Source organism: Streptomyces sp. NPDC051963 (assembly GCF_044593495.1).
Classification (GTDB): Bacteria; Actinomycetota; Actinomycetes; order Streptomycetales; family Streptomycetaceae; genus Streptomyces.
In genome coordinates, this window is record NZ_JBIUCC010000013.1 from 1 (window position 1) to 57,671 (window position 57,671).

Genomic DNA, 57,671 nt, shown 5'->3' on the forward strand with positions numbered 1-57,671 from the left:
CGCGCGTCTCGCTCCGCGAGAACGACGCGCCGGCGCTACGCGCCGGAAGACACGCCGCGCTCCGCGCGGCTGGCCGGTGGCTCCGCCACCGGATGCGATCAACTCCGTTGATCGCGGCTCGAATTGCTCCGCAATTCGGCCTGACGGAATTCGCTCCGCGAATTCCTGGGGCTGGCTACAAGCCAGCCTGCCGGGTTCGTTTTCCCGGGGTAAGTTTCTGATTCCTCGTCATTTCGATTTGGAATCTTGGTTGTTGGAATGGGTGATGAGAGTACGCCGTACTGGCATCCCCCGCAACCTATGGCCAAGGGACAAGCGGGCCGTCCTAGCGCACCGGATTCACTGCTGTCTCCTCTATGCCGAAGCTCATGTCCCAGGGGCACACTCCGTGAGAAGACGAAGGAGTGTCGAACGATCCGGCTGGTGCACAGCGGGCGGCCGCAGTGGAGCGTCTGTTGGGGCTGGAGGCCCGTGGTGAGCTGACGTCTGCTCATGTCCGGTTGGTGGCACAGGCGTTGGGACGTTCGGAGCGGACGGTGTGGCGTTGGCTGGCCGGCGGCCGGGCGGGGCGTCTCGGGCGGGTGCCGGGTGGCCGGTTCGTGGTGACGGCGGAGGTGAGGCAACTGCTGGCTTTGTGGGGCGGCAACGCCTCGCGTGTACACGCCGAGCTCGTCGAGCGGGCCCGGCTGAACCCATCGCAGGGGCTGGTGCCGTCGCTGGCCACACTGCACCGGGCGATCCGCCGGGATCTGACGGCGGGTGAACGCGCGGGGCTGCGGCAGGGTGAAAGGGCGCGGCGGGCGCATGATGTGTTCGCCCGTCGGCCGGCTGGTCATCGCAATGCGGTGTGGGAGGGCGATCACAAGCGGGCTCCGGTCGAGGTCGACGTCGAGGGCGAGTTGGTCTGTCCGTGGGTGACCTGGTTCATCGACTGCGCGACCAAGGTGATCGTCGGGGTGGCTGTCACACCGCATGAACCCAGCCGGGATGCGGTGCTGGCGGCGCTGCGGTGTGCGATCGACCGGCGCGCGCCGTATGGGCCGGCTGGAGGGCTGCCGTCGGTGATCCGGGTGGATCGGGGGAAGGAATTCCTGTGTCGGACAGTGACCGGTGCCATGGGAGGCTTCGCGGTCGGGGTGTGCGATCTTCCCGCTTACAGTCCGCATTTAAAAGGAACTGTCGAAGCGCTGAACAATGCTGTGGAAGAAATGCATTTCGTGGTGCTGCCCCGGTATACCCGTCGGCAGAAAATGGCCCGGGGAAAGCCTGCCGATCCGGATGCTCCCGCGTTGTCGTTCGAGGCGTTTGTGGCGGGGCTGCTGGCCTGGGTGGAGTGGTGGAACACCCGGCACAAACCCCAGGGGTTGGGAGGGAAGAGCCCGTTGGAGGCCTGGGTGCAGGACCCCACACCATTGGTGGATGTGTCTGCCGAGCGGCTGGCCCGCTTCGCGCTGGAAGACGACGGGCGTGAGCGCACCATCACCACCAACGGCGTCCGCTGGCATCGGCGCTCCTATATTGCTGCCTGGATGGTGGGGCGTGCCGGGACGCGGGTCGTGGTGCGGTATCTGCCTCATCACGACGATGTGCTGGAGGTCTTCGACACCTCGGGCGGGTACCTGGGCAGCGCGTGTCTGGCCGAGGCAGCTGGTGCGGGGGAGATCCAGGCGCTCAAGGCCGCGCGAGCGGCGGCCGCTCGCCGGCTGCGGGCGGATCTGAAGGCTGCCGAGAAACTGCGCCGGGAGCGGTTCAGGGCCCAGACCGTTGCCCGGCCGGCGGAGCGGCGGCGTAGCCCGGCCCGCAGTGAGGCGGCAGGAGAACTGGCAGGCAGGGCGCGGCGGGACCGGGGTCAGCTGGCACGGCCGGGACTGATCCCCCACGGCCCGGCGCCCGGGCACTGGGTCCGGCCGGTGGATCCCTCGCAGCAGGAGAACGGCGAGCGTGATGAGAACTGACCTGTCCTACGGGCGTCTGCCTGCCGAACGCGAGGACCACTTCCTTGGCCTGGAGGCGGCGCATGTGGTGGGTACCGAGGCGTTGCTGACCACCCGGGACAACATCGAGGCGGTCATCAAGGCCAAGGCGATGATGTGTGCGTACGGGCCGGCCGGATACGGCAAGACGATGGCGGTCAACTCCGCACTGCGGGACCTGGCACCCGACATCACCTACCGCCTCGAGCTGCGCTCCGGCCCTACCCCGCGCGACATCCGCCACGGACTGTTCAAAGCCCTCCGGCTGCCCGGCGAGCCGCCGAGGCGGCCGATCGAGTTCGACGCGCTCCTCAAAGAGGTCCTCGCAGAACAGTTCCGGGTCCTGGTCTGCGACGAGGCTCAGTGGATGAGTCGCACCGGGTTCGAGTTCTGGCGTCACTTGTGGGACGACCGGCACACCGACATCGCAGTCGTCTTCGCCGGCGGCGACAACTGCTACCGAGTGCTGCGCCGTGAGCCGATGCTCGCCTCACGGATGTACATCTGGCAGGAGTTCGACCGCATCCCCAAGGCGGAGGTACGTCAGGTCATCGCCGCTTTCCATCCGATGTGGGCCACGGCCGAGCCGGGGTTGATCGATGCGGTCGACGCCGAAGCCGCGCACGGCAACTTCCGTAACTGGGCCAACATCACCCACCACCTGGTGGAGGGGATGGAGAAGACCGGCACGGACCGCGTCACCGAGGCCTTCGTCCACTGGGTCTACAGCAAGATCGGCGGCATGTGAGCGAAGGCAGGTCGGCTGGTGCATCGCGGACCGGGTCGAGGCAAGTGGTCGAGGGCCTGGTGCGGTCGCCGGTGGTGGTCCTGGTCGATGCCGAGGATCATCCGGCGTGGATCCAGGCCTCGCTGGGAGCGCATCGGCCTGGCGTGGGGCGGGTCGTCGTCCACCCCACGGCGGGGGCATCGCATCCGGCCGGCCTGGCCCAGGATGTCCTGGGCACGTTGGGCAAGCGTCTGCCGCAGCGACGGCCGGAGGTTCCGCGGCACAAGGCGGGGTGGGCCGACATGGTGCGGCCTGCGTGGAGAGCGGCCGCCTGCTGGATCAACGCACACCGCATCGGACATCTGATCGTGGTACGTGCCCAGACCCTGACTCCGGCGCGGTGGGCTCAACTCGCCGATCTCCAGCGGCGTACCGGGGTCTTCCTGAGCCTGGTATGGCACGGAGAAGCAGGACAGCCGCTCGACAAGCACGCCAGGGCGCTGCGGGCGTCCTACGCGGTGGTCGACGAGCAGGAGGTGGCCTGGCGGCGCCTTGGACACAGCGGGCAGCGATCACGAGCGGGGATCGGTGCGCGTGGGGAGAACGCAGCGGTGAGCAGGGTGCAGCGGGTGGGGCATCCGTTGCACGCAGGGCTGCTAGCCGCGCAACTGGCCTGCCAGGTCGACGATCCATGCAGGCTCGCAGGGGTCAGACTCGCAGACCTCGCACCGGACGGCACGGGGTTGGCCCTCCCCCACGCTGGGGCCGGCCGGTGGTCGTACGCCCGGACATGGCAGCCCGTTCCGGCGTGGGCCTGGCCGCTGTTACTCGCGGCCCGCGCCTGGCAGCACCAGGCCGGGCATCGACACGATGTGTGGCGGTTGTTCCAGCACGACAACTTCCACCACCACAACCAACTCATCGACGTGGGTGCGGAGTTAGGTATCCCAGCCGCGATCGAACACCTCGATGGCGATCCCGCCTGGCCCAAAGGGTAGCCAGGACTGACAACAGTGGGCGGAAGACCCCGAGGCTTGCACGATCTGCACCCAGATGACCTAGGCCTTCTGCAGCGATGACAGTGACCCCTCACCCATCGATGTCAGAGAGCAGCCTGACCCCGAACAGCACACACCCCGGACCCCGCTACTGACACACACACGACGAGAACACACCGACAAAACACCAAAGATCATCACTCACAGAACAACGACAAGAATCCACTGACAAGCATCACGGACCATCGGCTACACGACGACCAACTCACTTGTTCAGCCAGGTAGTTGATGGATCATCACTGCGTGACGACCGGCTGAATCGCTCCGTAATCCGCCCAAGGAATTCACTCCACGAATTCCTGAAAACACACCTACAGTGCGCACCTCCCCCGCTCTCTGCTCAGTCATCCGCGCAGCAGATCGCCTTCGACAGAGCCCAGTCGGGGTCGGTGCTCTCAGTTTCAACACATCAGGACGTCGATACCATGGTCGGAGAAGATCTCGAGAAGCACCTCGAGATCGGCGGTCCAGCGGCCGCCCGCAACATCGCGGCGGACCAGCGCTGAGGTCACGACGTCTGAACGCAGCCATTTCAGAGTGAACGGACAGGAGGCGCCAAAGCCTCCCCTGAGACAGTCATCCACAGCGGAGAGATTCCAACCGAAGTAGCCGCCCGGCCCGTTGATGGCTTCACCCAGTGCGCAGTAGAAACCGTCGATATCGACGACCTGTCGGCCATCCAGCGTGAATGCCTGCCCCGGTGCAGCATCCGTCGGATGGCTGCGGCGTTGGTACTCGCGAGACCATAACGCGACGGACAGCCACGCCTTCCGGCTTTCCGCATCCAGGTCAACCCACATGCCGTTGCGGTTGAGCTGACCTGTTCGGCGCAACTCCCAGACTGCCTCCGAGCCAGGGAGTAGTTGGTCGCACCACAGCCGCACCGTCACATCGAGGCGACCTTCACCGCGCGCCGACGGCACGGCGGCGATCGCGGTGACGTTGTTGACGAAGTAGGACCCCATCTCGATGCCTTCGGCATCGAGGAATGCCAAGTGCCCATTTCCTGCTGCTGCACGGCGGCCACCGATGTAATCGAGGCAAGTGAGAAACCCTCCCCGCGGAGAGCAGCCTATGAGTTCGACCTGCCGAAGTCCGTCCTCATGTGAGGTGAACAGTCCATTGGCGTCTTGCATGAACCCCCAGAAATCACCGTCATCCTCGTCGCTGGTCAAGGCGTACTTGCAGCCCTCCCCAGCACCACCCGCTACCCCCATCACACCTCCAGCGGGTCAGACTCCAAGAAGGTTCGCATCTCGATGGCAAGGTGGCGCATATCCTCTCCAGGAGCATGACTGGTCGTCATTTCGAAACGCCACTCGTCGTCGAGGAGACGGTCGTGCAGCCCCCACGTCAATCGGACGTGTGAACCTGCGTGCTCGGCAGCCAGCGTCAGATCGTCCTCGATGGAGCGCCAGGTCCGGGTGCCGTTCCATCCTCGGAACTCTTCTGCCAGCTCGGCAAGAAAGACGTCGAGACCGTCACCGTCCCAGGTCCTCACCATGCCCTCGATCCGCACCGACTCGCCTTGAGCCGTCACGAGGAAGTCGCGCATCAAGTCATCACGCTCTTCTGGGAAGGAGCGTGACAGCTGGTGGAAGCGCAGGCTGATCGCTCGACAGCGGTCACCTCCGACGCGCACAGCTGGGCTGATCTCGTCTTCCTCCATCACAAGCGCAAGCTACCGGCACGCGAATCCCTGTGACCAGGGGTTTTTGCTCCTCCTGCCGGACACCGGTCCTCGCAGGGAACACACCGCACTTTCGACGCCATCAATCTGCTAGCCGTTCTAAGCGGTGTCGGCTCCCACGTACAAACCCGACCGGCTGAAACGCCACCGGACGGTGGCTACTCGATACGACGAACTCGCCGTCCGCTACGAGGCCACCGTGCTGGTCGCGGCCATCAACAGGTGGCTGCGACCAGCACGTTCACAGCCGGCCCTGGCTTGTCTTCTCCTCTATGCCTCGACCGGTCGGCCGTTCGCGACCCCAGGCGGCCAGCGGCTGGAGTGCGTCGTTGAGGCGCTTGCCGTCCTCGGTCAGTGAGTACTCGACGCGGGGCGGCACCTCGTCGTAGGAGATGCGGTGCACGACACCGTCTGCTTCCAGCTCACGCAGGTGAGAGGCCAGCACCTTCTCGGTGATCCCCGGAAGCAGTCGACGCAGCTCGCCGAAGCGACGGCAGGGGTGCTCGTGGAGCGCCCAGAGGATCAGCACCTTCCACTTGCCGCCGATCACCTCCATCGCGGTGTCGATCCCGCAGGCGTGTCCGTCCGGTGTGCCCGGCCGGTTCAGCGTTGTCATGCCCCACCCTTCCGATGTGCTCGCTCACCCCGGGGTAACCACCCACTGCCAAGTACGTACTTGATCGCCCCCGGACTTGTGACCAGCCTAATCGGCATGGCACAGAACACTGTTGAGAAGACATCCGTCACCCTGCTGGGCCTCGGTGCGATGGGCACCGCGCTGGCCCGTACCTGGCTTGCCGCCGGCCACCCGCTCACCGTCTGGAACCGCACCCAGGCCCGCGCCACGGCGCTCGCCGCCGAGGGGGCAAGGGTCGCGGGCACCGCCGCCGAGGCGGTCGCAGCGAACATCCTCGTCGTCGTTTGTCTGCTGGACGACACCTCGGTCGACGAGGTGCTGGCCGACACCGACCTGGCCGGCAAGGACCTGGTCAACCTGACCACCAGCACCCCTGCCCAGGCCCGCGCCCGCGCCGAGTGGGCCCGCGAGCGCGGCGCCCGCTACCTGGACGGCGGGATCATGGCCGTCCCTCCAATGGTCGGCGTCCCGGAAGCCGGGGGCTACGTCTTCTACAGCGGCTCGCCAGAGCTGTTCGAGCGGCACCAGCAGACCCTGGGCGTCCCGGTCGGCACTACCTACGTCGGCGAGGACGCGGGCTTCGCGGCCCTGCACGACGTGGCCCTGCTCAGCGCCATGTACGGGATGTTCGCCGGGGCCGCTCACGCCTTCGCCCTGATCCGCAAGGAGGAACTCGATCCCGCGGCGCTCGCCCCGCTGCTCGCCGACTGGCTCGTCGCGATGGCTCCGGCAGTTCACCAGACCGCCGACCAGTTGCGGAGCGGTGACTACACCAAGGGTGTCGTCTCCAACCTCGCCATGCAGGTGGCCGGCACGCCGACCTTCCTGAGCACCGCCGAGCAGCAGGGGGTCAGCCCGGAACTGCTCAGCCCCTACTTTGAGTTGATGCGCCGCCGCCTGGCCGAGGGCAGCGGCGAGGAGGACCTGACGGGTGTGATCGACCTGCTGGTGCACTGACCGGCCACTTGCCGCCCCAGAAGCGACTGTGCCGGTCGCAGTTCTCAACGAGTAGCTGTGACCAGCACGTCTCCCTCAGGATCGGCACCATGCGGGCCGGGATCCGGACTACTGTTTCACGGCCCCGACGTCCTCCCACCGACCCGTGCCGAGCTGGACATCCTCACGGCCGCGCTGCGCGGGCACATGGAGTTGCTCGCCCCCGAAGTCGAGCAGGCGACGGGGCGGCTCGATGAGGAGAGCATTCCCCGGTTTTGCGCGCTGGCCTGTGTCGGCGAAGCCCGCCGAAAGCTCAGCCTCGAACCGCGCCCCGGCCTGAACAGGGCCGCCAGCCATGCCCGGCGCCTGGCCCGGGTTCTCAACGCCCTGTGTGACCACTACCAGGACCTGACCGGGGGCAAGCCGTGACGGCGGCCCTGTGTATGTGCCGTCACGGTTCTGCCCAGTGCGGGGTGCCGTCCGCCTTGAAAGTCCGGGGCCTCCTCTGGTGAACCTCCCCGTAACCCCGTACGTAGCCAGTGCCGTGCCTGCGGTGATCCCGTGGGCCCTCCGATCGTCGACGGACAGGAACGGATGGACTCGATGATGAGATCTAGGACCGCGACGCGATTCCCGCTGGACCGTCCCGCCCGCTCGCTCAGCAGACGCGGGCGTTCGCTGGGTGTGGCGCTGGCTCTCGGGGCGTTACTGGCGTCGGGCGCGACAATGACCCTTGCTGCTCCGGCGGTTGCTGCGGCGGGTGACGTCCGCTGCCCGTCCGCGGATTGCGTGAGTGTCGCGCCGGCGGCCGGCGCCCCGGTTGCCATCGCCCCCGACAACGCGGGCGCTGTGTATCTGGCGTATTCGGGCGGCGATCTGCTCAAGCTCGATCTGGCCAGCGGGGCGCTCACCACGGTCACCACCGGTCTGGGCAACCTCCGGGGAGTGGCCGTCGATGGCGGCAGCGCGTACATCACCAACTTCGACGGCATGCTTCAGCAGGTCGACCTCGCCACGGGCAGTCGCCGTACCCTGGCGGCCGGTCTGCCCTCGCTCTTCGGCGTGGCCCGTGTCGGCACCACCACCTATGTCACCGACGGCAAGGGAGAGATCGTCGCCGTCCCGGACGGCGGTAGCGCTCGCGTGGTGGCCACCGGGCTCGGTTTCTCCTACGGCCTCGCGTTCGACAAGGCGGGGCTCGCCTACACCGCGGACATGATGGCCGGCCGCATTCTGCAGACGAACGTGGCCACCGGTACGACCCGCACGCTGGTCACCCAGTCCTACGAACCCACGTCGATCTCGGTCGGCGGCGACGGTCTGGTCTACTTCATGGTCGCCGGCGAGGTGAAGCGGGTGAACGCCGCCACCGGGGTGCAGTCCCACGTCACCAACATCGTCGGGATCAACTCCTTCAGCTTCTCGCTGGCGGCGTCCGGGGACGCGTACACCAGCGGTGGCGGCCACGACGGTGTGTGGCGGATCTCCGGCCTGACGTCGCGATGAGGCCGTAGACATCTCGCGCCGGTGGTCCGGAGCATCGGAGCGGTGATCGCGGAAGGGTGCCCGGCTGGATTTCTTCCAGTCGGGCGCCCTTTCGTGCGGTCTCAGGCCGATTGGGTCCCCCCCCCCGGCCGGGGAGGCCGCTAGTCGCTGCCCGGGAGTTCGAGGAGGTGGTCGACGAAGCTCTTGTAGGCGTCGGGCTTCTTGTACTTCAGTGTGAGCTCCCTCTCCCTGTCCTGCAGTCCGGGGGCGAGGTCGGTCTTCATCAGGAAGTCGCGCAGGTGCTGTCCGCCGATCCAGCGGCCGAGGTCCTTGGTGGCTGAGGCCTTGTCGCTGAAGGTGCCCATTTTGTTTTCCTGCTGCATGTTCTTGAGGACTTCCGCTGCGGCCTTGAACTCGGGTTGGCCGGGGCCCGATGTGCCTCGTTGGTCGTAGTCCCGGCTGACGGCGGCGATGCTGTCGATGCCGGATTGTTTGACTCCGGCGCCGGAGTACAGCGATTGACGGAACGCCTTGCTCTGCTCCATGCCGATGCTCTCGTACATGATGGTCTTGCCGGCTGACAGTGCCTCGGAGGTGCTCTGGTTGCCGGTTGTCATCACGATCGGCTCGCTCGCCTTGATCAGCGTCAGCATGTCGTCGTGCGGAACCCGGTCCGTCGTGATCCAGTGCATCGTCTTGCCGGCGCCGCCGGTGTCCTGGACCGTGGTCGTCAGGGCCGCCTCCTCCTGGGAGGGCACTTCCACCAGGCGGACCTTGGCCACCCCGAGCCCGGCGAGGTCGCGCTTCACGGTGTCGTCGAGCGCCGGCATCCGGTTGGGCGAGGACTGGACGATGTGCACGTCGTTGTTGTTGCCGTTCTCGACCTCGGCCACGGTGAGCGCGAACCGCAGCGCGCTCTTGTTGGAGTAGGCGAAGTACAGCCGGGAAGTGGCGGCGGCTGCATATTGCTTCGCGGCCTGCTCCTGGTCTTCCGGGAAGAGCGCGGTCAGCAGGTCTTTGGACTTCAGTGCCTGGAGGTTCTCCAGGCGGGCGGCGCGCTTGTTCTCCTCGCCCGCGATGCTGTCCTGGTTCTGTTTGTAGGCCCGCAGGCCGGCGTCGAAGGTGATGCCGACCTCTCCGGTGCCGAGTCCGGTGGTGTGGCCGGTCCCGGTGGCGCCCGGCGGCAGGAGCTCCTTCTTGGAGTACTCGGTCATCGAGGAGACCGTGCTGCCCCAGTTGCCGACACTCTTCTGGAAGTTCTTGGTCGCGGCCAGCTGCGGGGCGACGATCACGTGGGTGGGGGCCTTGCCGGGGTCGAGTTGCGGAGCGTTGGGAGTGGTGCCGCCGAGCACCGTGAAGGGGTGACCGGAGTCCTCGAAGACACCTGGCTGCTTCTTGTGCGCTACCTCTGCCGTCAGCAGTGCGATGTCGTTCTTGTTCGCCTCGGTCCGCGGGAAGTTCTCGCGCAGCGCGTCGGCGGTCTTGACGCCGAGCATCAGGTCGCCCTTGCCCTGGGCCTCATGGGTGAAGACCGCGATGGGTGCCCGGCCGGTCCACTCCAGGCAGCTGTAGAGCTGGTCGATGAGGTGCGGCATGACCTGGTTCTTGTTGTTGATCTTCACCGATCCGGCCATCTGCTCGTACACGGCGTCGTTCAACTGGCTTGCGGCGCGTCGGCGCAGGTACCTGCGTGGAGCGGCTCGCTCCTTCTCCAGTTCGTCCCGGGCCTGCGCGGAGTTCGCCGCGAAGTCCTCCACCGGGAACTGCTCGGCGACCCCCTTCGCCCGCGCCTCGACCGGCGCCGGGGGCGCGGTGGTGGTGTGGGCCTGGTGCAGTGCCGGGGCCGGCGTCGGGGGGACCTGCTGCTGGGTGGCCGCGGAGGTCGACTGCTGTCCGGCCGTGGTGAGCCTGGCCGGTTTGGGGTTGAGCTTGGGTGCCGGTCGCGGGGGGCGGGCCGGGGTGGTTGCCGCCGAGGTGCTTGTGGCCGAAGTAGTTGCGGTCGAAGTGGTTGCGGCCGAAGTGGTGGGCGCCGGAACAACCCCCGGAGCCGGTGTGTCTGCGGACTGCTGCGGCAGGTGGAGACCGAGCGCTGACGCGAGGTCGGCGAGGTTGTTGTAGGGCGTCGTGCCGATACGTGCCGCGTTGACCTGAGTCCACTTCGGCGCCGACCCCGGGATCCGTTCCCTCAGCTCCTTGACCGCCTGACCGGTCTCGTAGTCGCGCAGGTCGCCCTGGAAGACCCGCTGCACGGGGAGCGACGACGCAGAGTCTCCACCGCCCGGCGCCGGGGGCGTGTCGGCGCCCGAGTGGCCGCCCTGCGGGGCGGGACGGCTCATCACCCGACGGGCGTTGGCCTCCGCCTCCCGCTCGAACCGGTCGGAGGGGTCCGACACCCGCAGGCCCGCGCCGTTGTCGGTGCCGGCGACCTGCCCCTGCCGCTGCTGAATGACGTGCGTCAACTCGTGCGCCAGGGTGTGCTTGTCGGCGCCGCCCTCGCCGACGACCACATGGCTTCCCGAGGTGTAGGCGCCGGCACCGACTTCGGCGGCGGAGGCCTTCGCGGCGCCGTCGGTGTGGATGCGGACGTCGGAGAAGTCCGCCCCGAGGCGGGATTCCATGTCGGTGCGGGTGGCGTCGTCCAGGGGCCGGCCGGGGGCGCGCAGGACGTTGTGGACGGCGGACCGCTGTACGGCGGGCTGTGCGGTGCTGCGGTGGCCGCAGCTGTCGCTGTGCTGGTGCTCCTCGCGGGCCTCCTCGCGTGCCCGGTGATGGCCGGTCTGGCCGAGCATCTGGACCACGGCTGCGTTACCCACCGTGCTCTGGAGCGCGAGCAGTTCCTGCGGCGCTGACGCGTCCCGTCGCTGTGCGGCGGGCGACGCTGCGCGCATGGCGGCGGGGGCCTGGTCCGGCTTCCTCTCCTCGCCTGGCTGGGTGTTGCGTTGCGTCCGCACTGAGCACTCATCCCCATGGTCAACGTCGCGAACTTCCTTCATACCTCAGGGTGGTGGTGTGCGGCGAAGGTTGTGGGGGCAGACCTGGCGCCCGATCGGGCAATGACCGGGCGCGCGGGAGGGACTCGGTAGACAGCGGCAGGCCGGCCTCGGCGGCCGGGTGGGAGACCCGCTCTGACCGGGGGTCCAACAGACCCCCTTTGGTGCAGCTGCTCCCAGGTCACCCCGGTTTACGGTGGTGGTATGGCCCAGGAACCGAACAGCGAGCTGCGGGACTTTCTCCGCTCGCGCCGCGCGAAGATCACCCCCGAGGAGGCGGGTCTGGCACCGCAGCCAGGCACCCGCCGTGTTCCGGGCCTGCGGCGTGAGGAGGTCGCCCAGCTCGCCGGTGTCAGTGTCGACTACTACGTCCGTCTGGAGCGCGGTCGTCACCTCAACGTCTCCGCGTCCGTCCTGGAAGCGATCGCCCGCGCTCTGCGTCTGAACGATCTGGAGCGGGCCCATCTGTTCCGGGTCGCCAAACCGTCCCGCAGCCGTCCTCGCTCGCTGCCCCCGCAGCGTGTCCGCCCGGGTCTGCGACTGCTGCTCGACAGCCTCACCGACGTCCCCGCGCTCGTCTACGGCCGCCGTATGGACGTCCTGGCCGCCAACCATCTCGCCCGCGCCCTGTACACGGACTTCGAGGTGCTGCCCGCCCGCAGCCGCAACATGGCCCGACTGGTCTTCCTCGACGACCACTTCCGGACCCTGTACCTCGATTGGGAGGACGCCGCCCGCAGCATTGTCGCCTCACTGCGCCTGTACGCAGGGCGTCATCCGCATGACCCCGCTCTGGCCGAGCTCGTCGGTGAACTCTCCGTCCAGGACGCGGACTTCCGCCACTGGTGGGCCGACCACGACGTGTTCCAGCGCACCCATGGCACCAAGCGCTTCCATCATCCCGTCGTCGGCGACCTCGTCCTGGGCTACGAGGCCTTCGTGCCCGCCGACGACCCCGAGCAGACTTTGGGCGTCTCCACCGCCGAACCAGGGTCCCCGTCCGCGGAGCGCCTGGGGCTGCTGGCGAGCTGGTCCCGGTTCCCGCAGCATCCGGCACCGGCCGCACAACCGGACGCCCCACGGCCCTGAGGCCCGCCGGCGCTTGCGATGTCATGGCCGTGTCGCCGGTCGGGCGCAGGCTCTCCACTGCCCTGCGAGCACCCGTCGAGGGCGGGGCGGGATGCTCAGGGCTGTGCTCCGATGCGGACGGGCGTGAGCCCTCGCGGGGCAGCGAACCGCTCGCCGGCGCCCCACGTCCCCCGGGGGCACCGGCGGGCTCTTCGTTGTGGCCAAGTGGCCGGTGCCAAGCTGCAGTCGGGGTGTTCAACGGACCGTTGACCGGCTTCGGCCGGTACAGACGAAGGGATGCACCCACGGTGAACAGCACCTGGTTCCGGCGCTTCACCGCCGCTTCGGGGAAGGGGCCGCTGCTCGTGTGCTTCCCGCATGCGGGGGGTTCCGCGACGGCGTATGTGCCGTTGGCGCGTGCGCTGCCTGCGGATTTCGATGTGGTGTCCGTGCAGTATCCGGGGCGCCAGGACCGGTACCGCGACGCGCCGTTCACGGCGCTGGCCCCACTCGTCGAGGCGGTGGCCGAGGAGTTGGCGCCCGAGCTGGCCGCGGACCGGGGACGGCCGTATGCCCTGTTCGGCCACAGCATGGGCGCGATCATCGCGTTCGAGACGGCACGGCTGCTCGCCGGGCGTGAACTGCCCGTCCCTCAGCGTCTGTTCCTCTCGGGCCGGGGTGCGCCGGTTCCGCGGATCAGTGCCCAGGACCGTCTCTACGGCGACTACGACGACGCCGATGTGCTGGCCGAGGTGCGCAGGCTGGGCGGCACCGATCAGGCCATGCTGGACGACCCCGAGATGCTGGAGATCGTGCTGCCGGCGCTGCGGGCCGACTACCGGGCCCTCGGGACGTACAGGTGGGACGGGGGAGAGCCGCTGGCGGCCGCGACGACCGTGCTGGTCGGGGACAGTGACCCGATGGTGACGGTCCAGGAGGCTCAGAGCTGGCGGGAGCACACCAGCGGCGACTTCGCTCTGAAGGTGTTCTCCGGTGGCCACTTCTACCTCGTCGACCACCTCGGCGGGGTCGCCGCGGCCGTCACCGAGGGGCTGCTCGCGGGTACCGCCGCCTCCTGACCGGGCTCGGCGGCTGGCTCGATGTCGCGGGTTGACCTTGACCTGGGATCAGGGTGGTGGACGCTGATGGCATGACCACTTCCACTGCCTCGACCTGGACCGGCATGGTCCCTGTCGACGACACGGCCCTGGCCGTCACCGACACTCGCGGCCCCGGCCGTCCCGTCGTCTATCTCAACGGTTCCTACGCCAGCCAGCGGTACTGGCGGTCGGTGATCGCCGAACTCGGCTCCGACTGGCGGCACATCACGTTCGACGAGCGGGCCCGTGGTCGGTCGAAGCGCTCGGCGGACTACTCCTTCGAGGCATGTCTGCGGGACATCGACGCCGTCCTGGAGGCGACCGGCGTGGACCGGCCGCTGCTCGTCGGCTGGTCCTACGGTGCGGCGCTCGCGGTGCACTGGGCCGATCGGAACCCGGACCGGTTCGTCGGGGCGGTGTGTGTGGACGGCGCCATTCCGTACGGTCTGACCGGCGAGGAGGGCCGTGAGCGGATCCGGGTGCTGTTCCGCCGGATGCGGTTGCTGCTGCCGCTGGTGCGCCCGTTCGGCATGGCCGCGCGGATGACCGTCGACCAGCATGCCGACATCAACATCGAGGCCAACGAGATCAACGCCGCCATCGAGCCGGTCCTCGACCGTGTGACCTATCCGCTGCGGTACGTCCTCGCCACGGGTGCCAGCCTCGGCGGGGGCCAGGAGGAGATGGAGAAGATGCGGGCCGCGCTCGAACCGGCGCTCGCCCGGAACCCGAACATCGAGGTGAGCGCGAAGGTCCCGAGCAACCACTCCAAGGTGCTGCGCAAGGACTTCCGGGCCGTCGCCGAGGCCGTACGCGAGACCGCCGCCGCGCACGGCCAGGAAGCCCGCTGAGCCGCTCAGAGAACCGCGCCTTCCCTCGTCCTCCTGCGTAGCGTCGGCCTGCTGGACTGGGCGAGGTCCTTCCACATGTCGGACAGGCCGATGATGGTGCGTGCCGCGAACAGCTTGCGGATGGACACCTCCTGGTTCAGCTCCGACCGGATCAGGCCGACCAGCCTGATCGCCCGCAGCGAGTTGCCGCCGAGGTCGAAGAAGTCCTGGTCGATGCCGACCCGGTCGAGTTCGAGGACCTCGGCGAACGCCTTGGCCAGAACCCGTTCGGTGTCGTTGCGCGGTGCCCGGTACGTGTCGTCGTCGAACTCGGGCTCCGGCAGCGACGCCCGGTCCACCCTTCCGCCCGCCGTCACCGGCAGGCGGTCCAGCACCGTGTACAGCGACGGCACCATGGACTTGTCCAGCCGCCCCGCGGCGAACCGGCGCAGTTCCTCACCCGAGACGGCCTGGCCGGCCACGGGGACGACGTAGGCCACCAGCCGCTGCTGCCCGGAGCCGTCCTGGCCGACGGTCACGGCCGACCGGGCCAGCCCGCCGTACTCGCACAGCACCTCTTCGACCTCGGCCAGTTCGATCCGGACACCACGTACATCTGCCTGGGTGTCGGCGCGGCCCACGTATGCGAGGCGACCGTCGGTGCCCCACCGGACCCGGTCGCCGGTCCGGTGCATGAGCCCGCCGGCGGGGCCGAACGGGCAGGGCACGAAACGCTCCGCGGTCTGCCCGGGCCGCCCGGGGTATCCGCGCGCGACGCCGGGGCCGGCCACGTACAGTTCTCCGGTCACGCCGACGGGGACCGGTGCCAGTCCCGGGCCCAGGACGTAGAGGGCGGTGTTGTCGAGCGGGCGGCCGATCGCGCCCGCGTGGTGGGCCGGTTCGTCCGCGGGCAGGCGGTGGGAGGCGGCGAGCACGGTGGTTTCCGTCGAGCCGTGGCCGTTGACGACGGTCAGGTCGGGGCAGGCCTCCCTGATGCGTCGCAGTGCGGCCGCGGGCACGCGGTCACCGCCGGTCCACACCTCGCGCAGCCCGGCGAGGGACTCGGGGCGCTGCGCCGCGATCGTCGAGAACAGGCCGGCGGGCAGCCACACCGTGGAGATGTCGTGGGCCGCTCGCGCCTTGGTCAGCGCGTCGATGTCGAGGTCTCCGGGAGGTGCGAGGACCACCCGGCCGCCGTTGAGCAGGGGCACCCACACGTCGAGGGCGAACGCGTCCGAGGTGTGCGGTGCATGCCACAGGACGGTGCTCCGGCCGGCTTCCTGGCTGTGGCGGTCCAGAACGAGCCGTTCCATGTTCCGGTGCGTCACGGCGACCGCTGTGGCCGCGGCGCCGGTCGCTCCGAAGCTGTGCATCAGGGCCAGCAGGCCGTCCAGGTGCGGCGGGAGGGGAATTTCCGGTACGGCCCCGCTGTCGTCGGCGGCGGTGTCGGTGTCGGTGAGGATGTCGTCGAGCACGATCACCGGCATGTCCGGGCCGGCGGGGAGCGCCTCGGCGGTCGCCGCGTCGGTGAGCAGGGTGCGCGCCGAACCGTCGCCGGCCTGCGAGGTGATCTGCTGTGCCGGGTCGAGCGGCAGATAGGCTCCGCCCGCCTTCACCACCCCGAGCAGGGCGACGACCAGGTCCGCCGAGCGGGGCAGCGCCACCGCCACGACCGTCTCGGGTCCGACGCCCCGCCGGCGCAGCGCCTCGGCCAGGCGGCCGGAGCGCTCGTCCAGCTCCCGGTACGAGACGGCCGAGTCGCCGGACACCAGCGCGACGGCGTCGGGGTCCCGCTGCACCTGTCGGGCGAACAGTTCGGGAACCGTCAGTCCCGGCACCGGCACGTCCGTGTCGTTGGGCGCCGTCAGGACCCGGTCCCGTTCGACGCCGCTGACCACGTCCAGTGCGCCGACGGGCTGTTCGTCGGCGGCCACCAGGGCACGGATGTACGCGATCAGCTCCTCGCCGATGAAGCGGAGCTCCGGGCGGGAGTACAGGCTTGCGGGGGCGTCGAGCCGGATGAACAGGTCGCTGTCGGCGGTTCCGTCGGAGTAGACGCCGATCGACAGTTCGTCGAAGACCCCGGTGGTCCCGCCGAGGTAGCGGGCGGGGCTGTCGGCGAAGTGGAGTTGTTCCACGAACTCGACGACGTTCATGACGGCGCCGAAGCTGCCGCGGTCGCTCAGGACGGTTCCGGCTGCGCGCTGGATGTCCGAGTAGTGGCAGGCGGCGTGGTCGAAGATCTCGTACGTCTCGTCGCCGATGGCGTCGGCGATCTCGGTGAAGGTCGCGTCGAGGGGAACCTTCACCCGTACCGGCACCACGTTCACCGCGAGGCCGGGTGTCCTGCTGGCCACTCCGACGCGGTTGCCGACGGCCAGTGAGAGGAGGAACTCCGGGCGGTCGCAGCGGTGCCGGAAGAAGACCGCGGCGGCCGCGGTCAGCAGCTGCGACATCCATACGCCCATGGACTTGGCGGTCTCGGTCCAGGCGTCGGCCTCGGCCGGGGCGACGGTGAGTGTCCGGCTGGCCATGCCGATGGGTTCGGTGAGCTCGCCCCAGCGGTCGGCGCTGCTCATCGGTTCCGAGAGCGTGGTCCGCATCCAGTCGGGCAGGTCGACGCGCGGGATCTGCGCGGGCGCGGGCGTTTCCGCCAGGTAGTCGCGCCAGAACTCGGTGTCCTCGGTGAACTTCTGGGAGGCGAGGTACTCCTCTGCCTCGGTCGCGAAGGGTTCGGCGTCCCACGGGTGCGGCAACGGCGGTATCCGCTCTCCCCGTACGAGCGCCGTGTAGGCCTCGGCGAGGCGGCGCGAGAGCAGGCCGCCCGCGCCGAAGCCGTCCGAGATGAGGTGGTGGTAGGCGATCACCAGGACGGAGCGGGTGGCCGCGAGTTTGACCACGCCGAGCCGGAACAGCAGGTCCCGTTGGAGGTCGAACGGCTGCCGCACCAGGTCGGCCAGGGCTGCGCGGGCCGCCTGTTCGGGGTCGGCCTCGGCGCTGAGGTCGAGGAAGAACGGCCGCCAGTCGCCCAGTTCCCGGGGTACGAGGCGCAGCCCGCTGCCGTCGTCGACGAAGGCGACGCGCAGCACTTCCGCTTCGCCCATCACATGCAGGAACGCGGATTCCATGACCGCCGCGTCCAGCTCACCGTCCACATCCCACATGGTCAGCGCATGGTTCGGCGTGTCGGGAGCCATTTCCTGCGCCCGCCACAGCCCTTTATGCGCAGATGACGCACCGAACGAACGCACGCAGATCAACCCCTCAGCAAACAGGCGCCGGAATCGGAGGAATTCGCAGATCACCTCCCAGCTTCGGGGAGGTGAATCAGCCGTTCAAGACAACTGGGTGCCGGGCGGGACAGGCCGCTGTGCTCCTTGCGGTGTCCCGCCGGCGGGACGGTTCCACGGGCCGCAAAGGCGCCCGGGATGCGGTGAGTTCACTTCGGGTCGCGCTTGGCCAGCAGGGACATGATGTGTCCGGCGACCAGTCGCGGTGAGGGCTGGCGCAGCACCAGATTCGCCCTCAGTTTCAGTCCGGTCGACGCGGCGAGGCGTTTGCTCAGTTCCGACGACAGCAGCGAGTCGAAGCCGAGTTCCTTGAACTCCTGGTCGGGGTTGATGGGTTCACCGGGATCACGTCCGAGTACGACGGCGACCTTTTCGAGGACGTGGTCGAGGACGAGTGTCTTCGCTTCGTCGTCGGGGAGGGCGGCGATCCTGTCCGGCAGGGGGACGAGGTCCTCTTCCGCGGGCTGCTGGGTCGAGGGCAGTTCCGCCGCCGACGCCGTGTGCGAGGAGGTCAGCCAGTAGCGCTGCCGCTGGAACGCGTACGTCGGGAGGTCGACCTGCCGGCGCGCCCCGAACAGGGCGCCGAAGTCGACGGATCCGCCCCGGACGTGGAGCGCGGCCAGCGAGCCGACGACGGCCTCCACCTCGTCGCGGTCCCGCCGCGAGGAGGACAGGACCAGTGCGTCGTCGGTGTCCTCGACCATCTCCTGCACGGGGACGGTCAGTACGGGGTGCGGGCTCATCTCGATGAACACCCGGAAGCCGTCCTCGGCGAGGCGCCGGACGGACGATTCGAAGAGGACCTTTTCGCGCAGGTTGTTGTACCAGTAGTCGGCGTTGAGTTCTGCGGTGTCGATGATCTCGCCGTACAGGGTCGAGTAGAAGGGCAGCTTCGATGTTTCCGGGCTCACGTCGGCCAGCGGTCCGACGACCTGGTCGCGGACCCGGGCGACCTGGTGTGAGTGGGATGCGTAGTCGACCGATATCCGCCGGGCCTGGGCGCCTTCGGCTTTCATCTTCTCGATGAATTCGTCGAGTGCGTCGGGTTCCCCGGACACCACCACCGAGCGGGGTCCGTTGACCACGGCGATGCTCACCTTGTCGCTCCACGGGGCGAGGCGTTCCGCGACGACGTCGGCGGACTCCGCGACCGACGCCATCCCGCCGTGGCCGATCAGATCCACCAGCGCCTTGCTGCGCAGCGCGACGATCTTGGTGGCGTCCCGCAGGGACAGCGCACCGCATACGTGGGCGGCCGCTATCTCGCCCTGGCTGTGTCCGACGACCGCGGCCGGTTCCACGTCCCAGGAGCGCCACAGGGCGGCCATGGACACCATCACGGAGAACAGGGCCGGCTGCACCACGTCCACCCGGTCCAGGGTCGGTGCGCCCTCCACGCCGCGCACCACGTCGAGGAGCGACCAGTCGACCCATTCGGACAGTGCGGCCGCGCATGCGTCGAGGCTCTGCGCGAAGACGGGGAAGGCGTCGTAGAGCTGCCGGCCCATGCCGACCCACTGCGAGCCCTGCCCGGGGAACATGAAGGTGACACCGCCGAGCTTGCCGGCGACGCCGCTCACGACCGCGGCGGACTCGGTGCCGTCGCTCAACGCTGTCAGACCGTTGAGGAGTTCGTCCCGGCCGCGACCGAGCACCACCGCGCAATGCTCGAACCGCGACCGGCCCGACATCAGCGAGAAGCCCACATCGGCGGCATCGGCACCAGGGTCGGCGGCGGCGAAGTCGCGCAGCTTGCCCGCCTGCCGTTGCAGGGCCGTCGCGCTCTTGCCGGACACCACCCACGGCACCAGCCCGCCGGCCACCGGGGAGCCCGGGCCGGGCTCGTCGGTGTGCTGCTGTGGCGGTGCCTCTTCCAGGATCACGTGCGCGTTGGTGCCGCTGACTCCGAACGACGACACCGCGGCCCGCCGCGGGCCCTCCGCCCGGGTCCACTCGCGCCCCTCCACCAGCAGTTCGACGCCGCCCGAGGACCAGTCGACGTGCGGTGAGGGCGCATCCACGTGCAGGGTCTTCGGCAGGTGTGCGTGGCGCATGGCCATCACGGCCTTGATGACCCCGGCGACACCGGCGGCGGCCTGGGCGTGACCCATGTTCGACTTCAGGGACCCCAGCCAGAGGGGCCTGTCCTCGGCGCGGTCCTGGCCGTAGGTCGCCAGCAGGGCTTCTGCCTCGATGGGGTCCCCGAGCACGGTTCCGGTGCCGTGGGCCTCGACCAGGTCCACGTCACGGGCCTCGACGCCGGCGTTGGCCAGGGCCTGCCGGATGACCTTCTCCTGGGCGCGGCCGTTGGGGGCGGTCAGACCGTTGCTGGCCCCGTCCTGGTTCACCGCGGAGCCGCGGACGACGGCCAGCACGGGGTGGCCGTTGCGGCGGGCGTCGGACAGCCGCTCCAGGAGCAGCACGCCGACCCCCTCGGCCCAGCCGGTTCCGTCGGCTGCGGCGGCGAAGGCCTTGCAGCGGCCGTCGGCCGACAGGGCGCTCTGCCGGGAGAACTCCACGAACATCGCGGGCGTCGACATCACCAGCGCCCCGCCCGCCAGCGCGAGCGAGCACTCTCCCGAGCGCAGTGACTGCGCCGCCATGTGCAGGGCGACCAGCGACGAGGAGCACGCCGTGTCCAGGGACACCGCGGGTCCGGTCAGTCCGAGTTCGTAGGCCACCCGGCCGGAGGCGACGCTCAGCGAGCTGCCGTACAGCAGGTGGCCCTCCAGCTCGCTCTGGCCCGCCTCCAAAAAGCGCCAGCCGTATTCGGTCGAGCTCACTCCGGAGAAGACGCCGACGTCGGCGCCGCGCATCTGGGCGGGGACGATGCCTGCTCGCTCGAACGCCTCCCACGAGGTCTCGAGGAGCAGACGGTGATGGGGATCGACCGTCAGCGCCTCACGTGGACTGAGGTGGAAGAAGTCCGCGTCGAAATCGGCCACGTCGGTCAGGAACCCTCCCTGACGTGTGTACGAGCTGCCGACGACGTCGGGGTCCGGGTCGTACACGTCCCGCCACCCGCGGTCCTCGGGGAACCGACCCGTGACGTCGATGCCGTCGCGGACCACACCCCACAGGTCCTCGGGCGTCGACACGCCTCCCGGGTAGCGGCACGCCATGGCGACCACGGCGATCGGCTCACCGCGCCCGGCTTTGAGGGCGTCGTTCTCCTGCCGGAGACGGTCGCGTTCCTCCAGCAGGGTGCGGAGCGCCCGTTGGACCCGGTCCGCGCCGTCCGCTGTGCGATCCGCGGAGTTGGTCATGTCACTTGCCCCTCTCATTCCAGCGCCAGGTCGACGAGTGCGTCCAGGTCCAGGTCCGCCAGTTCGCCCGCGTCGTCGTCCGTGTGCGGCATCCGCCCGTCGGTGTCCGAGGGGGTGGCGCAGGCCAGGACCTGCGCCAGGATGCCCGCGCTGCGCAGGCTGTCGATCGAGATGTTCCGCAGCGTTTCCCGGATCTCCGCGTCCTCCAACGCGGCTGTGTCCGGTGCCGGCCGCAGCAGGCCGAGCAGGTACTCGCCCAGCTCATGTGGGGTGGGGTAGCTGAAGACGAGGGTGGTCGGCAGGCGCAGTCCGGTCGTGGCGGACAGGCGGTTGCACAGTTCGACCGAGGTCAGCGAGTCGAATCCGAGCTGGGTGAACGGCTGGTCGGCTTCGACGACGGCGCCGGAGGGGTGCCCGAGGACGATGGCGACCTGGTCGCGGACCCAGTCCACCACGGCTGTCTCCGCCTCGTCCTGGGGCAGGGTGACCAGCCTGGCGGACAGTGCGGGGGCGCCGCCGTCCTTGGCGGTGCTCGCCCTGGACCGGCGGGGACGGCCGCCGCCCGCGAGGTCGCGCAGGAGCGGCGGGAGTTCGTCACCGGTCCTGCCCCGCAGCGCGGCCATGTCCACCCGGGCCGGGACGAGGACCGGCTTGTCGATGGCGCACGCCGAGTCGAACAGGGCCAGCGCCTCGGGTGTCGGCATCGCGGCGATGCCCATCCGCCGAAGCCGGGAGAGGTCGGCCTGGTCCAGGTCGCCGGTCATGCCGCTGCTCTCCTCCCACCAGCCCCAGCACAGCGAGGTGCCGGTCAGCCCGGATGCCCGGCGCTGCGCCGCGAGACCGTCCAGGAAGGCGTTCGCCGCGGCGTAGTTGGCCTGCCCCGCGGTGCCGAGCGTGCCCGCGAGGGCGGAGAACTGGATGAACGCCGACAGGGTGTGGTCCCGGGTCAGCTCGTGCAGGTTGACCGCGCCGCCGGCCTTGGCGCGCAGCACCTGGTCGATGCTGTCGGCGGTGAGGGACTCGACGGTGCCGTCCGCGAGCACACCGGCCGCGTGCACGATGGCCGTCAGCGGGTACTGGCGGGGCATGTCCGCGAGCAGCGCGGCCACCGCGTCCCGGTCGGCGATGTCGCAGGCCACGACGCGGACTTCGGCGCCGGCGTCCTTCAGGTCCGCTACCAGCTCGGGCACCCCGTCGGCGGCCGTGCCCCGGCGGCTCGCCAGCACCAGGCTGCGGACGCCGTGTTCGGTGACGAGGTGCCGGGCCACCAGCGAACCCACGCCGCCGGTGCCGCCGGTGACCAGCACGGTGCCGCCGCCGAGGCCGCCGCCGACCTCGAAGACCAGCTTGCCGATGTGGCGGCCCTGGCTCATCTCGCGGAACGTCCGGCGGGCGTCGCGGATGTCGCGTACGGAGATCGGGGTCAGCTGCACGCTGCCGTCGGCGAACAGCCGCATGACGTCCTGGAACATCGCGTGGATGGTGTCGGTGCCCGCCGAGCCGTAGAGGTCGAAGGCCTGGTAGGTGACTCCGGGGTGGTCGGCCGCGACCTGCTGTGGCTCGCGGATGTCCGTCTTGCCCATCTCGATGAAGTCGCCGCCGCCCGGCAGCAGCTTCAGGGAGGAATCGACGAAGTCGTGCGCGAGGGAGTTCAGGACGACGTCCACGCCGCGGCCGCCGGTGGAGTCGTGGAACTTCTCCACGAAGTCCAGGTCGCGGGAGGACGCCAGGTGCGCGTCGTCGAGGCCGAGGGCGCGCAGGGCGGGCCACTTGGCGGGGCTCGCGGTGGCGTATATCTCGGCGCCGACGTGCTTGGCGAGTTGTACGGCGGCCATGCCGACGCCGCCGGCTGCGGCGTGGATGAGGATGCGCTGGCCCTTCTGGAGCTTGGTGACGTGGAAGAGGGCGTAGTAGGCGGTGAGGAAGGTGCTCGGCATGGATGCCGCTTCGGCGTGGCTCCAGCCGTCGGGGACGGTCGTCAGCAGGCGGTGGTCGGCGACGGCCACGGGGCCGAAGGCGCCGTTGAAGATGCCGGTGACCCGATCGCCCGGCGACACGCTGGTCACGTCGTCCGCGACCTCCAGGACGACGCCGGCGCCCTCGCTGCCGAGGCCGGCGTCGAAGGCCGTCCGGTCGATGAGTCCCAGGGCGATGGTGACGTCGCGGAAGTTGAGGCCGGCGGCCTGTACGGCGATGCGGACCTGTCCGCCGGTGAGGGGCTCCGCCACCTCGGGGCACGGGATCCAGGTCAGGTTCTCCAGGGTGCCGCTGCTGGGGATGCCCAGCCGGTGCGGGCCGTCCGCCGGGGGCTCGATCCGGTGGTCCGCGGGGGTGGCCGGGGTGAGGCGCGGCACGAGGAAGGTGCCGTCGCGCAGTGCCAGTTGGTCCTCGCCGAGGGCGAGTGCGTCCGGGACACGGGCCCACGAGGTTTCCTCGTCGTCGAGGTCCAGCAGGCGGAACCTGCCGGGGTGTTCGGTCTGCGCGGACCGGACCAGGCCCCACACGGAGGCGCCGGGGAGGCTGTCGACGCCCTCCCCCTCGGCGGTGGCCTGCGCCCGGCGGGTGAGCACCACCAGCGTGGATGCTGCGAGCGCCTCCTCGGCGAGGAACCGCTGGACCACGTCCAGGACGTGCTTGTCGGTGTCCCCGACGGCGGTGAGCGGGTCGGTGTCGGCGGCGTCGTCGAGGCACAGGACGAGGTGCGGGGGTGCCTCGCCGGTGAGGGACTCGGCCATCGAGGCGATCGAGTCGTACGACGTGTCCGGGTCGGGGAGCCGGGAGGCCGGGCCGGTGCGCGTGCCGAGGACGGCCCACGGTCCGTGCTGGGGCTGCTGCTTGCCGTCCTCGACCGGCCGCCAGGCCAGTTCGTACAGCGACTGCTCCTGGCCGCCGCGTGCCGCGCGTACCTGCTCGGCGCTTGCCGGGCGGAACGTCAGCGCGTCGACGTGCGCGACCGTGCGGCCGTACTCGTCCGCGATCACCAGGGACACCACGCCTTCGCCGGCCGGGGTGAGCCGGACCCTCACGGTCTCGCCGCACGCGCCGGCCGCACTCACGCCGGACCACGCGAAGGGCATCCAGCCCTGGTCGCCGGTCACTTCGATGACACGGCCGACGACCACCGCGTGCAGCACGGTGTCGATCAGCGCCGGGTGCAGGGCGAACCCGCCGGCCGCGGTCTCCGGGAGGGTGGCGAGGGCGTAGAGATCGTCGCCGTGCTGCCAGACCTCGCGCAGCCCGCGGAACGTCGGACCGTAGTCGAAGCCGCCGTCCGCGAGGGAGTCGTAGAGGCCGTCGAAGTCGAGCCGACGGGCCCCGGACGGGGGCCACACGGCGAGTGCGCGGGTGTCCTGGGGCCGTACGGCGGGGGACAGGTTTCCCATCGCGTGCCGGGTCCAGCCGCCCGCCGTGCGGCCGTCCTCGCCGGGACGCGCGTATACGTCCAGGGAGCGGCGTCCCGTCTCGTCCGCCGCGCCGACGACGACCCGTACCTGCACGTCGCCCGAGTCGGGGAGGACCAGGGGGACTTCCAGGGAGAGTTCGTCGAGCGTGGCGCAGCCGACGTGGTCGCCGACCGACAGCGCCAGGTCCAGGTAGGCGGTCGCCGGGACGACGACCGCACCGAAGACGGCGTGGTCGGCCAGCCAGCCGTGGGTGCGCAGGGACCACAGGTCGGTGAAGACCACCTCTCCGGTGCCGGGGTGGTCCACGACGGCGCTCAGCAGCGGATGGTCCGGCGCCGACAGGCCGGCGGAGGTCACGTCCGCCGGCTCCGTCCCGGCCAGGAAGTCCAGCCAGTACCGCTGCCGCTGGAACGCGTACGTCGGAAGGTCCACCCGACGGCGGGTCCCGAACAGGGCGCCGAAGTCCACGGTCCCGCCCCTGACGTGCAGTTCGGCCAGCGCGCCGAGCAGTGCCTGGGCCGCCGGGCGGTCGCGCCGCGACGTCGACAGGACCACCGCGTCGTGCACGTCCTCGGCGGCGAAGGCCTCCTTGGTGATGCTCGCGAGCGTCGCGCCCGGCCCCATTTCGAGGAAGACGCCCGCTCCGGCCGCGCGGGCGCATTCCACCGCGTCGTGGAAGCGGACGGGTTCGCGGACGTGGTTCACCCAGTGCTCGACGGATGTCAGCTCCTGGAGTGTGGCCTCGCGGCCCAGCCTGGTCGAGATGATCGGTATCGACAGTTCGCCCGCGGGGAGTTCGTTCAGCGATGCGGCGAACTCCTCCAGGATCGGGTCCATGAGCGGGGAGTGGAAGGCGTGGTCGACCTTGAGGAGTTTCGCGGAGGTGCCGTCGGCGACGAGCCGGTCGCGGATCGCGTGGACCTGGTCGCGCAGGCCCGAGACCACGACCGACTCGGGGCCGTTGACGGCGGCGATGCCGACCCGGTCGTACTCGCCGAGCAGGGTGCCCACTTGGGTTTCCGAGGCGCGTACGGCCAGCATGGCGCCGTGCTCGGTGACCGTCTGCATGGTCCGGCCGCGGGCGGCCACGAGCCTGGTCGCGGTGTCGAGGTCGAGGACTCCCGACACGTGGGCGGCGGCGATCTCGCCGACGGAGTGGCCGATCAGGTGGTCCGGCTGCGGACAGTACTGCGCCAGGAGCCGGTAGAGGGCGACTTGCAGGGTGAACAGCGCCGGCTGGGCGATGTCCGTGCGCTCGGCTTCGGCGGGCTCGTCGGCGAGGAGCAAGGGCAGAAGCGCGAAGGGGAGTCGGGTGTCGAAGCGGGCGCAGGTCTCGTCGAGGCTCTGCGCGAAGACGGGGAAGGTGTCGTACAGCTGCCGTGCCGCACCGGCCCATGGCGATCCCTGGCCCGGGAACATGAAGACGCGGGGGCCGAGTTCTCCGGCGACACCGCGCACCACCGCGGCGGTCTCCGTGCCGTCGCTCAACGACGTCAGAGCGCGCAGCAGTTCGTCCCGGTCCCGGCCCAGCGCCACCGCCCGGTGCTCGAACCGCGCCCGGCTCGACACCAGCGACCAGCCGACGTCGGCGATGTCCAGGTCCGCATCCGCGGCGGCGACGTCGCGGAGCTTGTCCGCCTGTGCCCGCAGCGCGTCCTGCGAGCGTGCCGACACCACCCAGGGCACCAGCCCGCCGGCGGGTGCCTGTGCGGCGGGTTCGGGTGCCGGGTCCTCCTCGGGCGCCTCCTCCAGGATGAGGTGTGCGTTGGTGCCGCTGGCGCCGAAAGCGGACACGCCCGCTCGCCGGGGCCGTCCCGGGGTGCCGGTCCACTCCCTGGCCTCGGTCAGCAGCCGAACCGCCCCGGCCGACCAGTCCACGTGCGTCGTCGGGCGGTCGACGTGCAGCGTCCTCGGCATCACTCCGTGCCGCATCGCCATGATCATCTTGATCATGCCGCCGACGCCCGCGGCCGCCTGGGTGTGGCCGATGTTCGACTTCAACGAGCCCAGCCACAGGGGGCTTTGGGGTTCCCGGTCCTGGCCGTAGGTGGCCAGCAGTGCCTGGGCCTCGATGGGGTCGCCCAGTGTCGTACCGGTGCCGTGGGCCTCCATCACGTCCACGTCGCGTCCCTGCAACCGGGCGTTGGCGAGGGCCGCCCGGATGACCCGCTGCTGCGCCGGCCCGTTGGGCGCGGTGAGGCCGTTGGACGCCCCGTCCTGGTTGATCGCCGAGCCTCGGATCACCGCCCAGATGTGGCGTCCGCCCCGGCGCGCGTCCGACAGCCGCTCCAGGACGAGCACGCCGACGCCCTCGGAGAAGCCGGTGCCGTCCGCCGCCTCCGCGAACGCCTTGCAGCGGCCGTCCTCCGCCAGGCCCCGCAGCCGCGACATCTCCCGGAGCACCTGCGTCGTCCCCATGACGGTGACGCCGCCGGCCAGGGCCAGCCCGCACTCGCCCTGCCGCAGCGACTGCACCGCCTGGTGCACCGCCACCAGCGACGACGAGCACGCGGTGTCGGTCGACACCGCGGGGCCCTGAAGGCCCAGCGTGTACGCCACCCGCCCGGAGGCCACGCTCAGCAGGGAGCCGGTCTGCCCGTAGCCCGCGATGGTCTCGGGGGTGAAGAAGTGGTTCCCGTACCCGAAGTACGCAAGGCCCGCGAAGACGCCGGTGTCGCTGCCGCGCAGGGTCTGCGGGTCGATGCCGGCGCGTTCCAGGGACTCCCACGAGGACTCCAGCAGCAGCCGCTGCTGCGGGTCCGCGGCCAGCGCCTCGCGCGGGTTGATCCCGAAGAACTCGGCGTCGAAGTCACCCGCGTCGTACAGGAATCCGCCCGAGCGCGTGTAGCAGGTGCCCGGGTTGTCGGGATCCGGGTCGTACAGGGCCTCCACGTCCCAGTTGCGGTCCTCGGGGAAGTCCGACATGACGTCGGCGCCCGTCTGCACCAGCTCCCACAGCTCCTCCGGGGACGCCGCCCCGCCCGGGAATCGGCAGGCGACGCCCACGACCGCGATGGGCTCGGCGGCGGCGTCCGTCAGCTCCTGAAGGCGCCGGCGTGTCTCGATCAGCTCGATCGATGTCCGCTTGAGGTAGTCGAGGACATCGGCGTTGTTGTCGTTCGTCATCGCTCTCCCCTAGCCGAGCTCTTTGTCCAGGAGCGAGAGAAGCTCTCCCGCCGAGGCCGCACTGATCTGGTCGACGATGCCGACCGGTGATCCGGCGCCCGCCATCGAACGGACTCGGCCCTGGAGTTCGCCGAGCAGAGTGGAAATGGTGGCCTGGTCGTCCTGGGCGAGTTCGAGGAACGCGTCCTGAATGCGGGCGCCCAGTCCTTCGATCTCCTTGGCCAGGCGGTCGGTCGCAGATTCCGCGCCGGCACCGGAGTCGGGGGTGATGCCCGCGGTGAGGAACTGCGCGAGGGCGCTGGGGTTCGGGTGGTCGAACACGAGCGTGGCGGGCAGCTTCAGGCCGGTGACCGCCGCCAGTTTGTTCCGCAGCTCCAGCGCCGTGAGCGAGTCGATCCCCAGTTCCTTGAACGGCGCGGCGGAACCGATCCGTGCGGGGTCGGCGTGGCCGAGGACGCTCGCGGTCTGCGCCCGGACGGCTTCGAGCAGCACCGCCTCCGCGTCGGCCGGCGGCAGCGACCGCACCCTTTGCGCGAGTCCGATGTCGGCGGATTCCGGGCCTCCCGGGCCGCCGGGTCCGGCAGGTGTGCCGGTCAGTCCGCGCAGCAGCGGCGAACCCAGGTGGCCGGCGTCCCTCCCGCCGGGTGCCGGGAGGTTCAGTCGCGTGGGCACCAGCACCGGCTGATCCACCGAGAGTGCGGCGTCGAAGAGCGCGAGGCCCTCCTGCGACGCCATGGGCAGCACGCCCTGCCGTCCCAGGCGTACGACGTCCGCGTCGCCGATGTCGGCGCTCATCTCGCTGCGTTCCGCCCAGAAGCCCCAGCACAGCGAGGTGGCGGGCAGTCCTTCGGCCCGCCGGGCCTCCGCAAGGCCGTTGAGGAACGCGTTGGCCGCCGCGTAGTTGGCCTGCCCCGCCGTGCCGAGGACGCTCGCGATCGACGAGAACAGCACGAACGCGGACAGGTCCAGTTGCCGGGTCAGCTGGTGCAGATGCCAGGCGCCGTGCACCTTCGGCGCGAGCACCGAGTCCACGCGGTCGTCGGTGAGCGCCTCGACGACGCCGTCGTCCAGCACCGCCGCACAGTGGATCACCGCCGTCAGCGGGTGCTCGGACGGCACCTCGGCGATCAGTTCGGCGACGGACTCACGGCTGGTGACATCGCAGGCCACGACCTCGACCTGTGCCCCGGCGCCGGTCAGTTCCTCCCGCAGCGCTGCCGCCGCCGGAGCGGCCGGGCCCCGCCTGCTGGTCAGCAGCAGCCGGCGTACGCCGTGCCGCTCCACGAGGTGCCGGGCCAGCATGGCGCCCAGGCCGGTGGTGCCTCCGGTGATCAGCACCGTCCCGGACCCGAGAGCGGGCGCGTCCTGCGCGCCGTCGAGGTCCCCGCGGCCGGTGGACGCGCCGTGGGTGTGGGCGAGTTGGGGGGTGGTCGCGAGGCCGGCCCGAATCTTGAGCTGGGCTTCTCCGGTTCCGGCCGCCGCCGGGACGAGGGCCCGCGAACCGGGCTGGTCGTCGATGTCGACGAGCGTGAACCGGCCCGGGTTCTCGGTCTGCGCGGTGCGTACGAATCCCCAGACGGCGGCCGCCGCGGGGTCGGTGCGGGGAACCTGCTCGTCGTGGAAGGCGTCCCGCGTCACGATGACCAGGCGTGCGTCGGAGAAGCGGTCCTCGGAGAGCCAGGCCTGCGTCCACCGCAGCACGCGGTGGAGGTTCCGCCCGGTGACTGCGGGTGTGTCGTCGCCGTCCGCGGGGTCGATGCGGGCGATGACGACGGGGGGTATCTCCCCATCGGAGGCGGCGAGTTCGTCGAGGTCGGCGAAGACCTCCGCGCCCGGTTCCACCGCGCCGGACGCTCCCAGCAGCGCATACCGGCCGGTGGCGCCGCCGGATGCGACGGTGAGGGGGGCCCAGTCGACCTGGAACAGGGAGTCCTGGTGGTCGAAGCTCAGCTCGGTCAGCTTCTCGACGTCCGCGGGCGTCAGGCTCAGCGATTCGACGCCGCCGACAGGTGATCCGTCCTGATCCGCGAGGGTCACGGTGAGCGCGTTCTCGCCTGCGGGTGCGAGACGGACCCGCAGGCCGGACGGCCGGGCGGAGTCGACGCGGAGGCCCGTGCAGCGCAGCGGCAGCCAGCCCTCGGGCCGGGAGTTGTCGACGAACTGTCCGAGGCCGATCGGGAGCAACGCGGCGTGCAGCAGCGCCGGATGGACACGGAACCGGCCCCGGTCCGCGCCGTCGGGCGCGGGCAGCTCCACCTGTGCGAACAGGGTGTCGCCCTGGCGCCACACCTCTGTGAGACCGCGGAACACGGGGCCGTAGCCGAATCCGAGGGCGGACAGCCTGGTGTACTCGTCCTCGAAGGGCACGGCGGTCGCGCCCGCGGGCGGCCACACGGCGAGGTCTTCCTCGTGGCGGGTTCCCGCGGTGCCGGATCCGACGACGCCGACGGCGTTGCGCGTCCACTCGGGTTCGCCCTCGCCCCGTGAGTGCACGCTGATCACCCGCTTGCCGTCGACCACGACGCGCAGGTCGCGACCGGCCGTGCGGGACAGCACCAGCGGTGTCTGAAGGGTGAGTTCGTCGACGACGTCGCACCCGACCCGGTGGGCCGCCCACGTCGCCAGCTCCGCCAGGACCGTGGCCGGCACCAGGGCGGCGCCGTGGACCACATGGTCGGCGAGCCACGGGTGGCGTTCCAGCGACAGGCGGCCGCTGCCGACGACTCCGCCGTGTTCGCCGTCGTCGGGCAGATCGATCGCGGCGTCGAGCAGCGGATGGTCCGACGTGCTCGCGGCGGTGGTCTCGTCGGGTGTGTTCAGCCAGTAGCGCTGCCGCTGGAAGGCGTACGTGGGCAGCTCGACCGACCGGCCGGGCCGGCCCTGGAACGCCGCCTCCCACGACACCGCGGCGCCCGCCACGAAGGCCTCGGCCGCCGACCGGTGGATCCGTGCGAGGCCGCCCTCGTCGCGGCGCAGGGAGCCCACCACGAACCCGGTGGCACCGGGGGTGGTGTCGAAGAGTTCCTGGATGTTCATCACGAGCAGCGGGTGCGGGCTGAGTTCGATGACCGCGCTGTCGGGTTCGTCCTCGACGAGGCTCTTCATGGCGGCCCCGAACTGGACCGGTTCGCGCAGGTTGCGGTACCAGTAGGCCGTGTCGAGCTCCGCGGGGTCGATCGGACCGCCGGTGACCGTCGAGTAGATCGCCACCGGTGAGGGCAGGGGGGTGATCCGGCCCAGCTCCTCCTGGAGCCGGCCGTCGAACCGGTCCATCAGCGGCGAGTGGCCGGGAACGCTGGACTTGATCAACCGGGCGCGGGCGCCCTCGGCCTGGCAGGCCGCGACCAGTTCCTCGACCGCCTCGGTCTCACCCGAGACCGTGGTGGAGTTCGGTCCGTTGACCGCGGCGATCCCGACGCGGGACTCCCACCGCTGAAGCAGCTCCCGCACCCGGTGCTCGGGCAGCAGGATCCCGGCCATGCCGCCCTGTCCGGCGACCGTGGCGAGGAGCCTGGACCGCAGGGCCACGATCTTGGCCGCGTCCCCGAGTGTCAGGGAGCCCGCGACGTAGGCCGCGGCGATCTCGCCCTGGGAGTGGCCGATCACGACATCCGGTGTCACGCCCAGCGAACGCCACACCCGGGCCAGCGACACCATCACCGCGAACAGCACCGGCTGGACGACGTCGATGTCCTCCAGGTCCGCCGCGTCCGGCCCGCCGCACACGGTGTCGATCAACGACCAGGGCACCCACGGCTCCAACGCCTCGGCGCAGGCGCGCAGTTCCTCGGCGAAGACCGGGGAGGTCTCCCACAGCTCCCGGCCCATGGCGGCCCACTGGGCCCCCTGGCCGGGGAAGACGAACACCGTCCGGCCCACGGGCTTCGCGACCCCGGACACCGCACCGGCAGGGCCGCTCTCGTCACCGGCGGCCACGGCGGTCAGGGCGGCGAGCAGCTCGTCGCGGTCGGCGCCGATCACCACCCGGCGGTGCTCGAACAGCGACCGTGTCGTCACCAGCGCATGTCCCACGCCCTCGATGGGCAGGTCGGCGTCGGTGGCGGCGGCCACGGTGTCCCGCAGCCGCAGCGCCTGCTCCCGCAGCGCCTGTTCCGACCGCGCCGACAGCACCCAGGGCACCGCCCCGGGGGCGCCGGTGGACAGCCGGCCGGTGGTGGAGTCGACCTCACCGGCCGGGGCCTGATCCTGCTCGACGGCCTCGGGTGCCTGCTCCAGGATGAGGTGCGCGTTCGTGCCGCTGATACCGAAGGACGACACGCCCGCCCGCCGGGGCCGTCCGGGTCCGCCGGTCCACTCCCTGGCCTCGGTCAGCAGCCGAACCGCCCCGGCCGACCAGTCCACATGCGTCGACGGGCGGTCCACGTGCAGTGTCCTCGGCAGCACCCCATGACGCATCGCCATGATCATCTTGATGATGCCGCCGACACCCGCGGCGGCCTGCGTGTGGCCGATGTTCGACTTCAACGACCCCAGCCACAACGGGCTTCGGGACTCCCGGTCCTGCCCGTAGGTGGCCAGCAGCGCCTCCGCCTCCATGGGGTCGCCCAGCCTGGTGCCGGTCCCGTGCGCCTCCACCGCGTCCACCTCGGCGGCCGACAGCCCGGCGTCGGCCAGCGCTGCCCGGATGACGCGCTGCTGCGCCAGTTCGTTCGGCGCGGTGAGCCCGTTGGACGCCCCGTCCTGGTTGACCGCCGAACCCCGGATCACCGCCCACACGCGATGCCCGTTGCGGCGCGCGTCCGACAGCCGCTCCAGGACCAGCACGCCCGCGCCCTCGGAGAAGCCGGTGCCGTCGGCCGCCTCCGCGAACGCCTTGCACCGGCCGTCGGCCGACAGGCCTCGCTGCCGGGCGAGTTCCACGAACATCCCCGGGGTGGGCATGGTCGTCACGCCGCCGGCCAGCGCCAGCGTGCACTCCCCGGAACGCAGGGACCGCACGGCCTGGTGGACGGCGACCAGCGACGACGAGCACGCGGTGTCGGTCGACACCGCCGGGCCCTGAAGACCCAGTACGTAGGCCACGCGGCCCGAAGCCACGCTGTTGTAAAGGCCCGTCATCGCGAAGCCCTCGACTTCGCCGGCTGCCCCGCCGCCCATCCGCGGTCCGTAGTCGGTGGCGTAGAGCCCGGTGAACACCCCGGTCGCCGAGCCCCGCAGGGCGGACGGGTCGATGCCCGCCCGCTCCAGCGCCTCCCACGACGTCTCCAGCATCAGCCGCTGCTGCGGGTCCATGGCGAGGGCCTCGCGCGGGCTGATGCCGAAGAACGGCGCGTCGAACTCCGCGAGATCGGGCAGGAACCCGCCGGAGCGCGTGTACGTCTTTCCGTGCGCCTCGGGATCCGGGTCGTACAGCGCCTCCACGTCCCACCCGCGGTCCAGCGGGAAGCCGCCCATGGCGTCCACACCGTCGGACACCACCGACCACAGCCCTTCGGGGGACGTCACCCCACCCGGGAAGCGACACCCCACACCCACGACCGCGATGGGCTCGCGAGCGGACTCCTCCAACTCACGCACCCGCTCACGCAGTTGCTGCGCATCGCCGACGGCGCGTCGCAAGTAGGTCCGGAGCTTGTCGACATCCTCCACCAGGGCCTCCCCCAACGGTTTCTCAGAAGAACAGGTGCGGCTACGCGTATCCGCGTTCGATCAACTCGTACAGATCGTCATCACTACGGCTTTCCGGGCTCACTTCCTCCACCGGTTCGGGGGCGTCGAGCGCCTGCGGCTCAAGGAGGGAGAACAGATGGCGGGCGAGCGTCTGCGGAGTGGGGTAGGTGAACGCGACGGTGGCCGGGAGCCGGACACCGGACACCGCGGTGAGCCGGTTGCGCAGCCCCACGGCCATCGAGGAGTCGAACCCCAGGGCCTTGAACGTCTCGGTCGACCGTGCCGCGAGAGCGGCGGCCGTCAGCGCCGCGTTCTTGGTGCTCAGCAGCGCCGCCGTCTCGGCGCACACGAGGCTGCGGACCGCTGATTCCGAACTCAGGTCCGCTGCCCCGGAGTTCGCGCCGGAGCTGTTCGCGGTGCCGGTGTCGTCGGGCGCCGTCAGCCAGTACCGCCGGCGCTGGAACGCGTAGGTCGGCAGGCCGATCCGGCGCGGCCGGCCGGCGGCGAACACCGCCTTCCAGTTCACCGGCACACCCCGCACATGCAGTTCGGCCAGCGACGCCAGGACCTTGCCCGCACTCCCGTCGTCCTTGTGCAGGGTGCTCACCACCACCGGCGGGGCGGCCAGTGCGTCGGCGGCCTCCTCCATCGCCACCTGGAGCACGGGATGCGGACTGACCTCCACGAACACACCACCGCGCTCGCGCATCAGGTCCGCGACGACCTCGCCGAACCGCACCATCGAGCGCAGGTTGTCGTACCAGTACGAGCCGTCGAGGGCGCGGGTGTCGAGCGGCCCGCCGGTGACCGTGGAGTGGAACCTCACCGCCGACTCCCGCGGCGAGACGGCCGCGGTGTCCGCCAGCAGACGGTCCCGGATGCGTTCGACGTGGTGGGAGTGCGACGCGTAGTCCACCTTGACCCGGCGCACCCGGACACCCTCACCGGACGCCGTCTCGGCGAACCGGTCCAGCGCCTCGTCGTCCCCGGAGATCACCACCGACGCCGGACCGTTGACGGCGGCCACGGAGAGCCGCCCGGACCACTGCGCCACCCGGTCCTGAACCCAGTCGCAGGGCGCGGCCACCGCACTCATCCCGCCCAGGCCGGCCAGCTCGGTCAGGGTCCGGCTGCGCAGGGCCACGATCCGTGCCGCGTCCTGAAGCGAAAGCGCTCCGGACACACAGGCCGCCGCGATCTCGCCCTGCGAGTGGCCCACCACCGCCTCGGGGACCACGCCCAGCGACCGCCACACCTGCGCCAGCGACACCATCATCGCGAACAGCGCCGGCTGCACCACGTCCACCCGGTCCAGCGACGCGGCCTCCGGCGCGCCGGTCACCACGTCCACCAACGACCAGTCCACCCACGGCTCCAGAGCCCGCGCGCACTCGTCGATCGAGCGCGCGAACACCTCCGACTCCGTGTACAGCCGCCTGCCCATGCCCGGCCACTGCGAGCCCTGGCCGGGGAACACGAAGACGACCGGGCCCAGCGGCTCCGTCGCCGCCCCGCGCACCGCCCGCGCCGAGTCACCGCCCGCCGCCACCAGGTCGAGAGCGGACAGGGACTCCTCACGGTCACCGGCGAGCACCACCGCCCGGTGCTCGAACAGCGACCGTGTCGAGATCAGCGAGTGCCCCACGTCGGCCGCCGACAGCGACGCGTCGGCGGCGACCAGGTCCCGCAGCCGGGCCGCCTGCTCCCGCAGGGCCGGCTCCGACCGCGCGGAGAGCACCCACGGCACCGACCCGGCGGCGTCGCCCGGCACTTGGCCGACGGCGTCGGGTGACGTCTGCCGCTCGGGGGCCTGTTCCAGGATCACATGCGCGTTGGTGCCGCCCATGCCGAACGCCGACACCCCGGCCCGGCGCGGCCGGCCGGGCTCGCCCGGCCAGGGCCGCGCGGCCACGGGGACCTCGAAGTCCCGCTGGAAGTCGGCGATGGCGGGGTTCGGGGAGCGGAAGTTCAGGCTCGCCACCAGGTGCGCGCGGTCCACGCAGAGCGCCGCCTTCACGAAGCCGGCCATGCCGGCGGCCGGCTCCAGGTGTCCTACGTTCGTCTTCACCGAGCCGATCGCCAGACGGCGGCTGCGGCCGGTCTCCTTGAACACCTCGCGCAGACCGGAGATCTCGGCCGGGTCGCCGAGTCGGGTGCCGGTGCCGTGCGCCTCTATGTAGTCGACGGTGTCGAAGGGGACAGCCGCGCGTTCCAGAGCGGTCCGCACGGCCGCCGCCTGTGCGCCGGGGCTCGGGTCGGGCATACGGGTGGACGCGCCACCGCTGCCGACGCCCCAGCCGCGCACCACCGCGTAGATGTGGTCGCCGTCGGCGACGGCGAGGTCGAGCCGCTTCAGCAGGACGAACGCTCCGCCCTCCCCGCGGGCGAAGCCGCCGGCCCGTTCGTCGAAGGTGAAGCAGCGGCCGTCGGGCGACAGGGCGCCCAGATTCGCCAGGCCGCCGCCCGCCTCCGGATCGACGATCAGATGCACGCCGCCCGCGAGCGCCGTGTCGACCGCACCGCCGCGTATCCGGTCGCAGGCCAGCGCCAGCGACACCAGCGAGGAGGACTGGCCCGAGTCCGCGCAGAAACTCATGCCGCGGATGTCGAACAGGCTCGAGATCCGGTTCGCGATCAGCGCACCGCTCGAACCGAGCGCCGCGTAGTGGTCGTCCCGGTCGCTGCCGGACAGCTTGCGCAGCAGGTCGTACCCGGAGGGCGCGGTGCCGACGACGACATCGATCTCGCGGCCCGCGAGCGAACTCGCCGGGATGCGGGCGTCCTCGACGGCCTCCCAGGCGAGCTCCAGCCCCAGCCGCTGCACCGGATCCATGGCGGCCGCCTCCGCCGCGGGCGTGGCGAAGAACTCCGCGTCGAAACCGTCGACGGAGTCGAAGAACGACCCCGAGTTCAGGGTGTCGGCGTCCGGGTGCGACATGTGGTGCGAGTTCGCGTCGGCCGCCCGCTGCCCGGGGAAGGTTCCGACGGTCGACCTCCCGTCGAGCAGCAGACGCCAGAACTCGGCCAGGTCGGGCACACCGGGAAAGCGGCACGACATCCCGATGACGGCGATATCGCCGGCTGCGCCAGTCATACGCGTTCCTTCCGGTTTCCTCGGCGTACGGCTCTTGGGGGCTGCACTGCTCTCACCGCCAGCAGGTCAGCAACGTCCTCAACTCGTCCGGCGCGTCCATGAAGTCGTAGTGGCCGCCGTCGACGACCCGGAAGTCGACCGAGTCCGCGTAACGACGCCACCCCTGAAGGTCGTCGAGGCTCACGTCGGGGTCGTCCCGCCAGTGCAGTACGACGACGGGGCAGTCCACCGCGACCGGCTCCGGGCGCCGGTAGGCGTTCGCGGCGGCGTGATCGCCGAGCAGCACGGTCAGGCCCATGTCGACCATGTCCGGCCGCGGCTCGATGCCCCGGCTGCGGATGAACGACTCGACCTCGGCGCGCAGTTCGGGCTCGGTCATGGTGAGCATCCGGTCGCGTGAGGCGTCGTGCGGTGCGGGCTGGCCGGACACGAACAGACAGTCCGGGGTGGGCAGGCCGAGTTCGGCGAGCCGGAGCACGGTCTCGTAGGCGGGCAGCGCGCCCGCGCAGTGCCCGAAGAACGCGAACGGCCCCTGGAGCAGCGGCTGAAGTGGTTCGACCAGGTCGGCGGCGAGGTTCTCGTAGGTGCCGTAGTGGGGATGGCCCAGGCGGTTCTCGCGGCCGGGGAACTGCACCGGGCAGACCTCGACGTCGCCGATCGCGGCCGGCCAGGCGCTGAACGCGGAGGCACCGGACCCGGAGAAGGGGAAGCAGAAGATCCGGGCGGTGTGCTCGGCGGACTGCGGCCGGACGAACCACGGCGTGGTGACGGTGGTGGAGCCGGATGTCATGGCGTCCGCCGTTCCTGGGCGACGATGGGCAGGTGGGTCATCCCGGCGATGAAGTACGACCGCAGGTGCTGCGGTTCGCCGGCGGACTCGATCGATCCGAACCGCTGGAGCAGTTCCTCGAAGAAGATGCGCAGCGTCATCCGGGCCAGCGGCGCCCCGATGCAGAAGTGCGGCCCGAACCCGAACGCGGCCTGCCGCTTGGCGTTGTCGCGCGTGATGTCGAACGTGTGCGGGTCGGGGAACTGGGACTCGTCCCGGTTGGCGGACCCGATCCACGCGACGACCGCGCCACGGGCCGGGATGGTGCCACCGGCGATGTCCACGTCGTCCACGGCGTACCGCATGAAGTTGCAGGCGGCCGATGTCCAGCGCAGCCCTTCCTCGACCAGGTTCGGGACCAGCGACAGGTCGGCCGCGGCCTTCTCGAACTGCTCGGGGTGCTCTATGAGCGCCTGCACCGTGCCCGAAACGGTGTGCGGCGTCGTCACGTTGGCGCCCAGGAGGATGCTGTAGCCGTCGAGGGCGATCTCCTCGTCGGTCAGCGGTGCGCCGCCCGGGCGGACGCTCATGAGGTGGTGGAGCAGGCTGTCGTCCTCGCCTCCGGCCGCCCGCCGCGTCCTGACCCAGTCCTTGACGTAGGTGACGAGCTCGTGGTGGGAGATGGCCAGGGTCGCGGCTTCGTTGCCCACCAGGAAGTGCGGGTCCGAGGGGGCCGTCACCATCGCGGTCAGCTGGACGAGTTCTTCCCAGTCCTTCTCGGGGATGCCGAGGAGCGGGCCCGTGACCATCGCCGGGAGCAGCAGCGCCTTCTCGGCCAGGTCGAAGGTCTCACCGTCGAGCGCCGGCTCGAGGAAGCGGACGATCGTCCCGCGGATCCTGTCCTCCCAGGACTTGACCGCCCGCGCGGTGAGCTTGGAGCCGAGCGGGCGGCGGACCTCGGTGTGCCGCGGCGGGTCGGTGGACGTCATCAGCACGCCGGCCGCGGCGTCGTCCTCCCCGAGGTGGGTGGGGACCGTGCCGCGCTCCGACGTGAACTCCTTGTGGTCGCTGAGCACGCGGCGGACGTCCTCGTAGCGGGTCACCGACCAGAACTGGCGTCCGCCCGGGAGGACTTGGTGGTGCAGGGGCGCCTTCGCCCGCATCACGTCCCAGATCGGGTGCGGGTCGCCCGAGGTGTAGAGGTCCAGGTCGAACAGGTCGACGCCGTCGAGGTCGATGTCGCGCCCGGGACCGGGCGTCAACCTCACGCCGCCGCCCTCCCCTGCTCGATCAGCTCGGCGACCCGGGCCGGGGTCTGCGCCAGGTAGAAGTCGCGCACGGACAGCTGGACGCCGTAGTCCTGCGCCACCCGTTCGATGATCTTGATTCCGGTCAGTGAATTGCCGCCGAGCGTGAAGAAGTCGTCGCCCGCCGCCACCTCGCGGCCGCCCAGGTGTTCACCCCAGAGCTCCGCGATTTCCTGAACCAGCGACACCGGCGCACTCGAAGGCGCGGCTTGTTGTTCCATTGCCAGTCTTTCCTTCCTCCGGGGCCGTTTGCGCTGTCCCGCCGGCGAGACGAATTCTTGAATGGCCGAATTGAGTGTCGCGTGAATTCGCGTCCGCTCACACCGTGTCGGCGGCCTTCGGTGCGCGCCGGCCGGTGGGGTTGAGGGTGCACCGGCACGCCTGCATGCTGACACCCCCGGAACATCCGATCCCGAGAAAACGTCCCGCCGGCGGGACAGGGCAAGTGGAAATGATTCAACGACGCCGGAGGCACGGTGGAATAGCAGTCGAATATCAGTGGAACCGAGGGGGCAACGACGTGGAAGACACCGGCATGGACGCCGATGTGGTGATCGCGGGCGCCGGGCCTACGGGCCTGATGCTCGCCTGCGAGCTGCGGCTGGCGGGCGCCGACGTGGTCGTGGTCGAGCAGCTCGCACAGCGCACGGGTGAGTCACGGGCCGGCGGGATCCACTCCCGCACGCTGGAGGTCCTGGACCAGCGAGGAGTCCTGGACCGCTTCCTCGCGGAGGGCGCACCGCAGCCGGTGGGCCACTTCTCCGCGCTCTATCTGGACTTCGACGAGTCCGAGTCCAGGCACCCCTATCCGCTGATGATCCTCCAGTCCGCCATCGAGCGGCTCCTGGAGGAGTGGGCCACCGAACTCGGCGTGCGGGTCCGCAGGTCGTCCGAGGTGAGCGGGATCCACCAGGACGAGACCGGCGTGAGGGTCGAGCTGGGTACGGCGGACACGGCACCCGCGACGCTGCGCGCCCGCTACCTCGTGGGCTGCGACGGCGGGCGCAGCACGGTGCGCAAGCTGTCGGGCATCGACTTCCCCGGCACCGAGGCGACGATGACCGCGCTGATCGGCGACGTCGAACTCCCCGATCTGCCCGAGGACTACGTCTGGGTGCGGCGCACACCGAGCGGCGACTACTCGGCGATCGCCTTCGAGCCGGGCTGGTACCGGGTGATCACATCCGAGTACGACCGTGTCGTGGACCGCGACGAACCCGTGACGCTCGAGCAGTTGAGGGAGTCGCTGGTCAGGGTCGCGGGCAGCGACTTCGGCATGCACAGCCCCCGGTGGATCTCCCGGTTCAACGACGCCGCTCGGCAGGCCGTCCAGTACCGAAAGGGCCGGGTGCTGCTCGCGGGCGACGCCGCGCACATCCACTTCCCGGCCGGCGGGCAGGGGCTGAACATGGGCGTGCAGGACGCGGTCAACCTCGGCTGGAAGCTGGCCTCGGTGGTGCTCGGCCGGGCGCCGGAGAGCCTGCTGGACAGCTACCACGCCGAGCGCCATCCCGTCGGGGAGCGCGTGCTGCACAACACCCGGGCGCAGTCGGCCCTGGCCCGGCCCGGCGCCGCGACGGACGCGCTGCGTGAGGTGTTCGGCTCGCTCATGGTGTTCGACGACGTCAACCGGCATCTGCGCCACATGCTCACCGCGCTGGACATCCGGTACCCGGTCGACGGCGACCACCTGCTGGCCGGCCGCCGCGTCCCCGACGCCGACCTCAAGACACCCGACGGCGCCACCCGTGTCCACGAGTTGCTGCACGCCGCCCGCCCCGTACTGCTCGACCTGCGCGGCAGCGCCGAGGTGGCGGCCATCGCCGCGGGCTGGTCCGACCGCGTCGACCTGGTCGGGGCGCGGAGCGAGGACGACTTCTGGCCCGTCCCGGCCGTCGGCGAGATCCCCGCTCCGGCCGCACTCCTCATCCGCCCCGACGGCCATGTCGCCTGGGCGTCCACCACCGACACCCCGCCCGACACCGCCGCCCTCCGGACCTCCCTCACCACCTGGTTCGGCCCGGCCCGGCAGGGGTGACGGCCCGCGCCACGCAGTCGGTCACTTCGAAGCGAACGTGACGGCGGCCGCCAAGACCCGGTTGTGGTCTTGACGGCCGCCGTTGTCGTGCGGGGACGCCGGGGAGTCGGTCGGGGTCGGGGTCAGGCTCGCTTCTTGAAGGTGGAGACCGCCCATGCGTAGCCGAGGACGGCGAGACCGACGCACCAGGCGATGGCCGCGATGGCGTCGCCGCTCGACGGGTTGCCCGCGAGGAGGCCGCGCAGTGTCTCGATGATCGGGGTGAAGGGCTGGTACTCCACGAACTGGCGTACGCCGACCCCCATCGTGTCCGCGGGTACGAACGCGCTGCTGAGGAACGGCAGCATGATCAGCGGAACGGTGGCCATGCCCGCCGACTCCACGGTCTTGGCGGACAGTCCCATGGCGACGGTGAGCCAGCTGGTCGCGAAGCCGAGCAGCAGGATGACGCCGAGCACGCCGAGCCAGTCGACGGCGCTCGCGGCCGGGTCGAAGCCCATCAGGAAGGCCACCCCGATGATGGCCGCGCAGGCCACCAGGGCGCGCAGCGTGGTGATGATGACGTGCCCGCTCAGCATGGCGCCGCGGGAGACGTCCATGACCTTGAGCCGGTTGATGACGCCCTTGGTCATGTCGGAGTTGACCTCCGTCGCGGTGGCTCCCAGCCCGTAGCTGACGGCCATCACGAGCAGCCCCGGTGTCACGTAGTCGATGTAGTCGACGCCGACGTCGAAGCCGCCGCCGAGCACCTTGACGAACATGAGCATGAGGACGATGGGGAACAGGACCGCGTTGAACACCGTGACGGGGTTGCGCAGGGTGTGCTTCAGGTTGCGGCGCAACATGATCGTCGAGTCGGTCAACGGCGTCGAGACAGTACTCACTGTGCGATCGCCTCCTTGCTCAGGTGCTCGGTGCCCGTGCGGTCGGTGGTGGTGTTGTCGGTCAGGGCGAGGAAGACGTCGTCGAGGTCCGGCGTGTGCACGGAGAACTCCTGGGCGTTGACGGAGTGCTCGTCGAGCCGGCTCAGCAGGGCCAGCAGCGACCTCGACTCACCGTCGCTGGGCACCCGCAGGGTCAGCTCCTCGTCGTCCCGCGTGGACCCGGTCAGGATCCGTGCCGCGGTGTCGAGTTCGTAGAGGTCGGCGAACCGGAGCCGGACGTGGCTGCCGGGGATCTGGCGCTTGAGCTCCTCGGGGGTGCCCTGGGCGACCAGGCGGCCCTGGTTGAGGACCGCGATCCGGTCGGCGAGCTGGTCGGCCTCCTCGAGGTACTGCGTGGTGAGGAAGATGGTGGTGCCCTCGGCCACCAGCTCGCGGACGATCCCCCACATCGTGCGCCGGCTGCGCGGGTCGAGACCCGTCGTCGGCTCGTCGAGGAAGATGATCTGCGGGTTGCCGACCAGCGTCATCGCCAGGTCGAGCTTGCGGCGCATACCGCCGGAGTAGGTCGACGCCAGCTTGTCCGCCGACTCAACCAGGTCGAACCGCTCCAGCAGCCGTGTGACCACCTGGTCGCCGGGGCGCACGCGTTTCAGGTCCGCCATCAGCTGGAGGTTCTCCCGGCCGGACAGCAGTTCGTCGACCGCGGCGAACTGGCCGGTCACACCGATGGCCGCGCGCACCTGCTTGGTCGCGGTCACCACATCGTGCCCGGCGACCTGCACCGTTCCGGCGTCGGCCGTCAGCAGTGTCGTCAGGACGTTCACCGTGGTCGTCTTGCCGGCCCCGTTCGGGCCGAGCAGGGAGAAGATCGATCCCGCGGCGACATCGAAGTCGATGCCGTCGAGCACGACCTTGTCGCCGTATGCCTTGCGCAGCCCTGAAACTGCGATCGCTGAACTTCTCATGCCACCACTTTCTTCGCCGGGCCTGTCACGCCCCTGTCATGGCGCTCAAGCGCTGGTGGACTCCGCCTCGATCGCGTCCAGCACCTCGCGGCCGCTGTCGACGAGGTACATGTGATCGCCCGGGAACTCCGCATAGCTGAACGCACCCGTGGTCGCCGCCTGCCACTGCCGGGCCTCCTCCGCGGTGACCAGGCCGTCGGAGCCGCCCCGCAGCGAGCAGATCGGCACGGACACCGGTTCGTCGGTGCTCGGCGTGTAGTTCTCGTGCATCTCGCAGTCGGCCTGGAGCACGGGGAGGATCAGTTCACGCATCTCCGGGTGGTCGAGGGCCTCGTGCCTGAACCCCGCGAACTCCTCGACCCTGGCGAGGAACTCCTCGTCCTCGAGGCCCGTCGCCCGCCTCTCGCGCTGGGTCCACGGCCCCGGCGAACCGCTGACGACCAGCCGCTCGACGTGCACATCGCGCGTGCTCAGCAGGTGCACCAGTTCGTACGCGAGCACCGCGCCCAGGCTGTGCCCGAACAGCACGGTCCGGGTCCCCTCGCCGAGGTCCGCGACGATGTCGTCGATCGAGTTCTTGGCCGCCTCGACGACATTGCGGTACGGCGTCTCCAGGATCCGCCGCTCCCTGCCGGGCAGTTCGACCGAGGTCACCCGCCACCGGCCGGCGGCCAGCTCCCGCCACGGGTGGAAGAACGAAGGTCCTGCTCCCGCGAACGGCACGCACAACAGCGTGGTCTGTTCCCCGTGTTCCGCGGACATGCCGGGTTCTGTCACCCCGACCAACCCCAATCAGAAATAGATGTCCGGTCGTCATTCCGGTCGTTACGCCAGCTTGCGGTTGATGACCTCGAACATTTCGGCCACGGGTGCGGGCATGTGCATTTCGTGGTGCGTGACGTGAACGTCGTGCACCTCCAGAGAGCCGAGGACGTACGGCCGCCATTGGTTCGCGTACGACGTGTCCTCGAGCGTGGCGTTGAAATACAGCACATCGCCGCGGTAGACCGGCGATTCGAAATCCATCATGAGGTTCGTGTTGTTGGCGAGGACCTTCGACATGGTGTCCAGGAATCCCTGCCGGTTGCCGGTGCGTATGTACTGGCCGAAGTCGTCCTCCAGCTCCGCCCGGAAGTCCGACGAGTCCTTTCCGGCATGCACCTCGGTGAAGCCGTGCCCTCCGGGCTGCGCGTCCAGGACGGCCACCAGGGCAACCTCGTGCCCGCGCCGGTCGAGCGCATCCGCGACGGCCTGCACGACGGAGCCGCCGTAGGACCAGCCGATCAGGTTGAAGGGCCCCTCGGGCTGGATCTTCAGGATCTGGGTGACGTAGTCGTCGATCATCTCCGCCACGGAGCCCGCCAGCGGCTCCACGCCGTCGGAGCCGCGGGACTGCAGGGCGTAGGCGGGCCGGTCCTGGAGGTGCAGTACGAAGCTGTAGTACGCCCAGCCCAGCCCGCCCCCGCCGTGGAAGAACCACACCGGCGGCTTCCCGGTACCGGGATCGCTGTTCAGGGGCAGCACGACCGCGAACGAGTCGGCGTCGTCGTCGGGGATGCCGCCGGCGAGCATCAGCGCGGCCAGTTCGGCCACCGTGGGGTACCTGATGATCGTCCTGATGGGGATGTCGATGTCGAACTGGTTGCGGATGCGGACGCTGAGCCGGGTGGCCAGGAGCGAGTGGCCGCCGAGCGCGAAGAAGCCGTCGTCGATGCCGACCTTCTCCAGGCCGAGCAACTCACCGAAGAGGTCGCACAGTTTCTGCTCGTAGGCGTTGCGCGGCTCCCGGCCCGCCTGGACGCCGCTGTCCTCGGAGGGCAGTGCCCGCCGGTCGAGCTTCCCGTTCGAGGTCAGCGGGATCTCCGACAGCCTGATCACCGCGGACGGCACCATGTAGTCCGGGAGACGCTCACGCAGATGCTCGGTGAGCTCGGCGTCGGCCCATGTGGCGTCGGGCTCGGGCACCACGTAGCCCACGATGCGCTTGTCGCCCTCCTTGTTCTCACGCACCACGGCCACCGCCTGCGCCACCCCCGGGTGTCCGGCCAGCGCATGCTCGATCTCACCCAGCTCGATGCGGAAGCCGCGGATCTTCACCTGGGAGTCGGCGCGTCCCACGTACTCCAGTTGGCCGTTCCTGCCCCAGCGGACCAGGTCGCCGCTGCGGTACATCCGCTCGCCCGCCGCACCGAAGGGACAGGCGACGAACCGTCCCGCGGTCAGTGCCGGCCGGCCGTGGTATCCGCGGGCCAACCCGTAGCCCGCCACGTACAGTTCGCCGGTCACGCCGACGGGCGTCGGCTTGAGGTTGGCGTCCAGGACGTAGGCGCTCAGGCCCGGGACGGCCGGGCCGATCACGCTGGCCCGGTAGCGGCCGGCGGAGTGCTCGTCCAGGTCGATGCGGGTGACGTGCACGGTGGTCTCGGTGATGCCGTACATGTTCACCAGCACCGGCGCGTCGGGGGCGTGGCGCTCGTACCAGTCCGCGAGGCGGTTCAGGTCGAGGGCCTCGCCGCCGAACACCACGTAGCGCAGCGCCAGTTCCTGGCCGCCGGCCGCCGCGTCGGCCTGGATGAGCTGGTAGAAGGCGGAGGGTGTCTGGTTGAGGACGGTGACCTGCTCGCGGGCGAGGAGCTGGAGGAAGTCGGCCGGGGAGCGGGAGACGTCGTAGGGGACCACGACCAGGCGGCCGCCGTACAGCAGCGGCCCCCACAGCTCCCACACCGAGAAGTCGAAGGCGTAGGAGTGGAAGAGGGTCCACACGTCGTCCGGGCCGAAGGCGAAGTCCTCGGTGGCGGTGAAGAGTCCGACCACGTTGCGGTGCGGGATGAGGACGCCCTTGGGGCGGCCGGTCGACCCGGAGGTGTAGATGACGTACGCCGGGTGCTCGGGGCGCAGTGCCGTGCCGCGCTCGGCGTCGGTGAGGTCGCCGGCCGCTTCGTCGGCGAAGGCGGCGGCCTGGTCGAGGTGGACCAGGGGGAGGTCCTCGGCGAGGTCCTGCGCGGCGCTGTTCGTGCCGGTGGTGACCAGCAGGACCGGCTGGGCGTCCTGGACCATGTAGGCGATGCGGTCGGCCGGGGAGTCGGGGTCGATGGGCAGATAGGCGCCGCCCGCCTTGAGCACCGCGAGCAGCGCGACGACCAGGTCGGCCGAGCGTTCCAGGCAGACCCCGACCAGGGACTCGGGGCCCACGCCCCGGTGGACGAGGTGCCGTGCGAGCCGGTTGGCCCGGGCGTTCAACTCTCCGTACGTGAGCGTGGCGTCGTCGCAGACCACCGCGACCTCGTCGGTTCGCTGCGCGGCCTGCCGCTCGAACAGCTCGACCAGGGTGACCTCGGGAACGGCGTTGCCGGTCTCGTTCACCTCGGTCAGCAGCCGCTGCCGCTCCGGCGCACTGAGCACGTCGATGTCGCCGACGCGCATGCCCGGGTCGGCGGCCAGCTGCTCCAGTACCCGCACGAGCCGGGCGACGATCTCCTCGGCGGAGTCGCGGTCGAACAGGTCGGTCGCGTACTGGAGGTCGCCGCGCAGCGCCCCCGATTCGTCTACGGCCATGAAGAAGGTCAGGTCGACCATGGCGGTCGAGGGGATGGCCTGCTCGAACTTCATCTCCAGCCCGGGGAGTTCGAGGTCGGGCTTCTCGTAGCTCTGCCAGGAGAAGATCACCTGGAACAGCGGCTGGTACGCGGCGGAGCGGTCGGGGTTGATCGACTCGACCACCACGTCGAACGGCACGTCCTGGTGCTCGTACGCCGTCAGCGCCTTGTCCCGCACCTGTGCGAGCAGGTCGGTGAACGTCGGGTTGCCGGAGAGGTCCGCGCGCAGCACCTGGGTGTTGACGAAGCATCCGATCATGTCGGCCAGCGCTTCGTCGGTCCGCCCGGCGATCGGCGAGCCGATCGTCACGTCGTCCCCGCCGCCGAGTTTGCGCAGCAGCACCGCCAGCGCGGCCTGGAGGACCATCGACAGGCTCGTCCCGCGCTCGTCGGCCAGCTTCTGCAGCGCGGCCGCCACCTCCGGGGCCGCCGCGAGGCCGACCGTGTCGCCGTGCGAGCTCGCCTCCGCGGGCCGCGGCCGGTCGTGCGGCAGGTTCAGCGGCTGCGGCACGCCCGCCAGTTCCTTGCGCCAGTACTCGATCTGCGCCGTGGCGAGACTGCCCGGGTCGCCCACGTCACCGAGCACCTCGCGCTGCCACAGCGCGTAGTCCTTGTACTGGAGGGACAGCGGCTCCCAGTCCGGCGCCCGGCCGTCCCGGCGGGCGGTGTAGGCGTCGATCAGGTCCCGCATCAGCGGTGCGCTGGAGCTGCCGTCCGACGCGATGTGGTGGATGACCAGGACCAGGACGTGTTCCTGCGGGGAGCAGCGGAACAGGCCGGCCCGCAGGGGGAGTTCGGCCGACAGGTCGAATCGGTGCGCGACGGCCCCGGCGATCGCGCCGGACATGTCCTCGGGCGCGACCTCGACCACCGGCACGTGCGGTGCCGCCTCCTCCGTCGGCAGGATCCGCGCGTAGGGCTCGCCGTCGTCGTCCGTCAGGTAGACGGTGCGCAGGATCTCGTGCCGGTCGGCCAGGTCGCGGATCGCCGCGACGAGGGCGTCCTGGTCCAGGGTTCCGGTCAGCCGGAACGCCGCCGAGATGTTGTAGGTCGCCGCCCCCTGCTCCAGTTTGTGCAGAAGCCACATACGGCGCTGTGCGAATGACAGCGGGATCATTGCTTCACTCCTTTACGGTCACCTTGCGCAAAGAGGCGCAGACTGGGGCGACGGGGGGCGGCCGACTCCTCCGACCAGGCGGCGAGCGCGGCCACCGTCGGCAGGTCGAAGATCTTGCGGATGGGGATCTCTATCTCCATCTCGGCGCGGGCTCGGCTGATCAGCCGGGTGGCGAGCAGGGAGTGCCCGCCGAGTTCGAAGAAGCCGTCGTCGACGCCGACCCGGTCCACGCCGAGCACCTCGGCGAACAGCCGGGCCAGGGTCTCCTCGCGCGCGGTGCGGGGCGCGCGGTAGGCGGCGCCGGTGTACTCCGGCTCGGGCAGCGCGGCCCGGTCCAGCTTGCCGTTGGGCATCAGCGGCAGCCGGTCCAGGAGGACGAGGGCGGACGGCACCATGAACTCGGGCAGGCGCTCGGCGACGTACCGGCGTATCTGCGCGGGGTCGGTCTCGCCGGACGGCACCGCGTACGCGATGAGCCGCTTGGCGATGCCGGTGCCGCGGGCGATGACGGCGGCCTGGGCGACCTCGGGGTGCCCGGTGAGCACGGCCTCGATCTCGGCGGGCTCGACCCGGAAGCCACGCACCTTGACCTGGGCGTCCCCGCGGCCCGCGTACTCCAGTTGGCCCTCGCCGCCCAGGCGGGCCAGGTCACCGGTGCGGTACATGCGTGAGCCGGGCGGGCCGTACGGGTCGGCGACGAAGCGCTCGGCGGTCAGTTCGGCGCGGCCCTGGTAGCCGCGGCCGATGTTCCCGCCGACGTACAGCTCGCCGACCGCGCCCGGCGGCAGCGGATCCAGGCCGGGACCGAGGACGTAGGCCCGCATGTTGCCGAGCGGGGTGCCGACGGGCGCACTGCCCGCCCTCTCCGGCGTGCCGTCGGGGACGGTGAAAGTGGTGGCGTAGAACGACTCGCTCTGCCCGTAGGCGTTGACGACCCGCACCCCCGGGAAGGCGGCCTGCACCTTCTCGACGAGCGAGGAGGGCAGGGCCTCGCCGGCGAAGACGAGGGTCTCCACACTGGTGCGGTCGGAGATCTGGTCGACGAGTTCGGCGAAGGCCGACGGCACGGTGGAGATGACGCTGCCGCTCCAGCCCTTGCGCTCGCCGAGGACCAGGACGTCCCGGACGAGTTCGACGATGCCGCCGGTGGCGAGCGTCGTGAAGATCTCGAAGGCGGAGACGTCGAAGTTGACCGACGCGCCCGCCAGGAGCCGCTTGCCCGGTTCGAGCCCCACGCGGGAGGCGAGCCGCAGCACGCCGTTGACCACGTTGGCGTGGGTGATGGCGACGCCCTTGGGCTTGCCCGTGGAGCCTGAGGTGTACATCACGTACGCCAACTGGTCGGCGTGCAGCGGCAGTTCGGGGCCGGTGTCGTCGCCGGACAGGTCGAGCGCGTCGAGGAGGACGTCCGGGGCGTCGTGCTCCGGCAGCACCCCGGCCGTCGCGGAGTCCGTGAGGACCAGGCGTGGCCGTGCCTCGTCGAAGATGGCGGCGAGGCGGTGGCTGGGGTACTTGGGGTCGACCGGCAGATACGCGCCGCCCGCCTTCAGGACCGCGAGCAGTGCGACCACCAGGTCCGCCGTCCGCGGCAGCGACAGCGCGACCACCGACTCCGGGCCCACGCCGCGGTCGGCGAGTTCGCGCGCCAGGCGGCCCGCCCGGGCGTTCACCTCGCGGTACGTGAGGGACTCGCCCTCGGTGACCACGGCGACCGCGTCCGGGGTCCGCGCCGCCTGTGCCTCGACGAGTCCGCTGATCGTGACGTCCGGCGTCGGGACGGCCGTGTCGTTGAACTCGACCAGCAACCGGTCGCGTTCGGCCGGCTCCAGGGTCTCGACCCGTGCGGCCGGCAGTTCGGGGGTGGCCGCCAGCTGCCGCAGGACACGGACGAGCCGGGCCGCGTACACCTCCACGGTGTCCCGGTCGAAGACACCGCGCGCGTACTGGAGGGTGAGCTTCAGGTGCGGTTCCACGACCGCCATCAGGGCCAGTGGGTAGTTGGTGCCCGTGGACAGGCGCAGTCCGGTGAAGGCGATGCCACCGGTGGCGGCGGTGGCGGCGCCGAGGGCCTTCTGGTCGACCGGGTACGACTCGAAGACGACCAGTGTGTCGAAGAGGGACTGGAGCCCGGCGGACTGCTGGATCTCCGTCAGCCCGTGGTGGTGGTGCTCCAGGAGGCCGGCCTGCCGGTTCTGGAGCCCGGTGAGGATCTCGGCGAGGGTGTCGCCGGGCGCGTACCGGACGCGTACCGGAAGGGTGTTGATGAACATCCCGACCATCGACTCGACGTCCGTCACCGCGGGCGGCCGCCCGGAGACGGTGGCGCCGAACACCACGTCCTGGCGGCCGGTGAGCCGGCCGAGCAGCAGCGCCCACGCGCCCTGGAGCAGGCTGTTGACGGTGACGCCCAACCGGGAGGCGCTGCGCCCCAGTTCGCGCGCCACGTCGGGCGGCAGCGGGACGTCGACCTCGTCGAGGCCGGCCTCACCCGCGCCCTCCGAGCCGGGGGCGAGGAGGGTCGGCTCCTGGAGGCCTTCGAGCTCTTGCGCCCACGCCCGGGCCGCCTCCTGATGGTCCTGCCGGGCACGCCAGGACAGGAAGTCGCCGTAGCTGCGCGTGCTCGGCAGGTCCCTCGGGTCGCCGTCGGACGCGTAGAGCAGCAGCAGGTCCCGCACCAGCAGGGGCGTGGACCAGCCGTCGAACAGGACGTGGTGGGCGGTCATCACCAGTTCGGCCCGGTCGGGCCCGAGGACGACGAGCGCCAGCCGGATCAGCGGTGGGGTGTCCCGGTCGAAGTGGGCGGTCCGGTCCTCGGCGAGGAACCGTTCGAAGGTCTCGTCCCGCTCCGCCTCACCGGCCTCGGTCAGGTCGAGGTGCTGCCACGGCAGGGACACCGTCTGCGGTATCGCCTGTACGACGTCGCCGTCCGCCCGGTCGACGAACGCCGCGCGCAGGCCCGCATGGCGCCCCAGCAGTGCCTGCCCGGCCCGGCGCATCCGCTCCGGGTCGACCTCGCCGGAGAGATGGAACACCATCTGCATGTGGTACGCGTCGAACGACGCCCCGGCCAGCATGGTGTGGAACAGCATCCCGGACTGCGCCGATGTCACCGGCCACACCTCGGCCAGCCTGCCGAACCGGGCCTCCCAGGTGTCGATCTCCGCCTGGCCCACCTGGACCAGGGGCGCGTCGCTCGGGGTCAGCCCGCCGGCGTCGGGTGCCGTCGCGTGCCGGGCCAGGGCGGTGAGCGCCTCGACCCACAGCCCGGCCAGCTCGGTCACCTCGGCGCGGGAGAGCACCCCGGTCGGGAAGCCGAAGTAGGCGGTCAGTTCGTCACCGTCGGGGGCGGCGGTGGCCACGGCGTTGATCTCCAGCGCCGACAGCACCGGCATGTCCGCGTTCGGCGCGGCGATCAGGTCCTGGTGTGTGGTGTCCGGTACCCAGCCGAGGCCCCGCAGTTCCTCGGGGAGGTCCGCACCGGAGGACCGGCCCAGGTAGTTGAACCCGATCCGCGGCTGTCGCTGTCCGGCCAGCGCGGCGGCGGTCTCCGGGTTGAGCCGGCGCAGCAGGCCGTAGCCCATGCCGTTGTCCGGCACCGCCCGCAGCTGCTCCTTGACGGCCTTGACCGCGCGTCCGGCGGCCGGACCGCCGGCGAACGCGTCCGCCACGTCGATGTCCGCCAGGTTCAGGCGCACCGGGTACATCGCGGTGAACCAGCCGATCGTGCCGGACAGGTCCGCGCCGGGCACCAGGTGCTCTTCCCGGCCGTGCCCCTCCAGTCGCACCAGCGCCGAGGACGCCGCGGCCCCTGACCCGCCCCGCGTCCGGTGCCAGCGTGCGAGCGCCAGCGCAAGACCGGCCAGCAGCCCGTCGTCGACGCCGCCGCGGAACACCGCGGGCACCGTGTTCAGCAAGGTCCGGGTGACGTCCGCCGGCACCTGGACGCGCACCGTGTCCACGGTGGCCGCGACATCGCGCGCGGGGTCCAGCTCCCGTGCTCCCAGCACGGGCTCCTCCTCGCGCAGGATCTCCTGCCACAGGGGCAGTTCCGCGACCCGCCGAGGGGTGGCCGCCTCGTCGGCCAGCGCATGCGCCCACCGCCTGAGCGAGGTGCCCCCGGCCGCCGGTTCCGGGGTGCGGCCGTCGCGTACCCGCTGCCAGGCGGACACCAGGTCCGGCAGCAGGATCCGCCACGACACCCCGTCGACGACCAGGTGGTGCAGCACGATCAGCAGCCGGTCCGCCTCGGTGTCGGAGGTGAACCGCACGAACTGCGCCATGACGCCCGCGTCCGGGTCCAGCCGGTCCGCGGCCGCGTCCAGCTCGGCTTGCACATCGGCGTCGCCGTAGGGCACTTCACGGATCAGCGCACCGGCGTCCACGCTGCCGGCCGGCTCCGTGCGCAGGCCCGGCTGTGCCCGGTCGAGCCGGGAACGCAGGGCGTCGTGCCGGTCGAGGACGGCCTGCAACGTGGCGAGCAGCCCGGCGCGGTCGATGTCCTCGGGCAGGGTCAGCAGCGCGGACATGCAGAACCGGCCGATGCCACCGCCCAGTTCGAGGACATGCGCCGCCGTCGGCGGCAGCGGGGCCCAGCCCACACCGCCGCCCGGCAGCTCCGCCAGGGTCACACGCTCCTCGGCCACCCGGCCCTCGACCAGCTCGGCGAGCCGGGCGACCGTACGGTGCTCGAAGATCTCCCGTGTGCTGACGACCACGCCGCGCGTCTTGGCGCGCGCGACGACCTGGATCGACCGGATGCTGTCCCCGCCGCTGGTGAAGAAGTCGTCGTCGACGCCTATCCGCTGGGCGTCGAGCACATCCGCGTACACCTCGGCCAGGACCCGCTCCGCCTCGCTGCGCGGCGCCCGGTACTCGGTGCCGGCGAACTCCGGCGCGGGCAGCGCGGCCCGGTCCAGCTTTCCGCTCGCGGTGAGCGGCAGCCGGTCCAGCACCACGAGCAGGGCGGGCACCATGTAGTCCGGCAGCCGCCCGGCCGCGAACTGCCGCAGCTCCGCCACCGGAACACCGGCGGGCAGGTCCGCGTCGCCGTCCCCGGCGCCGGCCGGCGCCACATAGCCGACGAGCCGTGTGCTGCCGGTGTGGTCCTCGCACACGGTGACCACGGCCTGGCCGACCGCGGGATGCTTGGCGAGGACCGTCTCGATCTCGGTCGGCTCGACACGGATGCCGTTGACCTTCACCTGGGTGTCGGCCCGTCCCGCGTACTTCAGCCGGCCGCCCTCGTCCCACTGGGCCAGGTCGCCGGTGCGGTACATGCGCGCGCCGGCGGGGCCGAAGGGACAGGCCACGAACCGTTCCGCGGTCACTGTGGCGTTGTCGTGGTAGCCACGGGCGAGCAGACCGCCGACGTACAGTTCGCCGATGACACCGGGCGGGACCGGAGCGAGGTCCGGCCCGAGGACGTGGGCACGCATGTTGGCCAGTGGCCGTCCGACCGGTACGGCACCGGTTTCGGGCGACTCGTGCGGGAGCGTGAACGTGGTGGCGTAGAAGCTTTCGGTCTGTCCGTAGGCGTTGATGACCCGGACGTCGGGCAGGGCGGCTCGCACCTTGCGGACCAGGTCGGCGGTGAGCGCCTCTCCGGCGAGGACGACGGTCTCCACGTCGAGTTCGAGGCTGCCGGGGGCCGCGGTGGTGATCTGGTCGAGCAGTGCGGAGAACACCGCGGGCACGGCGCTGATGGTGGTGCCGGACCACCGGTCGCGTTCGGCGAGTTCGAGTACGTCGCGGACGACCTCGACGCTCGCTCCGGTGGTGAGCGCGGTGAATATCTCGAACACGGAGACGTCGAAGTTCACCGAGGTCGCGGCGAGCATCCGGGACCCCGCCTCGACCCGCACCGTCCGACGCAGATCCTGTACGCCGTTGACCACGCCGGCATGGGTGATGGCGACGCCCTTGGGAGTCCCGGTCGACCCCGAGGTGAACATCACGTAGGCCAGATTGTCCGGCTCGATAGGGACGGCCGGGGCCGGGAGTGCGAGGCCGTCGAGGTTCAGTTCGTCGAGGTGGAGTACGGGCGGCCGGCAGCCGGCCACCGTCGCCGCCGTCTCTTGATGGGTCAGTACGAGGGCCGGATCGGCCGTGTCGAGCAGGAGGCCGACGCGCGCGGCCGGGTAGTTGGGGTCGATCGGCAGGTAGGCGCCGCCCGCCTTGAGCACGGCGAGGAGCGCGACCACCAGGTCCGCCGTTCGTGGCAGGGCCACCGCGACCAGGACGTCCGGCCCGACGCCGCGGTCCCGCAGTTCCGCGGCCAGCCGGCCCGCGCGGGCGTCCAACTCCCCGTACGACAACACGGTCCGCCCGGACACCACCGCGGTCGCGTCGGGTGTCCGGCGCGCCTGTGCGGCGACCAGTTCCGGCACCGTCGATCCGCTCACCGGTGCCGTCGTCCCGTTCACCCGGGTCAGCAGGTCCCGTTCGGCGTCGGTGAGTACGTCCACCCCGCTCAGCCGCGTTCCGGGGTCGGCGACCACCTGCCGCAGCACGCGCACGAAGCGGTCGACGATCTTCACGGCGGTGGTGTGGTCGAACAGTTCCGTCGCGTACTCGAGCCGCCCGTACGCGCCCCCGGAGGCGTCCGGGACGATGTTGAAGAACAGGTCGAACTTCGCGGTCTCGGTGTCCGCCGCGACGGGGGTGGCCCGCAGTCCCGGCATCTCGATCCGCGGCCACACGAACTGCCAGGCCAGCATCACCTGGAACAGCGGCTGGTACGAGGTGGTGCGGTCCGGACCCAGCAGCTCCACCAGGCGCTCGAACGGCATGTCCTGGTTGTCGTAGGCGGCGAGGGCCTTCTCCCGCACCTGCTCCAGCAGTTCGCCGAACGACGGGTTCCGCGACAGGTCGGCGCGCAGCACCCAGGTGTTGACGAAGAACCCGATCAGATCGTCGAGCTGCTCGTCGGCGCGCCCCTCGATCGGGCTGCCGACCGTCACGTCCTGTCCGCCGCCCAGCTTGTGCAGGAGCACCGCCAGCGCGGCCTGGGCCGCCATCGGCGGGGTGGCGCCGCGGTCCGCGGCCAGCTTCCCGAGCCCGGTGAGCAGTTCGGGTTCCAGCTCGAAGGAGACATGGCCGCCTCGGTGGTCGGCCATCGTCGGCCGTGGCCGGTCCAGCGGCAGCTGCACCGGCTGCGGCACCCCGTCCAGCTCCTGCCGCCAGTAGTCGATCTGCGCCGCGGCGATGCTCTCCGGATCGGCTTCGTCACCCAGCAGTTGCCGCTGCCACAGCGTGTAGTCCTTGTACTGCACCGGAAGCGGCGTCCACTGCGGCGCCTGCCCCTGGTGGCGGGCCGCGTACGCCGAGACCAGGCCCTGGAGGAACGGCGCCATCGACGCCCCGTCCACGGCGATGTGGTGGAACACGAACGCCACGACGTGCTCCTGCGGCGAGACACGGAAAACCGTGGTCCGCAGCGGGAGTTCCGCGTCCAGGTGGAACCCCTCGCACAGGACCTCACGCATCGCGGCGTCCAGCGTCCGAGCCGTCACGTCGACCACCCGGAAGACCGGGGCCGCCTCCTGCGGGGGCAGGATCAGCTGCTCCGGCGTGCCGTCCGCGCTCTCGACGATCAGGGTGCGCAGGGACTCGTGCCGGGTGACGACATCCGTCACGGCCGCGGCCAGGGCCGCCGTGTCCAGCGGCCCTTCGAGGCGCAGCGCGAACGGGATGTTGTAGGTCGCGGACGGACCCTGAAGACGGTGGAGGAACCACAGCCGGCGTTGGGCGAATGACAGCGGAATCATCGACGCTCTCCTACACAGTCATCTGGCGCAGTTGAGGACGGTTGGGCCTGCGCCGCTGAGGGCGGTCCGACGCGGTCAATTCCTCGATCCGCACCGCCAGTTGGGCGACGGTCGGGTTGCGGAACACCATCGTGACCTTCGAGTCGACGCCGAATTCGTTGCGGATCCGGCCACTCAGCCGGGTGGCCAGCAGCGAGTGGCCGCCGCGGGCGAAGAAGTCGTCGTCGACCCCGACCTCGTCCACGCCGAGGAGATCGGCGAACAGCCGGCAGAGGACTTCCTCGTTGTGGTTGCTCGGCCCGCGTCCCGGGGCGGCCTTGCCCTGGTCGGGTGCGGGGAGCGCGCCGCGGTCGAGCTTTCCGCTCGGGTTCACGGGGAACTCGGCGAGCGGCACGATCGCCGACGCGACCATGTACTCGGGCAGGCGCTCCCGGAGCAGTCCGGTGAGGGCCCCGACGTCGAGCTGTGCGGGGTCCGCCTTGCCGCTCGGCACCACGTACGCGACCAGCCGCTGGTCGCCGACGCGGTCCTCGCGCACCACCGCGACCGCCTGGGCGACGTCGGGGTGGTCGGCCAGCACATGCTCGATCTCGCCGAGTTCGATCCTGAAGCCCCGGATCTTCACCTGGAAGTCGGTGCGCCCGATGTACTCCAGCCGGCCGTCGCCGCCCCACCGCACCAGGTCGCCGGTGCGGTACATCCGCGTGCCGGGCGCACCGAACGGACAGGCCACGAACCGTCCCGCGGTCAGGTCCGGCCGGCCCTGGTATCCGCGGGCCAGGCCGTCGCCGGCGATGTACAGCTCGCCCTGCACCCCGAGCGGGGCCGGCCGCAGCCGCGAGTCGAGCACGTACACCTGGGTGTTCCCGATGGGCGTCCCGATCGGCGGGACACCGGATCCGGACCCGACCGTCGCGGTCGTCGACCAGATCGTCGTCTCGGTCGGACCGTACACATTGGCCACTTCGATCGCCTGGCCGGCGAGGGTCTGGGCGAGTTGCGGCGGCAGTGCCTCCCCGCCGACCAGGATCCGCAGGCCGCGCGCGCCCTCCGGCTCGTCCATGAGCAGCATCTGCCAGAACGCCGGTGTGGCCTGGACGACGGTGACCTGGTGACGGCGCATCACCTCCACCACGGCGGAGGGCTGGGAGATGGTGTCCTTGCCCGCCAGCACGACCGCCGCTCCGGAGATCAACGGGAGGTACAGCTCCAGCCCCGCGATGTCGAACGAGACCGTGGTGACGGCGAGCAGCCGGTCCGCCGGGGTGAGCCGGAACCGCCGCTGCATCGTGGCCAGGAAGTTCGCCAGTGCGCCGTAGGGGACCGCCACTCCCTTCGGATTGCCCGTCGAACCGGAGGTGTAGATCACGTACGCGGTGTTCTCCGGCCGGACGGTCACCTCCGGCGCCGATGCCGGATATCCCGAACAGTCCGCGCCGGCCAGCGCGTCGGTGTCGAGCACGAGCGTCGGGCGGGAGTCCTCGATGATGTAGTCGATCCGCGAACGCGGGTGCTCGGGGTCGATCGGGATGTACGTCGCACCGGTCTTCAGGACCGCCAGCAGGGCGAGAACGAGCTCCGCGGAGCGGGGCAGGCGCACGGCGACCAGCGACTCCGGCCGCACACCACGGTCGATCAGCCAGTGCGCCAGCCGGTTGGTCCGCTCCTCCAGCTCGCCGTAGGTCAGCGACTCGTCCTCGGCGGCCACGGCCAGGGCCTGCGGTGTCTTTTCGGCCTGCCTGCGCACGGTCTCCACCAGGCCCTGCTCCAGGGTCGGTTCGGCCGTGTCGTTCACCTCGTGCAGCAGCCGGTCCCGCTCCGTGTCACCGAGGACGTCGACGTCCGCCAGACGCGTACCCGGGTCGGCGAGCAGCTGGTCCAGCACCCGGACGAGGCGGGCGGCGATCTCCTCGGCCGCGGCACGGTCGTAGAGGTTGTTCTGGTAGTCGAGGGAGAGCCGCAGATAGGGGTCGGCGGAGTTGAGGGTGAGCGGGTAGTGCGAGCCCGCGAACGGGCGGATTCCGTCGATCGTGAATCCCGCCGAGGCGTTGGCGTCGATCATGCCCTCGCGGTCGATCGGGTAGTTCTCGAACACGATGAGCGTGTCGAACAGGGCGGGCAGTTGGACGTTGCGCTGGATGTCGGCCAGACCGTAGTAGTGGTGGTCGAGCAGCGAGGTCTGCCGGTTCTGGAGGTCGGTGATGACCTCGCCCATGGTGTGGTCGGGGCGGCAGAACACCCTGGTCGGCAGGGTGTTGATGAACAGGCCGACCATTTCGTCGGAACCGACCAGGTCTGCCGGGCGGCCGTTGACGGCGGCGCCGAACACCACGTCGTGCTGCCCGGTCAGCTGCCCGAGCAGCATCGCCCACGCGCCCTGAAGGAGCGTGTTCAGCGTGACGCCGAGTTCCGCGGCGCGCCGGGCGAGTTCGCGTCCCTTGTCGATCGACAGGGGTACCTCGACCCGGCCGAGGGCGGACGCCGCCCCCTGGAAGGCGGCGTTCGGGGCCACCAGGGTCGGCTGGTCGAATCCGTCGAGTTCGGCGTTCCACCGGGCCGCCGACGCCTGATGGTCCTGCACGGACAGCCAGGCCAGGTAGTCGCCGTAGCTGCGGACCGGGGTGAGATCGTCGGTGCCCGCGTACAGCCGGATCAGATCCGTGATCACCATCGGCGACGACCAGCCGTCGAACAGGGTGTGGTGCGCCGTGACGATGAGTTTCGCCTGCCGCGGCCCGCAGGTGAGCAGGGCCAGGCGGATCAGCGGCGGCCGGGTGGGGTCGAGCTGGTCGGCCCGGTCGTCGGCGAGGGCCCGGTCGAGCGCCGCGTCCTGCTCGCTCTCTCCGTGGCCGCTCAGATCGATGTGCCGCCAGGGGATGGCGACGTGTTCCGCGACGACCTGCACCGGTTCGCCGTCGGCTCCG

Annotated in this window: 28 protein-coding genes (1 of these 28 running past the window's edge); 10 read left to right on the forward strand and 18 right to left on the reverse strand. The window is 70.8% G+C overall.

Annotation, left to right across the window (positions count from 1 at the left end):
• The first annotated feature begins 443 nt into the window (after positions 1-443).
• The 3 genes from ACIHFB_RS41365 to ACIHFB_RS41375 are packed head-to-tail and all read left to right on the forward strand — an operon-like array spanning position 444 to position 3,698.
• Positions 444-1,955: a Mu transposase C-terminal domain-containing protein gene (locus tag ACIHFB_RS41365; protein WP_400129618.1), complete on the forward strand. Its 1,512-nt coding sequence runs from the start codon at positions 444-446 to the stop codon at positions 1,953-1,955.
• Positions 1,945-2,721 (forward strand): ATP-binding protein, encoded by a 777-nt coding sequence (locus ACIHFB_RS41370; protein WP_365287420.1) that lies wholly within the window; start codon positions 1,945-1,947, stop codon positions 2,719-2,721. Before ACIHFB_RS41365 ends, ACIHFB_RS41370 begins: the two co-directional genes overlap by 11 nt.
• 44 nt (positions 2,722-2,765) lie before the next feature.
• The gene (locus ACIHFB_RS41375) at positions 2,766-3,698 is read left to right on the forward strand and encodes a hypothetical protein (protein WP_400129572.1); all 933 of its coding nucleotides are present in this window, start codon (positions 2,766-2,768) and stop codon (positions 3,696-3,698) included.
• Positions 3,699-4,159: 461 nt separating this feature from the next.
• Here ACIHFB_RS41375 and ACIHFB_RS41380 read toward each other — a convergent pair whose 3' ends face one another.
• The 3 genes from ACIHFB_RS41380 to ACIHFB_RS41390 all read right to left on the reverse strand — a co-directional run bounded on the left by ACIHFB_RS41380 (position 4,160) and on the right by ACIHFB_RS41390 (position 6,064).
• The gene (locus ACIHFB_RS41380; RefSeq protein WP_400129573.1) at positions 4,160-4,933 is read right to left on the reverse strand and encodes a barstar family protein; all 774 of its coding nucleotides are present in this window, start codon (positions 4,931-4,933) and stop codon (positions 4,160-4,162) included.
• Between the two features lie 41 nt (positions 4,934-4,974).
• Entirely contained in the window at positions 4,975-5,427 is a 453-nt protein-coding gene (locus ACIHFB_RS41385; RefSeq protein ID WP_400129574.1) for a DUF6228 family protein, read from the reverse strand.
• Positions 5,428-5,689: 262 nt separating this feature from the next.
• On the reverse strand, positions 5,690-6,064 hold the full coding sequence (locus ACIHFB_RS41390; protein ID WP_400129575.1) for a winged helix-turn-helix transcriptional regulator: 375 nt from the start codon (positions 6,062-6,064) through the stop codon (positions 5,690-5,692).
• Between the two features lie 96 nt (positions 6,065-6,160).
• Between ACIHFB_RS41390 and ACIHFB_RS41395 the strand changes: the two genes are divergently transcribed.
• The 3 genes from ACIHFB_RS41395 to ACIHFB_RS41405 all read left to right on the forward strand — a co-directional run bounded on the left by ACIHFB_RS41395 (position 6,161) and on the right by ACIHFB_RS41405 (position 8,527).
• Positions 6,161-7,042 carry an NAD(P)-dependent oxidoreductase gene (locus ACIHFB_RS41395; protein WP_400129576.1) on the forward strand — a complete coding sequence of 294 codons (882 nt, stop codon included), beginning with the start codon at positions 6,161-6,163 and terminating at the stop codon, positions 7,040-7,042.
• A 57-nt stretch (positions 7,043-7,099) separates the two neighbouring features.
• Entirely contained in the window at positions 7,100-7,450 is a 351-nt protein-coding gene (locus tag ACIHFB_RS41400; RefSeq protein ID WP_400129577.1) for a DUF6415 family natural product biosynthesis protein, read from the forward strand.
• A gap of 360 nt (positions 7,451-7,810) precedes the next feature.
• Positions 7,811-8,527 (forward strand): hypothetical protein, encoded by a 717-nt coding sequence (locus ACIHFB_RS41405; RefSeq protein WP_365284781.1) that lies wholly within the window; start codon positions 7,811-7,813, stop codon positions 8,525-8,527.
• Between the two features lie 140 nt (positions 8,528-8,667).
• On the opposite strand, the gene ACIHFB_RS41410 is transcribed toward ACIHFB_RS41405, so the two are convergent.
• On the reverse strand, positions 8,668-11,457 hold the full coding sequence (locus ACIHFB_RS41410) for a DUF4157 domain-containing protein (RefSeq protein ID WP_400129578.1): 2,790 nt from the start codon (positions 11,455-11,457) through the stop codon (positions 8,668-8,670).
• A gap of 243 nt (positions 11,458-11,700) precedes the next feature.
• On the opposite strand from ACIHFB_RS41410, the gene ACIHFB_RS41415 reads away from it, so the two are divergent.
• From ACIHFB_RS41415 to ACIHFB_RS41425, 3 genes are all read left to right on the forward strand, one after another.
• The gene (locus ACIHFB_RS41415) at positions 11,701-12,585 is read left to right on the forward strand and encodes a helix-turn-helix transcriptional regulator (protein WP_365284779.1); all 885 of its coding nucleotides are present in this window, start codon (positions 11,701-11,703) and stop codon (positions 12,583-12,585) included.
• Between the two features lie 287 nt (positions 12,586-12,872).
• Complete coding sequence (locus ACIHFB_RS41420; RefSeq protein ID WP_365284777.1) at positions 12,873-13,643, forward strand: alpha/beta fold hydrolase; 771 nt, start codon at positions 12,873-12,875, stop codon at positions 13,641-13,643.
• Between the two features lie 71 nt (positions 13,644-13,714).
• Complete coding sequence (locus tag ACIHFB_RS41425; RefSeq protein WP_365284775.1) at positions 13,715-14,515, forward strand: alpha/beta fold hydrolase; 801 nt, start codon at positions 13,715-13,717, stop codon at positions 14,513-14,515.
• Between the two features lie 5 nt (positions 14,516-14,520).
• Here the strand turns inward: ACIHFB_RS41425 and ACIHFB_RS41430 are convergent, their stop codons facing one another.
• From ACIHFB_RS41430 to ACIHFB_RS41465, 8 genes are all read right to left on the reverse strand, one after another.
• The gene (locus ACIHFB_RS41430; protein WP_400129579.1) at positions 14,521-17,691 is read right to left on the reverse strand and encodes an amino acid adenylation domain-containing protein; all 3,171 of its coding nucleotides are present in this window, start codon (positions 17,689-17,691) and stop codon (positions 14,521-14,523) included.
• 242 nt (positions 17,692-17,933) lie between these two features.
• Complete coding sequence (locus tag ACIHFB_RS41435; protein ID WP_400129580.1) at positions 17,934-21,050, reverse strand: type I polyketide synthase; 3,117 nt, start codon at positions 21,048-21,050, stop codon at positions 17,934-17,936.
• Between the two features lie 14 nt (positions 21,051-21,064).
• The gene (locus ACIHFB_RS41440; RefSeq protein ID WP_400129581.1) at positions 21,065-27,580 is read right to left on the reverse strand and encodes a type I polyketide synthase; all 6,516 of its coding nucleotides are present in this window, start codon (positions 27,578-27,580) and stop codon (positions 21,065-21,067) included.
• Between the two features lie 9 nt (positions 27,581-27,589).
• Positions 27,590-33,160, reverse strand: coding sequence for an SDR family NAD(P)-dependent oxidoreductase (locus tag ACIHFB_RS41445; RefSeq protein ID WP_400129619.1), 5,571 nt, complete (start codon positions 33,158-33,160; stop codon positions 27,590-27,592).
• Positions 33,161-33,230: 70 nt separating this feature from the next.
• Positions 33,231-36,305: a type I polyketide synthase gene (locus ACIHFB_RS41450; protein ID WP_400129582.1), complete on the reverse strand. Its 3,075-nt coding sequence runs from the start codon at positions 36,303-36,305 to the stop codon at positions 33,231-33,233.
• A 52-nt stretch (positions 36,306-36,357) separates the two neighbouring features.
• The gene (locus tag ACIHFB_RS41455; RefSeq protein WP_365284765.1) at positions 36,358-37,095 is read right to left on the reverse strand and encodes an alpha/beta fold hydrolase; all 738 of its coding nucleotides are present in this window, start codon (positions 37,093-37,095) and stop codon (positions 36,358-36,360) included.
• Positions 37,092-38,342, reverse strand: coding sequence for a cytochrome P450 (locus tag ACIHFB_RS41460; protein ID WP_400129583.1), 1,251 nt, complete (start codon positions 38,340-38,342; stop codon positions 37,092-37,094). Before ACIHFB_RS41460 ends, ACIHFB_RS41455 begins: the two co-directional genes overlap by 4 nt.
• Positions 38,339-38,602: a phosphopantetheine-binding protein gene (locus ACIHFB_RS41465; protein WP_365284761.1), complete on the reverse strand. Its 264-nt coding sequence runs from the start codon at positions 38,600-38,602 to the stop codon at positions 38,339-38,341. Before ACIHFB_RS41465 ends, ACIHFB_RS41460 begins: the two co-directional genes overlap by 4 nt.
• 314 nt (positions 38,603-38,916) lie before the next feature.
• Here ACIHFB_RS41465 and ACIHFB_RS41470 point away from each other — a divergent pair, with 314 nt between their 5' ends.
• On the forward strand, positions 38,917-40,419 hold the full coding sequence (locus ACIHFB_RS41470) for an FAD-dependent monooxygenase (protein ID WP_400129620.1): 1,503 nt from the start codon (positions 38,917-38,919) through the stop codon (positions 40,417-40,419).
• Between the two features lie 122 nt (positions 40,420-40,541).
• On the opposite strand, the gene ACIHFB_RS41475 is transcribed toward ACIHFB_RS41470, so the two are convergent.
• The 6 genes from ACIHFB_RS41475 to ACIHFB_RS41500 all read right to left on the reverse strand — a co-directional run.
• Entirely contained in the window at positions 40,542-41,303 is a 762-nt protein-coding gene (locus tag ACIHFB_RS41475) for an ABC transporter permease (RefSeq protein ID WP_400129584.1), read from the reverse strand.
• Positions 41,300-42,268 carry an ATP-binding cassette domain-containing protein gene (locus tag ACIHFB_RS41480; RefSeq protein WP_365284754.1) on the reverse strand — a complete coding sequence of 323 codons (969 nt, stop codon included), beginning with the start codon at positions 42,266-42,268 and terminating at the stop codon, positions 41,300-41,302. The genes ACIHFB_RS41475 and ACIHFB_RS41480 overlap by 4 nt, the downstream gene beginning before the upstream one ends.
• A 45-nt stretch (positions 42,269-42,313) precedes the next feature.
• A complete protein-coding gene (locus ACIHFB_RS41485; RefSeq protein ID WP_365284752.1) occupies positions 42,314-43,030 on the reverse strand; it encodes an alpha/beta fold hydrolase in 717 nt (238 codons plus the stop codon).
• 63 nt (positions 43,031-43,093) lie between these two features.
• On the reverse strand, positions 43,094-46,981 hold the full coding sequence (locus ACIHFB_RS41490; protein ID WP_400129585.1) for an amino acid adenylation domain-containing protein: 3,888 nt from the start codon (positions 46,979-46,981) through the stop codon (positions 43,094-43,096).
• The gene (locus tag ACIHFB_RS41495; RefSeq protein ID WP_400129586.1) at positions 46,978-54,747 is read right to left on the reverse strand and encodes an amino acid adenylation domain-containing protein; all 7,770 of its coding nucleotides are present in this window, start codon (positions 54,745-54,747) and stop codon (positions 46,978-46,980) included. The genes ACIHFB_RS41490 and ACIHFB_RS41495 overlap by 4 nt, the downstream gene beginning before the upstream one ends.
• Positions 54,748-54,757: 10 nt before the next feature.
• Positions 54,758-57,671, reverse strand: partial view of an amino acid adenylation domain-containing protein gene (locus ACIHFB_RS41500; protein ID WP_400129587.1) — the 3' portion only. The gene runs 4,856 nt beyond the window's last position; 2,914 of the gene's 7,770 nt are visible here — the last part of the coding sequence; its start codon lies beyond the right edge, outside the window — the gene reads right to left on this strand; the stop codon is at positions 54,758-54,760.

Coding starts and splice junctions, on each gene's coding strand:
- ACIHFB_RS41370 (WP_365287420.1), top strand. CDS start 1,945: ATGAGAACTGACCTGTCCTACGGGCGTCTGCCTGCCGAACGCGAGGAC.
- ACIHFB_RS41385 (WP_400129574.1), bottom strand. CDS start 5,427: ATGGAGGAAGACGAGATCAGCCCAGCTGTGCGCGTCGGAGGTGACCGC.
- ACIHFB_RS41390 (WP_400129575.1), bottom strand. CDS start 6,064: ATGACAACGCTGAACCGGCCGGGCACACCGGACGGACACGCCTGCGGG.
- ACIHFB_RS41395 (WP_400129576.1), top strand. CDS start 6,161: ATGGCACAGAACACTGTTGAGAAGACATCCGTCACCCTGCTGGGCCTC.
- ACIHFB_RS41415 (WP_365284779.1), top strand. CDS start 11,701: ATGGCCCAGGAACCGAACAGCGAGCTGCGGGACTTTCTCCGCTCGCGC.
- ACIHFB_RS41425 (WP_365284775.1), top strand. CDS start 13,715: ATGACCACTTCCACTGCCTCGACCTGGACCGGCATGGTCCCTGTCGAC.
- ACIHFB_RS41430 (WP_400129579.1), bottom strand. CDS start 17,691: ATGGCTCCCGACACGCCGAACCATGCGCTGACCATGTGGGATGTGGAC.
- ACIHFB_RS41435 (WP_400129580.1), bottom strand. CDS start 21,050: ATGACCAACTCCGCGGATCGCACAGCGGACGGCGCGGACCGGGTCCAA.
- ACIHFB_RS41440 (WP_400129581.1), bottom strand. CDS start 27,580: ATGACGAACGACAACAACGCCGATGTCCTCGACTACCTCAAGCGGACA.
- ACIHFB_RS41450 (WP_400129582.1), bottom strand. CDS start 36,305: ATGACTGGCGCAGCCGGCGATATCGCCGTCATCGGGATGTCGTGCCGC.
- ACIHFB_RS41455 (WP_365284765.1), bottom strand. CDS start 37,095: ATGACATCCGGCTCCACCACCGTCACCACGCCGTGGTTCGTCCGGCCG.
- ACIHFB_RS41465 (WP_365284761.1), bottom strand. CDS start 38,602: ATGGAACAACAAGCCGCGCCTTCGAGTGCGCCGGTGTCGCTGGTTCAG.
- ACIHFB_RS41470 (WP_400129620.1), top strand. CDS start 38,917: ATGGACGCCGATGTGGTGATCGCGGGCGCCGGGCCTACGGGCCTGATG.
- ACIHFB_RS41480 (WP_365284754.1), bottom strand. CDS start 42,268: ATGAGAAGTTCAGCGATCGCAGTTTCAGGGCTGCGCAAGGCATACGGC.
- ACIHFB_RS41485 (WP_365284752.1), bottom strand. CDS start 43,030: ATGTCCGCGGAACACGGGGAACAGACCACGCTGTTGTGCGTGCCGTTC.
- ACIHFB_RS41490 (WP_400129585.1), bottom strand. CDS start 46,981: ATGATCCCGCTGTCATTCGCACAGCGCCGTATGTGGCTTCTGCACAAA.
- ACIHFB_RS41495 (WP_400129586.1), bottom strand. CDS start 54,747: ATGATTCCGCTGTCATTCGCCCAACGCCGGCTGTGGTTCCTCCACCGT.